Source organism: Actinoplanes sp. NPDC051411 (genome assembly GCF_040682075.1).
Classification (GTDB): Bacteria; Actinomycetota; Actinomycetes; order Mycobacteriales; family Micromonosporaceae; genus Actinoplanes.
Map to the genome: position 1 here is coordinate 1 of NZ_JBFBAD010000023.1, position 57,049 is coordinate 57,049.

At 71.4% G+C, this 57,049-nt stretch carries 51 protein-coding genes and 1 pseudogene (1 of these 52 cut by a window edge); 34 read left to right on the plus strand and 18 right to left on the minus strand.

The genetic code is table 11. The features are described 5' to 3' along the window. Nucleotides 1-144 precede the first annotated feature (144 nt). The 6 genes from AB0M88_RS14990 to AB0M88_RS15015 form a co-directional block, all read right to left on the minus strand. The gene (locus AB0M88_RS14990; RefSeq protein WP_364101101.1) at nt 145-1,380 is read right to left on the minus strand and encodes a bifunctional glycosyltransferase family 2/GtrA family protein; all 1,236 of its coding nucleotides are present in this window, start codon (nt 1,378-1,380) and stop codon (nt 145-147) included. Between the two features lie 155 nt (nt 1,381-1,535). Then, the gene (locus AB0M88_RS14995) at nt 1,536-3,749 is read right to left on the minus strand and encodes a glycosyltransferase family 39 protein (RefSeq protein ID WP_364101104.1); all 2,214 of its coding nucleotides are present in this window, start codon (nt 3,747-3,749) and stop codon (nt 1,536-1,538) included. A gap of 150 nt (nt 3,750-3,899) precedes the next feature. Further along, on the minus strand, nt 3,900-4,955 hold the full coding sequence (locus tag AB0M88_RS15000) for a 3-deoxy-7-phosphoheptulonate synthase (protein WP_364101107.1): 1,056 nt from the start codon (nt 4,953-4,955) through the stop codon (nt 3,900-3,902). Nucleotides 4,956-5,153: 198 nt separating this feature from the next. Beyond that, complete coding sequence (locus AB0M88_RS15005; protein ID WP_364101110.1) at nt 5,154-6,710, minus strand: HAMP domain-containing sensor histidine kinase; 1,557 nt, start codon at nt 6,708-6,710, stop codon at nt 5,154-5,156. Continuing rightward, entirely contained in the window at nt 6,688-7,422 is a 735-nt protein-coding gene (locus AB0M88_RS15010; RefSeq protein WP_364101113.1) for a response regulator transcription factor, read from the minus strand. Before AB0M88_RS15010 ends, AB0M88_RS15005 begins: the two co-directional genes overlap by 23 nt. Nucleotides 7,423-7,439: 17 nt before the next feature. Continuing rightward, the gene (locus AB0M88_RS15015; protein WP_364101116.1) at nt 7,440-8,417 is read right to left on the minus strand and encodes a hypothetical protein; all 978 of its coding nucleotides are present in this window, start codon (nt 8,415-8,417) and stop codon (nt 7,440-7,442) included. Between the two features lie 131 nt (nt 8,418-8,548). On the opposite strand from AB0M88_RS15015, the gene AB0M88_RS15020 reads away from it, so the two are divergent. From AB0M88_RS15020 to AB0M88_RS15030, 3 genes are read left to right on the plus strand one after another with little or no spacing between them, the layout of a single operon-like run. Continuing rightward, nucleotides 8,549-9,613: a histidine kinase gene (locus tag AB0M88_RS15020; protein ID WP_364101119.1), complete on the plus strand. Its 1,065-nt coding sequence runs from the start codon at nt 8,549-8,551 to the stop codon at nt 9,611-9,613. Continuing rightward, entirely contained in the window at nt 9,610-10,266 is a 657-nt protein-coding gene (locus AB0M88_RS15025; protein ID WP_364101122.1) for a response regulator transcription factor, read from the plus strand. The genes AB0M88_RS15020 and AB0M88_RS15025 overlap by 4 nt, the downstream gene beginning before the upstream one ends. Before the next feature lie 49 nt (nt 10,267-10,315). Further along, nucleotides 10,316-10,735 (plus strand): RCC1 domain-containing protein, encoded by a 420-nt coding sequence (locus tag AB0M88_RS15030; RefSeq protein ID WP_364101125.1) that lies wholly within the window; start codon nt 10,316-10,318, stop codon nt 10,733-10,735. Here the strand turns inward: AB0M88_RS15030 and AB0M88_RS15035 are convergent. Continuing rightward, nucleotides 10,669-12,768 (minus strand): hypothetical protein, encoded by a 2,100-nt coding sequence (locus AB0M88_RS15035; protein WP_364101128.1) that lies wholly within the window; start codon nt 12,766-12,768, stop codon nt 10,669-10,671. The genes AB0M88_RS15030 and AB0M88_RS15035 overlap by 67 nt on opposite strands. 230 nt (nt 12,769-12,998) lie before the next feature. On the opposite strand from AB0M88_RS15035, the gene AB0M88_RS15040 reads away from it, so the two are divergent. Then, the gene (locus AB0M88_RS15040) at nt 12,999-13,373 is read left to right on the plus strand and encodes a tetratricopeptide repeat protein (RefSeq protein ID WP_364101130.1); all 375 of its coding nucleotides are present in this window, start codon (nt 12,999-13,001) and stop codon (nt 13,371-13,373) included. A gap of 2 nt (nt 13,374-13,375) precedes the next feature. Then, complete coding sequence (locus AB0M88_RS15045; RefSeq protein WP_364101133.1) at nt 13,376-13,660, plus strand: Smr/MutS family protein; 285 nt, start codon at nt 13,376-13,378, stop codon at nt 13,658-13,660. An 82-nt stretch (nt 13,661-13,742) separates the two neighbouring features. On the opposite strand, the gene AB0M88_RS15050 is transcribed toward AB0M88_RS15045, so the two are convergent. Then, nucleotides 13,743-16,094, minus strand: coding sequence for a M28 family peptidase (locus AB0M88_RS15050; protein ID WP_364101136.1), 2,352 nt, complete (start codon nt 16,092-16,094; stop codon nt 13,743-13,745). Nucleotides 16,095-16,169: 75 nt separating this feature from the next. On the opposite strand from AB0M88_RS15050, the gene AB0M88_RS15055 reads away from it, so the two are divergent. The 5 genes from AB0M88_RS15055 to AB0M88_RS15075 all read left to right on the plus strand — a co-directional run bounded on the left by AB0M88_RS15055 (nt 16,170) and on the right by AB0M88_RS15075 (nt 20,761). Continuing rightward, nucleotides 16,170-16,553: a hypothetical protein gene (locus tag AB0M88_RS15055; RefSeq protein ID WP_364101139.1), complete on the plus strand. Its 384-nt coding sequence runs from the start codon at nt 16,170-16,172 to the stop codon at nt 16,551-16,553. Nucleotides 16,554-16,632: 79 nt separating this feature from the next. Further along, nucleotides 16,633-17,835 (plus strand): fused response regulator/phosphatase, encoded by a 1,203-nt coding sequence (locus AB0M88_RS15060; RefSeq protein WP_364101142.1) that lies wholly within the window; start codon nt 16,633-16,635, stop codon nt 17,833-17,835. Then, the gene (locus AB0M88_RS15065; protein WP_364101145.1) at nt 17,832-19,421 is read left to right on the plus strand and encodes an ATP-binding protein; all 1,590 of its coding nucleotides are present in this window, start codon (nt 17,832-17,834) and stop codon (nt 19,419-19,421) included. Before AB0M88_RS15060 ends, AB0M88_RS15065 begins: the two co-directional genes overlap by 4 nt. Nucleotides 19,422-19,506: 85 nt before the next feature. Continuing rightward, nucleotides 19,507-19,962 carry a response regulator gene (locus tag AB0M88_RS15070; protein ID WP_364101147.1) on the plus strand — a complete coding sequence of 152 codons (456 nt, stop codon included), beginning with the start codon at nt 19,507-19,509 and terminating at the stop codon, nt 19,960-19,962. Then, nucleotides 19,955-20,761, plus strand: coding sequence for an inositol monophosphatase family protein (locus tag AB0M88_RS15075; RefSeq protein ID WP_364101149.1), 807 nt, complete (start codon nt 19,955-19,957; stop codon nt 20,759-20,761). Before AB0M88_RS15070 ends, AB0M88_RS15075 begins: the two co-directional genes overlap by 8 nt. On the opposite strand, the gene AB0M88_RS15080 is transcribed toward AB0M88_RS15075, so the two are convergent. Then, nucleotides 20,758-21,123 (minus strand): VOC family protein, encoded by a 366-nt coding sequence (locus AB0M88_RS15080; protein ID WP_364101152.1) that lies wholly within the window; start codon nt 21,121-21,123, stop codon nt 20,758-20,760. The two genes, AB0M88_RS15075 and AB0M88_RS15080, sit on opposite strands and share 4 nt — an antisense overlap. A 24-nt stretch (nt 21,124-21,147) precedes the next feature. Between AB0M88_RS15080 and AB0M88_RS15085 the strand changes: the two genes are divergently transcribed. The 6 genes from AB0M88_RS15085 to AB0M88_RS15110 all read left to right on the plus strand — a co-directional run bounded on the left by AB0M88_RS15085 (nt 21,148) and on the right by AB0M88_RS15110 (nt 28,477). Beyond that, complete coding sequence (locus AB0M88_RS15085; protein ID WP_364101155.1) at nt 21,148-21,924, plus strand: SDR family oxidoreductase; 777 nt, start codon at nt 21,148-21,150, stop codon at nt 21,922-21,924. Nucleotides 21,925-21,988: 64 nt separating this feature from the next. Further along, nucleotides 21,989-23,005: a hypothetical protein gene (locus AB0M88_RS15090; protein WP_364101158.1), complete on the plus strand. Its 1,017-nt coding sequence runs from the start codon at nt 21,989-21,991 to the stop codon at nt 23,003-23,005. 49 nt (nt 23,006-23,054) lie between these two features. Then, nucleotides 23,055-24,554, plus strand: coding sequence for a fused MFS/spermidine synthase (locus tag AB0M88_RS15095; RefSeq protein ID WP_364101161.1), 1,500 nt, complete (start codon nt 23,055-23,057; stop codon nt 24,552-24,554). Between the two features lie 68 nt (nt 24,555-24,622). Continuing rightward, a complete protein-coding gene (locus AB0M88_RS15100; RefSeq protein ID WP_364101164.1) occupies nt 24,623-26,269 on the plus strand; it encodes a serine/threonine-protein kinase in 1,647 nt (548 codons plus the stop codon). 183 nt (nt 26,270-26,452) lie between these two features. Then, complete coding sequence (locus AB0M88_RS15105; protein ID WP_364101166.1) at nt 26,453-27,649, plus strand: MFS transporter; 1,197 nt, start codon at nt 26,453-26,455, stop codon at nt 27,647-27,649. Between the two features lie 102 nt (nt 27,650-27,751). Continuing rightward, entirely contained in the window at nt 27,752-28,477 is a 726-nt protein-coding gene (locus AB0M88_RS15110) for an SDR family oxidoreductase (RefSeq protein WP_364101169.1), read from the plus strand. A 123-nt stretch (nt 28,478-28,600) separates the two neighbouring features. Here the strand turns inward: AB0M88_RS15110 and AB0M88_RS15115 are convergent, their stop codons facing one another. Further along, the gene (locus AB0M88_RS15115) at nt 28,601-28,996 is read right to left on the minus strand and encodes a hypothetical protein (protein ID WP_364101172.1); all 396 of its coding nucleotides are present in this window, start codon (nt 28,994-28,996) and stop codon (nt 28,601-28,603) included. Here AB0M88_RS15115 and AB0M88_RS15120 point away from each other — a divergent pair. The 5 genes from AB0M88_RS15120 (at nt 28,965) to AB0M88_RS15140 (ending at nt 34,602) form a co-directional block, all read left to right on the plus strand. Then, the gene (locus AB0M88_RS15120) at nt 28,965-30,176 is read left to right on the plus strand and encodes a hypothetical protein (protein ID WP_364101174.1); all 1,212 of its coding nucleotides are present in this window, start codon (nt 28,965-28,967) and stop codon (nt 30,174-30,176) included. The two genes, AB0M88_RS15115 and AB0M88_RS15120, sit on opposite strands and share 32 nt — an antisense overlap. 180 nt (nt 30,177-30,356) lie before the next feature. Further along, nucleotides 30,357-32,501: a DEAD/DEAH box helicase gene (locus AB0M88_RS15125; protein WP_364101349.1), complete on the plus strand. Its 2,145-nt coding sequence runs from the start codon at nt 30,357-30,359 to the stop codon at nt 32,499-32,501. Nucleotides 32,502-32,863: 362 nt separating this feature from the next. Beyond that, entirely contained in the window at nt 32,864-33,169 is a 306-nt protein-coding gene (locus AB0M88_RS15130; protein WP_364101177.1) for a metal-sensitive transcriptional regulator, read from the plus strand. Between the two features lie 28 nt (nt 33,170-33,197). After that, the gene (locus AB0M88_RS15135) at nt 33,198-33,410 is read left to right on the plus strand and encodes a cation transporter (RefSeq protein ID WP_364101180.1); all 213 of its coding nucleotides are present in this window, start codon (nt 33,198-33,200) and stop codon (nt 33,408-33,410) included. A gap of 121 nt (nt 33,411-33,531) precedes the next feature. Further along, nucleotides 33,532-34,602: a hypothetical protein gene (locus AB0M88_RS15140; protein WP_364101183.1), complete on the plus strand. Its 1,071-nt coding sequence runs from the start codon at nt 33,532-33,534 to the stop codon at nt 34,600-34,602. A gap of 17 nt (nt 34,603-34,619) precedes the next feature. On the opposite strand, the gene AB0M88_RS15145 is transcribed toward AB0M88_RS15140, so the two are convergent. Beyond that, nucleotides 34,620-35,756, minus strand: coding sequence for an SAM-dependent methyltransferase (locus AB0M88_RS15145; RefSeq protein WP_364101186.1), 1,137 nt, complete (start codon nt 35,754-35,756; stop codon nt 34,620-34,622). A gap of 76 nt (nt 35,757-35,832) precedes the next feature. Here AB0M88_RS15145 and AB0M88_RS15150 point away from each other — a divergent pair, with 76 nt between their 5' ends. Together AB0M88_RS15150 and AB0M88_RS15155 are read left to right on the plus strand one after the other, a co-directional pair. Beyond that, nucleotides 35,833-36,474 carry a biliverdin-producing heme oxygenase gene (locus tag AB0M88_RS15150; RefSeq protein WP_364101189.1) on the plus strand — a complete coding sequence of 214 codons (642 nt, stop codon included), beginning with the start codon at nt 35,833-35,835 and terminating at the stop codon, nt 36,472-36,474. Beyond that, complete coding sequence (locus AB0M88_RS15155; protein WP_364101192.1) at nt 36,471-36,761, plus strand: DUF2470 domain-containing protein; 291 nt, start codon at nt 36,471-36,473, stop codon at nt 36,759-36,761. Before AB0M88_RS15150 ends, AB0M88_RS15155 begins: the two co-directional genes overlap by 4 nt. Before the next feature lie 980 nt (nt 36,762-37,741). Here the strand turns inward: AB0M88_RS15155 and AB0M88_RS15160 are convergent. The 3 genes and pseudogenes from AB0M88_RS15160 to AB0M88_RS15170 form a co-directional block, all read right to left on the minus strand. Further along, nucleotides 37,742-39,340: pseudogene (locus AB0M88_RS15160) on the minus strand (DEAD/DEAH box helicase); the annotation flags it as partial. Between the two features lie 228 nt (nt 39,341-39,568). Beyond that, nucleotides 39,569-39,793: a DUF3107 domain-containing protein gene (locus AB0M88_RS15165; protein WP_364101195.1), complete on the minus strand. Its 225-nt coding sequence runs from the start codon at nt 39,791-39,793 to the stop codon at nt 39,569-39,571. A gap of 36 nt (nt 39,794-39,829) precedes the next feature. Next, nucleotides 39,830-40,489, minus strand: a complete 660-nt coding sequence (locus tag AB0M88_RS15170; protein WP_364101198.1) for a TetR/AcrR family transcriptional regulator — start codon at nt 40,487-40,489, stop codon at nt 39,830-39,832. Between the two features lie 158 nt (nt 40,490-40,647). Between AB0M88_RS15170 and AB0M88_RS15175 the strand changes: the two genes are divergently transcribed. The 8 genes from AB0M88_RS15175 (at nt 40,648) to AB0M88_RS15210 (ending at nt 49,984) form a co-directional block, all read left to right on the plus strand. Next, nucleotides 40,648-43,458 (plus strand): hypothetical protein, encoded by a 2,811-nt coding sequence (locus tag AB0M88_RS15175; RefSeq protein WP_364101200.1) that lies wholly within the window; start codon nt 40,648-40,650, stop codon nt 43,456-43,458. Further along, nucleotides 43,455-44,405: an alpha/beta hydrolase gene (locus tag AB0M88_RS15180; protein WP_364101203.1), complete on the plus strand. Its 951-nt coding sequence runs from the start codon at nt 43,455-43,457 to the stop codon at nt 44,403-44,405. The genes AB0M88_RS15175 and AB0M88_RS15180 overlap by 4 nt, the downstream gene beginning before the upstream one ends. A gap of 82 nt (nt 44,406-44,487) precedes the next feature. Continuing rightward, nucleotides 44,488-45,276: a DUF3152 domain-containing protein gene (locus AB0M88_RS15185; protein ID WP_364101205.1), complete on the plus strand. Its 789-nt coding sequence runs from the start codon at nt 44,488-44,490 to the stop codon at nt 45,274-45,276. 61 nt (nt 45,277-45,337) lie between these two features. After that, the gene (locus AB0M88_RS15190) at nt 45,338-46,240 is read left to right on the plus strand and encodes a DUF3152 domain-containing protein (protein WP_364101208.1); all 903 of its coding nucleotides are present in this window, start codon (nt 45,338-45,340) and stop codon (nt 46,238-46,240) included. A gap of 109 nt (nt 46,241-46,349) precedes the next feature. Next, a complete protein-coding gene (gene moeZ, locus AB0M88_RS15195; RefSeq protein ID WP_364101211.1) occupies nt 46,350-47,546 on the plus strand; it encodes an adenylyltransferase/sulfurtransferase MoeZ in 1,197 nt (398 codons plus the stop codon). A 112-nt stretch (nt 47,547-47,658) separates the two neighbouring features. Next, on the plus strand, nt 47,659-48,465 hold the full coding sequence (locus tag AB0M88_RS15200) for a prenyltransferase/squalene oxidase repeat-containing protein (protein ID WP_364101214.1): 807 nt from the start codon (nt 47,659-47,661) through the stop codon (nt 48,463-48,465). Between the two features lie 203 nt (nt 48,466-48,668). Continuing rightward, nucleotides 48,669-49,187 carry a hypothetical protein gene (locus AB0M88_RS15205; RefSeq protein ID WP_364101217.1) on the plus strand — a complete coding sequence of 173 codons (519 nt, stop codon included), beginning with the start codon at nt 48,669-48,671 and terminating at the stop codon, nt 49,185-49,187. Between the two features lie 71 nt (nt 49,188-49,258). Further along, complete coding sequence (locus AB0M88_RS15210) at nt 49,259-49,984, plus strand: hypothetical protein (RefSeq protein WP_364101221.1); 726 nt, start codon at nt 49,259-49,261, stop codon at nt 49,982-49,984. A 640-nt stretch (nt 49,985-50,624) separates the two neighbouring features. On the opposite strand, the gene AB0M88_RS15215 is transcribed toward AB0M88_RS15210, so the two are convergent. Together AB0M88_RS15215 and proB are read right to left on the minus strand one after the other, a co-directional pair. Then, complete coding sequence (locus AB0M88_RS15215) at nt 50,625-51,866, minus strand: glutamate-5-semialdehyde dehydrogenase (RefSeq protein ID WP_364101223.1); 1,242 nt, start codon at nt 51,864-51,866, stop codon at nt 50,625-50,627. Nucleotides 51,867-51,878: 12 nt separating this feature from the next. Then, nucleotides 51,879-53,039: a glutamate 5-kinase gene (gene proB / locus AB0M88_RS15220; RefSeq protein ID WP_364101226.1), complete on the minus strand. Its 1,161-nt coding sequence runs from the start codon at nt 53,037-53,039 to the stop codon at nt 51,879-51,881. 12 nt (nt 53,040-53,051) lie between these two features. Between proB and AB0M88_RS15225 the strand changes: the two genes are divergently transcribed. Next, complete coding sequence (locus AB0M88_RS15225; protein ID WP_364101229.1) at nt 53,052-53,357, plus strand: MGMT family protein; 306 nt, start codon at nt 53,052-53,054, stop codon at nt 53,355-53,357. Here AB0M88_RS15225 and AB0M88_RS15230 read toward each other — a convergent pair. Continuing rightward, a complete protein-coding gene (locus AB0M88_RS15230) occupies nt 53,331-54,020 on the minus strand; it encodes a TetR/AcrR family transcriptional regulator (RefSeq protein WP_364101232.1) in 690 nt (229 codons plus the stop codon). The two genes, AB0M88_RS15225 and AB0M88_RS15230, sit on opposite strands and share 27 nt — an antisense overlap. A 94-nt stretch (nt 54,021-54,114) precedes the next feature. Here AB0M88_RS15230 and AB0M88_RS15235 point away from each other — a divergent pair, with 94 nt between their 5' ends. Beyond that, entirely contained in the window at nt 54,115-55,044 is a 930-nt protein-coding gene (locus AB0M88_RS15235) for an NAD-dependent epimerase/dehydratase family protein (protein ID WP_364101351.1), read from the plus strand. Between the two features lie 6 nt (nt 55,045-55,050). Here the strand turns inward: AB0M88_RS15235 and AB0M88_RS15240 are convergent, their stop codons facing one another. After that, on the minus strand, nt 55,051-56,442 hold the full coding sequence (locus AB0M88_RS15240) for a gamma-glutamyltransferase (RefSeq protein WP_364101234.1): 1,392 nt from the start codon (nt 56,440-56,442) through the stop codon (nt 55,051-55,053). A gap of 49 nt (nt 56,443-56,491) precedes the next feature. On the opposite strand from AB0M88_RS15240, the gene AB0M88_RS15245 reads away from it, so the two are divergent. Then, nucleotides 56,492-57,049, plus strand: partial view of an MFS transporter gene (locus AB0M88_RS15245; protein ID WP_364101237.1) — the beginning only. It continues 774 nt past the right edge of the window; 558 of the gene's 1,332 nt are visible here — the first part of the coding sequence; it begins with the start codon at nt 56,492-56,494; its stop codon lies beyond the right edge, outside the window.

A 57,049-nucleotide genomic window follows, 5' to 3' on the forward strand; every position in this document is an offset into this window, starting at 1 on the left:
GCCTGATGCCCCCACGAGCCGCCCCCCCCACACGACCCCCCGCCCCCCCCCCCCGCCACGGGGCGCGGCCGGGGGATCGCCCCCGCTTCTCTGTGGGAAGGGTCTGTCTCGCAACCGCCGTGGCCCCCCACGACGGCCGCGGGATCAGGCCCGGGCTTCGCGAGCGCGGCCCCGGAAGACCCAGATCCGCATCAACAGGAACCGCACCGCGGTCGCGACCAGGTTGGCCACCACCAGCACGAACAGTTCGACCGACTTCGACGGTGCCGACGACAGGCCGTCCAGCAGCGCCAGCGAACCGCTGGTCAGGCCGAGACCGATGGCAAACACCGCGAGGCCTTGCGCCTGGTGCCTCCAGGCACGGTCGGTTCCGCGTACGCCGAAGGTCAGCCGACGATTGGCGGCGGTGTTCGCGATGGCCGTGACCAGCAGGGCGATGAAGTTGGCCCATTGGGGCCCGATCGTGGTGCGCAGCACCGCGTAGAGCGCGAGGTAGGCGAGCGTGCTCGCCGCCCCGACCGCGGCGAAGCGGATCAGCTGGCCGGTGAGGCCGGCCGGAACCCCGGCGACCGGCAGCGGATTGCGCCCCAGTTGGTCGCGCAGGGCGGCCAGCGGCAGCCGGCCCGCGCCGAGCGCCCGGGTCAGTCGCCAGACTCCCTTCAGGTCGTCGATCGCGGTCGACGCGATGTCGACGCGGCTGTCCGGGTCGTCGACCCAGTCGACCGGCACCTCGTGGATGCGCAGGCCGGCCTTCTCGGCCAGCACCAGCATCTCGGTGTCGAAGAACCAGCCGGTGTCCTCGACCATCGGCAGCAGCCGGGCGGCCACATCGGACCGGATCGCCTTGAAGCCGCACTGCGCGTCGGAGAACTTCGCGGCCAGCGTGCCCCGCAGGATCAGGTTGTAGCCGCGCGAGATGATCTCGCGCTTGGCGCCTCGCACGACCCGTGAGCCGCGGGCCAGGCGCGAGCCGATCGCCAGGTCGGAGTGGCCCGAGATGAGGGGTGCGACCAGCGGCAACAGGGCACCGAGGTCGGTCGAGAGGTCGACGTCCATGTAGGCGAGCACGGCCGCGTCGGAGTAGGTCCAGACGTGCTTGAGGGCGCGGCCGCGGCCCTTCTCGGCCAGGTGCGTCCAGGTCACCCCGGGGATCTCGGTGCTCAGCCGCCGCGCCACTTCGGCCGTCGCGTCGGTGCTCGCGTTGTCCGCGACGGTGATCCGAAAGGGATAGGGAAAGTGCGCCGAGAGGTACGCGTGCAGACGCCGCACGCACGGCTCGAGGTCGGTCTGCTCGTTGTAGACCGGCACGACCACGTCGAGTACCGGGGCCCGGTAGCCGGTCGCGGCGGCGTCGTGCGAAGGCAGCGTCGAAAGGCTCATACCAGCAACGATCGGCTGGTCAACTGGGTCGCAAGTGTGGCGACCCTGTGCCGGCCCTGTGAAGATTCGCGACATATGTCGGTTTCCCGAAACGAGGATGCCGAACAGGCGGCTCCCGGTGAGAGAGCCGCCTGCCCGGTGTCGAGCGGAGGGAGTCAGGTCGTTGTGGTGCTGGCCGGGGCGGTCAGGTCGTAGACGGTGGTGCCGCCGACCGACTTCGCCGTGAAGTTCTCGGCGACCCACTGGGCGATCTGGGAGCTGTCGCTCGAGCCACCCATGTTGTTGCCGAAGCCGCCGCCACCGCTGCCGATGAAGTAGTGGATTTTGCCCTCGGCGACGTACTGCTGGAACTGGGCCAGCGTGGGCGACGGGTCGGTGCCGTTGAAGCCGCCGATGGCCATCACCGGTTTGCCGGTCGCCAGCTGGTAGCCGGAGGCGTTCTGCGAGCCGACCGAGGCGGCCGTCCAGGTGTACTTGTCGGCGTCGGCCAGGAGCAGGGCCTTCATCTGGGCGCTGACCGTCGAGGCGTCGAGCAGGCCACCCATGCCACCGCCGCCCCGCCGGCCGCCGCCGAAACCGCCGCCGTTCTGTCCGGTCCCGCCGGTCGCGCCGCCGCGGTTCTGGCCGGTGCCGTTCCCATTGCCGTTCGGGGTGCCGGTGCCGCCGCCGTTTTGCGTGCCGCCGTTCTGGCCGGTTCCGCCGTTCTGGCCGCCGAAGCTACCGCCGTTGCCGAAGCCGTTGCCGTTGCCGTTGCCTCCGGCAAAACCGCCGAAACCACCACCGCCGTTACCGGGGCCACCACCCGGGAACCCGCCGCCCCCACGACCCCTGCCCGGGAACCCACCTCGCCCACCGAATCCAGCGGTCACGGCCGGCCCCGCGGTCGGGATCGACCCGGTGTGCGGTTGTGATGCGGTCTGGGCCGCGTACGCCGCCGGCCCGGCAAGCAATGCGGCCACCGCGACCCCGCCGGCCACCGCGACCACCCGCCCGGCCAGGCGGATCGTCGCGACCAGCGCGACCGCCGCCGCCAGCCCCGCGATCAGCACCACCCACCGCAGCCAGGGCAGGAAGTCGGCGCTGAGCGCCAGCAGGTGGTAGGACCACCAGGCCGACACCGCGACCGTGATCGCGAGCAGCAGAACCGGCCACACGTCGCGCCGCGCCCGCCAGAGCAGCACCGCGCCCATCCCGACGATCGCGCCGATCGGCGGGGCCAGCGCCACCGTGTAGTACGCGTGGAAGATGCCCTGCATCAGGCTGAACGTCAGCCCGGTGATCAGCAGCCACGCACCCCACAGGATCAGCGCCGACCGTTGCCGGTCGGTCCGCGCCCGCCGCCATGTCACCGCCAGCCCGCCGGCCAGCAGGATCAGCGCCGCCGGCAGCAGCCACGAGATCTGTCCACCCTGGTCGCTGTCGAACATCCGCTGGAGGCCGGTCTGGCCCCAGCCGCCGCCTCCGCCGCCCCCGCCGACGCTGCCGGTCTCGTCGCCCGAGAGGCGGCCGAGCCCGTTGTAGCCGAGGGCGAGTTCGAGCAGGCTGTTGTTCTGTGAGCCGCCGATGAACGGGCGTGACGAGGCCGGCCACAGCTCGACGATCGCGATGTACCAGCCGGCCGAGACGATCACGGCCAAGCCGGAGATCAGCAGCTGGACGATGCGTTTGCCGAGGCGCGGCGGCCCGGCGAACAGGTACGCGAGGGCGTAGGCCGGCACCACCAGCAGCGCCTGCAGCATCTTGGTGAGGAAGCCGAAGCCGACGAACACGCCCGCCCAGACGAGCCACTTCGTGCGGCCGGTCTCGACCGCGCGCGAGGTCGCCCACGCGCCGGCGATCATCAGCAGGACGAGCAGCGCGTCCGGGTTGTTGAACTTGAACATCAGCACCGCGACCGGGGTGAGCGCGAGCACCGCCCCGGCGATCAGGCCGGCCGCCGGCCCGAACCAGCGCTTCACCGTCGTATAGAGCAGCGCCACGCTGGCCACGCCGATCAGCGCCTCGGGCACCAGGATGCTCCACGAGTTGACCCCGAAGATCCGGGCCGAGAGATCCATGATCCAGAGCGCGCCGGGCGTCTTGTCGACGGTGATCGAGTTGGCCGCGTCGGAGGAGCCGAAGAAGAACGCCTTCCAGCTCACCGATCCGGCCTGGGCGGCGGCCGAGTAGAACGCGTTCGCCCAGCCCGACTTGCCGAGGCCCCACAGGTAGAGAACGGCGGTGACCAGCAGCAGCGCCCACATCGACGGCCGCGCCCACGCGGCGTCGCCGGACGGGCCGAAGAAAAACCCGGCTCGGCGCCGGGCCGGGGGCGGTGGCGGCGTTTCCGGGTACGCCGTGACCGGCGGGACGGGCAACGTCGAAGTCATCGCGACACTCCACACACGGGGGACAGGGCTTTACCCGACCAACTGTCGGCGCGGGCCCTGTCCGGCCCTTGTGGCGTCGCTGTGCCCTGTCTGTGAGCGGCCCTATCTGTGAGCGGCCCTATCTGTGGGCGACCCTGTCTGGTGAGCGGCCTATCGCTGAGAGGCGGCGGTCGCCAGCCGCTCCAGCACCTCGATGGTCGTGTCCCAGCCCATGCACGCGTCGGTGATCGACTGGCCGTAGGTGAGTTCGCCGCCCAGATTCTGCCGCCCGGGCACGAGGAAGCTCTCCAACATCACGCCGCTGATGCCGCGCTGCCCGCCCGCGACCTGCGCGGCCACATCGTCGGCGACGTGCGGCTGGCGCAGGTGGTCCTTGCCGCTGTTGCCGTGCGAGCAGTCGATCACCACCCGCTCGGGCAGGCCATCCTTGCGCAGCAGGGCCAGCGCGCTTTCCACGTCGGCGGCGCTGTAGTTGGGCTTGCCGCCGCCCCCGCGCAGCACCAGGTGGGTGTCGGGGTTGCCGGTGGTGTGCAGGATCGCCGGGGTGCCCGAGTAGTCGATGCCGGGGAACACGTGCGAAACCGCTGCGGCCTGGATCGCCTCGATCGCGGTCGGGATGCTGCCGTCCGGGCGGTTCTTCATGCCGATCGGCATCGACAGGCCGGACGCGAGCTGCCGGTGCACCTGCGACTCGACCGTACGCGCGCCGATCGCACCCCAGGCCACGGTGTCCGCGATGTATTGCGGGGTGATCGGGTCGAGGAACTCGACCGCGGTCGGCAGGCCGCGGCCGACGATCTCGAGCAGCAGCTTGCGGGCGATCCGCAGGCCGGTGCTCACGTCGCCGGTGCCGTCGAGCGCCGGGTCGTTGATCAGGCCCTTCCAGCCGACGGTGGAACGCGGCTTCTCGAAGTAGACCCGCATCACGATCAGCAGGTCGTCGCTGAGCCGGTCGGCCTGCGTCTTGAGGAGTGTCGCGTACTCTCCGGCGGCGACCGGGTCGTGCACGGAACACGGGCCGACCACGACCAGCAGGCGCGGATCTCGGCCGTTGAGCACGTCCTCGACCTGGGCGCGGCCGGCCAGCACGGTGTCGTGCAACTCGGAGGTCAGCGGGAGCTCGTGGTGCAGCAGGGCGGGGCTCATCAGCGGCACGACGCGCTCGATGCGCTGGTCACGGACGCGTTGGACCTCGGGGACGGTCATCGTTGGTCTCTTTCTTTTCGGCCGGACCCCGGGACACCCGAGCCGGCTCGCTCGCAAAACAAAAGGCAGCGACGGAATGTCGCTGCCTCGGCCGGCTCTGGCTGGTGTCTCAGGTCATGCAGTGACAACCGAGGCACCGGCTTGAGCCGGCCCGGTAAACCACTGATACCAACGAGTCACGCCGCACAGCATAGCGCCTCAGCGGGCGCGCGGAAGCGTGCGGGCGAGTTGCTCACTTGCCGGGACGCGGGCCAGCGGCAGGGTGACGGTGAACACCGTCTGACCGGGCCGGCTCTCCACCGACACGGTTCCCTGGTGGGCCGCGACCACGGCCGACACGATCGACAATCCCAGCCCGGTGCTGCCGGCCGCCCGCGAGCGCGAGCTGTCACCGCGCGCGAACCGCTCGAAGATGTGCGGCTGCAACTCGGCCGGGATGCCCGGCCCGAGGTCGATCACGCGAAGAACGGCCGCGTCGGTGGTCGCGCTCACCGCGACGGTCACGGTCGTGCCCTCCGGAGTGTGCGTACGCGCGTTGGCCAGCAGATTGGCCAGCACCTGATGCAGGCGCTGCCCGTCGCCGATCACCGTGACCGGCTCCTCGGACAGGTCGAGCTGCCAGGAGTGGCGCGGCCCGGCGGCGTGCGCGTCGCTGACCGCGTCGACGACGAGCATGGTCAGGTCGACCGGGTCGTGGGCGAGCGGCCGCCCGGCGTCCAGGCGCGCGAGCAGCAGCAGGTCTTCGACCAGGCCGGTCATGCGCTTGGCCTCCGACTCGACCCGGCCCAGCACGTGCGCGATCTCCTCCGAGATGGGCGCCGGGCTGCGGCGGCTGAGCTCGGCATATCCGCGGATCGCGGCCAGCGGCGTACGCAGCTCGTGGCTGGCGTCGGCGACGAACTGGCGTACCTGCATCTCGCTGGCGTGCCGCGCCTCGAGCGCGTTGCCGACGTGGTCGAGCATCCGGTTGAGCGCGGCACCGACCTGACCGACCTCGGTGCGCGGGTCGGTGTCGCCGGCCGGCACCCGCTGGGCCAGCCGCACCTCGCCGTGGTCGAGCCGCAGCTCGGAGACTCGCGTCGCGGTCGCCGCGACCCGGTCGAGCGGCAGCAGCGTTCGGCGCACGATCACGGCGCCGGCCCAACCGGCGATGCCGACCGCGATGAGCACGGCGCCCCCAGTGACCATCGCGACCTTGAGCAGCGTGATGTGCAGATCGGCCAACGGCAGGCCGGCCACGGTGACGTTGCCCGATCCGTCGGGATCGGGGGTGGCCATCATCCGGTACTCGCCCAGGCTGCCGCCCAGGTCGATGTCGTGCGCCTTGCCGTCCTGCGGCACGGTGGCAATCGATGCCTGCGCGCTGGCGGACACGCTCGCCATGGTCGTCTTGTAGTCGATGCCGTTCTGGACGATGCCGGCGAACTCCACCCCGCCGCTGTCGATCTGGGCCACGACTGTCTTGAGCTGGGTGTTAGGTGGCGGTCCGTCGCCATTGCGCGGACCGTGAGGTCCGCTGTGGTTGTCATCGCCGCCGAGGTAGAAATGCGTGCGTTGCTGTGCGTCGGTCAACTTGGCGTCGAGCTGCGTATAGAGCGTCTTGCTCAGGAAGACCTCGGTGGTGCCGCCGACCAGAATGCCGAGCATGCTCAACAGCATGATCATGAGGGCCAGGAGGCGGGTGCGCAGCGGCCAGGTACTCGGGCTGCGCCAACGCGTCCTCGGCTGGACCTCAGTCAGCGGGCTTGAGGACATAGCCGGCTCCGCGCATGGTGTGGATCATCGGCTTGCGACCCGCGTCGATCTTCTTGCGGAGGTACGAGATGTACAGCTCCACCACGTTGGCCTGGCCGCCGAAGTCGTAGTTCCAGACCCGGTCGAGGATCTGGCTCTTGCTCAGCACCCGACGCGGGTTGCGCATCAGGTAGCGCAGCAGCTCGAACTCGGTCGCCGTCAGCGTGATCAGGTCGCTGCCGCGCCGCACCTCGTGGCTGTCCTCGTCGAGGCTGAGGTCGCCGACGACCAGCTGCGACTCGGTCCGCATGGGGGAGTGGCCCATCCGCCGCATCAGTCCGCGCAGCCGGGCGACCACCTCTTCCAGGCTGAACGGCTTGGTCACGTAGTCGTCGCCGCCCGCGGTGAGACCGGTGATGCGGTCCTCGACCGAGTCTTTCGCGGTGAGGAACAGCACCGGCACCTCGGGCGTCTCGCCGCGCAGCCGGCGCAGCACCTCGAGCCCGTCGATGTCGGGCAGCATCATGTCGAGGACGACGGCGTCGGGACGGAACTCGCGGGCGGTGCGCACGGCGGTCTGGCCGTCGCCCGCGCTCTTGACGTCCCAGCCCTCGTAGCGCAGCGCCATCGAGAGCAGTTCGGCGAGTGTCGGCTCGTCGTCGACCACCAGCACGCGAACCGGACCGCCGTCGGGGCGGCGGAGTTCGTTGGTGTCTGCGTTCGCCATCGTCATGCCCCTACTTTCGCGGGTCACGCTTTGCGCGAGCTTTCCACTTCCTGTGTAGCACCTGTGACCGCCGCCCTGCTCCGGAATGTCACCGCGACCAGGACGAGTGCTGCCACAGTGAATACCCCGTTGCCGGCGAATGCCACCGGATCGTCGTCGTGCTTAAGGCCGGTGATGAGGAAACCGGCCCAGGCGTACGTCATGAGCGCGCCCGCGGCGAGGGCGACCTGGTGCCGGCTCTGCCACCCGGCCCGGCGGCTGAGCCAGGTGATCAGCCAGGCCGCCAGGATGACGATCTTGACAGTGAGAGCGACGCCCCGCCACGTCGCGGGCAACACCAGGTAGGCGCTGGACAGGACGAATGCCGCCACACCGACCAGCCACGGGCGGGCCACCCAGCGAGCCGATCCGCGCGGGGACGGCCCCGGCAGGGCGAAGGCGAGCGCGATCAGCGCGAGGGCGACGACCACGACGCCGGCGCTCTGGGCCCATGTGACGTGGTATTCGCCGCTGCGCAGGCTGTCGTACCGGATGAGCAGGCCCGCGGCGAGGTAGACGACGGCGGCCACGGCGAGCCCGATCCGGCCGAGCCACGGCGTCGTCCGGTGACGCCGCGTGAGCGTTTCGGTGAGCAGGATCGGGATGCCGATGCTCCACACCGCGTGATTGATCACGAACTGGAGGCCGTAGAAGGCGCTCACGCCGAGGAACGGGACGCGGACGGCGTCGTAGTCGACGCCCTCGTAGTCGACGCTGAACAGGGAGCCGTCGATGACCCCGGCCTCCACGAGGCCGTAGGCCAGGCCGAGAGCCAGGATGGTGGGCCAGCCCTTTCCGGTACGCCGGGTGGCCTCGCGGATCAGCAGGGCTCCACCGCCGTAGAGAGGCGCCAGGAGGATCAGCCCGCCGACGTCACGGATCGTCACGTTGCCGAGCAGGTACTCGCCGACGAGTGGCGCTAGGAGGAACAGGCCCAGGACGGGTTTCCACGGCGTACGCATGAAGCGGAGCGTGCCCGTTCGGGATGGCCCGTCGCGACGGCCGCCGGGCGGTACCGCGTCGACCAAAGTCGACGGCTCGGTCGCCCTTCGGCGGCGGCCGGGACATCGAGCGCGCCCCGTAGCGTGAGCCCATGCGGACGGACGCCGGACTGATCGCCCTGGCGGCGGTGCTCGGCGCGCTGTTCTGTCTGGACGCCAAGCAGGTCACGGTGGTCGACCTCGCGGTCGGCGTGCTCGCCTGCGCCGCGCTGCTGGCCCGGCGCCGGTGGCCGGTCCTGCTCACCGGGCTGCTCATCGCCTCGACGGCGCTGTCGGCGGCGGGCATGGGCGCCACCGCGATCGCGGTCGGCGCGGTGACGCTCTATCGATCCCCGCGGGTGACCGCGGCGGTCGTGGCCGTGCACGCGGTCGGCGTGGCCGGCCTGTTCGCGCTGGTCGCCGCCGACCACCAGGACTTCATCCAGGGGACGGCGGTGATCCTCGCGCTGGACGCGGCGGCCGTCGCCACCGGCCTGCTCGCCAGGTCACTGCGGGAGCGCGCCCAGGAGGCCGACGTGCGGCACTTTCTCCAGATCGAGGAAGCCCGGTATGCCGAGCGGGAACGCATCGCCCGCGAGATGCACGACGTCCTCGCCCATCGCATCTCGTTGATCGCCGTGCACGCCGGCGCGCTGGAGGTGCGACGCTCGGCGCCGGAGGCGGAGCGACAGGCGGCCGCGGTGGTGCGCCAATGTGCCTACGACGCGCTGGAAGATCTGCGAGCCGTGATCGGCATGCTGCGCGACGATGCCCCGCTCGACGCGGACCGGCCCCAGCCGACGCTCACCGACCTGCCCGCGCTCGTCGGGCAGGCCCGGCTGGCCGGCACGCCGATCACCGTCGAGGGCCGGCTCGACGACCTTCCGGAGGTGCCGGAGGCGATCGGCCGGCATTTCTACCGGGTGGTCCAGGAGGGTCTGACCAACGCGCGCAAGCACGCGCCGGGCTCACCGGTCCGGATCCGTCTGAAGGGCGGCGGGCAGGTCGCGGTGGAGATCACCAACCCGTTGTCGGCTGCCCCGGCGGAGCTTCCCGGGGCCGGGAGCGGGCTGATCGGGTTGGGCGAGCGGATGGACCTGATCGACGGCGAGCTGGAGTTCGGGCCGACGCCGAACGGCGAGTTCCGGCTTTCCGCCCGGGTACCGTGGCCGCCGTGACGCTCCCGGTCCGGGTTCTCATCGTCGACGACGACGCGCTGGTCCGCGCCGGGCTCACGATGATGCTGGGCGAGTTCGACGACATCGAGGTCGTCGGCGCGGTCGCCGACGGCACGGAGGTGGTCGGCGCGGTCACCCGGGCCCGGCCACACGTGGTGCTCATGGACATTCGGATGGCCGGGCTGGACGGCATCACCGCGACCGAGCAGCTGCGGGCCCGGAGCGAGCCGCCCGAAGTGATCATCCGGACCACCTTCGACACCGACCGGCACATCCGGCTCGCGCTGCGCGCCGGGGCCAGCGGCTTCCTGCTCAAGCACACCCCGCCGGAGCGGATCGCGCACGCCGTCCGGCAGGTCGCGGCCGGCGAGCCGATGCTCTCTTCGAACGTGTTCCGCCGGGTGATGGCCTTCGCCGCCGAGCCGGCGGCCGATCCGCGGCGGCACCGGGCCCAGGCGATGCTTCAGCGGCTCAGTCCGGGGGAGCGGCAGGTCGCGCTCCTGGTCGGCGAGGGGCGCACCAACCAGGAGATCGCCGTGGAGATGGTGATGAGCACGGCGACGGTCAAGGCGTACATGTCGCGCATCCTGACCAAGCTCGATCTCACCAACCGGGTGCAGGTCGCGCTGGTGGTGCAGGACGCGGCTGGATAACGCCGTGTCGGTGGCTGGGATAAACGGACAAAACACCCATAATGGCAGCATGGGAATCGTCGGGCGAGCTTTAGTGATCTTCCTCGTCCTCGCCTCGTCGCTCGGGGCGGTGCCCGCCGCGGCCGAGGCCGCCCCGAACTGCACGCTCACCAACGCCGGTGACGTCTACTGCGGCGGTGGCGCCCAGCCGGTCCGGGTCCCGGTCACCGGCAAGGTCGTCCAACTCGCCGCCTCCGGGGACAGCACCTGCGCGCTCACCGAGCCGGGCGAGGTCTACTGCTGGCCGGCCGACGAGGCGGCGGCGGCCGTGCCGACCGACGAAGGCCTCGGCTTCGACCCGCTGATCCTGATCTCGATCGGCCTGGCGCTGGTCGGCGCCGGGTTCACGCTGGTCAAGGTCGGTCAGGGCGCCAGGCCGAGAGCCGTGTCCCGCCACCGGTCGGCGCCCTCCTTGAGCCGCTCGGCGTAGTCCGGCCGGGTCCAGTTCACCCAGGTCAACTGGCTGAGCTGCTGCGCCGACCCGGCCGCGGTGATCGACATCGTGATGCCGGGCGTGGTCTGGGTGGTCAGCGAGGAGCCCTTCGGCACCCCGATCTCGTGCGAGGACGGGTCGGCGAACCCAAGCAGCGCCCACGGCACGCGTACGACCAGGTCGTCGCCGTCCCGGTGCCAGATCGAGCGGCTGTCCGGCTGCGGGTCGTGCGGGTCCCACGAGCCGTACCGGAGGATGCCCGCGTTCTGGAGTTCGAGCGGCAGCTTCTGCCCGGTGCTGGGCACGGTCAGCGGCCGGTTCACGATCAGGTTGAACGGCTTCCATCCGTCCGGCGCCTGGCCGCGCTGCGAGGGCGGCACGGCGTAGTCCAGGGGCATCGGATCGAGTTGCTTCCGCAGGTACGCCTGCCCGGTCCGCGCGACGAAGTTGAGGGCGAGCACCGCGTCCGGCTTGCGGTCCGAGCTCCCGGCGAACGGGGTGCCGGTCAGCCCCGGCAGCACGTCGAAGCCGAGGGCCAGCGAGTCCGGCGGCGAACCGCCGAGGCCGATGGTCAGGTTCACGTACGACTCGTCGACCGTCGCCGTCACCCGCCGCGCCGGCCAGCCGCCCTCGGTGTCCAGCAGTTGCTGCGGCGAGCCGCCGGGATCGCCGGTCGCGTCCATCGCCAGCAGCCCGAAGTTCTGCTCGCCGGTCATCGGGTCGTGCCACAGCGGGCGCCGGCCGGCGTCCTGGTGGGCGGCGGTGTTCCAGCTGAACTCGGACCACTCGTCGGTCCACTCGAACAGGAAACCGCCGGCCAGGTTCTGATCGTGGATCAGCCGCAGCAGGTCGGCGTCGGTCTGCATCGCCTCCTGCTCGCTGTGGTCTCCCTCGGTGCGCCCGAGCGGCGCGTTGTGGGCCGAGCCGATCGACGACGGCACCCCGAACTCGGTGATCAACGTCGGCATGTCCGGGTGGTGCCGCCCGAGGGCGGCGACATAACCCGCGTACGGGTCGGCCCGTCCCGCGTACTGGTAGTTCTGCAGGGCCGGCTCGTGCCGCTGGAAGTCCGGGTGGGAGGGGTAGGCGTGGTAGCCGGCGAACGTGCCGGCCGGCCAGTCCGGGGTCGGCCGCACGTGGTTGGCGTCCAGCTGCAGCATGTCCGCGCCGGCCAGGGGCTCGTCGGGGTGGCGCAACGGGTCGGTGGTCGGCCAGTTGACGAAGGCGATCGGCTGGCTGAGCCCCTGATCGGCCTCGTAACCGGCGAGCTCGTCCATGCGCGCGGCCAGCCACCGCTCGGTCGGGGTGGCGTCGCCGGTCGAGCGGAAATACTTTCCGTCATGGCCGGGTGCTGACGCGTTGCGTTTGTCGGACGCCTCACCCGCGTACGGGTCAAGCTCCGCGCCGATGATCCACCCGAGCAACCACCGGCTGACCTCCGTGTCCCAGACACCGCTCGCCCGGCCGGCCGAAGCCGGCCGGCTGAGGCGGCCGGAGACCGCCCCCGAGGCGTCCTTCAGCTCCCGCTGAAAGGCGGTGGTGACGGCCGGGTCGAAAAGGTTCCGCTTCCGGATGTACGACTGGTCGGGCAGGTCGACGCCCTGCATGAGATAGACCGGCCGCTCCGGGTTGGCCTCGTTGTACGCGGCGAGCTGCTGATAGAACGCGGGCGGGTGGATCGTGTAGATCCGCACCACCCGGATGCCGAGCCGGCTCATCGCCGCGAACCACGCCCGGTACTGCGCGGCCGAGATCGACAGCTCGCCCGCCTGGTGACCGGGCGTGGTGCTGCCCAGGTTCACTCCCGGCAGGAAGGTGCGGTCGCCGCCCGCGGTGTGTAACTGGAACTGCTGACCGTCCGTGCTCGCGACCATCTCGAGGCCGCTCGCGTCGACCGGCTTCGGCGCCCACGAGGCGGCCCGGGGCGGCGAGGGGATCTCGTTCATCCCGGCGATCAGGAACGCGGGTGAGCTGGGGGTCACCGACGACGTTCCGCCGGCCAGCACGAGGCAGAGTGCGAGCGTGAACACGCCGATCACGGTCGCTCGGACACGCCCGAATCGGGGATGCGCCGGCACGGACATCAGGTGGCTCGGAAAGTCGCCCACCCGAGCATTGTCGGCGGCGAAAGTTGCCGAATGCATCGAATTGTCGGGAAGCTGGGATCACTCGAACCCTCGCCGTTGGCCCGATGTTGTGCCAGCGTTGAGAACTGGGATCGGGTCGGCGGCCGCGGCCGTCCGCGGGGTGAGGAGCGAGTGTGGATCTTCTCGAGGAATACCGCCGGGCCACCTTCTTCTTCGAGTCGGGTGACCCGCTGGCGGCCAGCCGGCTCCTCGAGCCGATCGTCGAGGCCGAACCGCACAACGCCGCCGTCCGCCAGTTACTGGCCCGGGCCTATTTCAACTCGGCCCAGCTCAACCGTGCTGAAGCCCAGCTCAGGGCGTTGATCGAGCACGACCCCTCCGATCACTACGCACACCACGTGCTCGGCCGGACCCTCGAACGGGCCGGCCGTTTTCGTGAGGCGCTCCCGCACCTGCGCCTGGCCGCCGCGATGAAGCAGCAGCCCGACTACGCCGAGGCCGTCCACCGGGTCGAGCAGTGGCTCGGCAAACCGTCTCTAGGATCGTGACCGTGAAACTCAAGCTCGACCTGCACGACATCTTCAACCGGGGCCAGCAGATCGACAAGGCTCTGCGCGACATCATCGACGAGGCGATCGAGAAGAAGGCGACCCTCGTCGAGATCATCCCGGGCAAGGGCAGCGGCGCGCTGAAGAAGAAGGTGCTCCGGTTCCTCGACCAGCGCGAGATCAAGCAGCTCTATCACCGGGTCGAGAAGGACGGCGACAACTGGGGCCGGCTCTTCGTGCACTTCCGCTTCAACGAGTCGACCGGCCGCCGCGGCCGGGGCCGCTGACCGGCCGTGCCTGGCCGGCCGCCCCCGGTGACCGCGGGTCTCTCGTGACCGGGCGCCCCGAGTGGCCGTCGCCGGTGGCGGCTCAGAAGTTGTAGGTCTTTGCCACCGCCAGCAGCTCGCTGGTGTGTGAGCCGACGATGCCGACGCCGGCCGGGCGCGCCTGGAAGCCCGGCACCCCGTCGAACCCGTCGCTGCCGTCCATCACCCGGAACGCGACCGGCCCGGGGGTGCGGACCGTCACCGTGATCTCGATGCCGTCGGCCGGTGGCCCGTGGAAGGTGAAGCCCCAGCCCCACTTCTGGTCCTTCCGGTTGGCCGGGATGATCGACTGACCCTGGACCTCGGCCGCCAGCACCCGGGTGTCGGCCCCGACGTGCAGGGTGACCAGGCGCACCGGGCGCTGCGGGGTCAGCCGCAGCACCAGCCGCCGGGCGCCGGTGGAGGGGACGTCCTTCTCGACGGTCAGCTTCGGCGCCGGCAGATCGGCCGGCTGGGCCTGGCCGGTGCGCACCTTCTCGGGCCCGAACACCGGGAGGCTGTCGCGCACCTCGTGCGGATCGCCGGAGACGTATCGCGAGGTCCACTTCTGCACGCTCGGCTCGTCGCTGATCCACTGGGCGGTGCCGGTGTCGGCGTCGAGGGCGTACATCAGCTGGGTCAGCGCCGGGTGGGTGTCGTCGAACCGGTCGACCGACAGCCCGATCACGCTGGCGACGATCAGGGCGAGCGCGGCGGTCAGGGTCGGGAACAGGGCGCGGCGGCGCGCGCTGAGCGCCTCGAGCCCGCGCTGACCACCGCCTTCCGGGTGAATCAGGTCGACCACCGGCAGCAGCGCCAGACCGAGCAGCACGGCCAGGAACGCGCCCGCCCCGGCCATCGGCATGCCGAGTGCCGGGAACAGCATGATCACGGTCGGCAGCAGGATGATCACCGCGACCGCGCCGCCGACCACCACCGCGGCCACCGACCACCAGCCCCGCAGCAGGACGGCCACGATGCCGAGGATCGCACCGGCGAGGGCGGGCAGCGCGGCCAGATAGGAACCGCCGGGGGTGAGCCCGGCCAGCACCAACCCGAGCGCGGCCAGCCAGCCGAGCCCCGCGATCGCCAGGGCGGCCGCCCCGAGGCGCCGCCGGAACAGCGCGAACCAGGCGAAGATCACCAGCGCGGTCAGGGCCAGCACGCCCACCCGGTAGGGCTGCGGATGGTAGGGGTCGATCGGCAGCTCGGCGTACGCCGGGCGGATCAGCTTGAGGACCAGCCAGTAGAGCTGGGCCAGCACCGGGGCGGCGACGATCGGGATCAGCGTCACCGCGAACGCGCCCGCGCCGCGCTTCGCCGTGATGAGTCCGCGCCGCCGGGCCAGCCAGGCCAGCACCAGCACCGCGGCCAGGGCGAGCGCCGCCAGCGGCCAGACCAGCGCGCCCGGGTAGCGCACCAGCAGTCCGGGGGCCGGGAAATAGGTCGCGTCCTCGTTCGAGCCGAGCTGGGTGAGGTTGTCGTCGCCGAGCTCGCGGGTGAGCGCCAGCGCGTTGTCGCCGTGGTGCTGCAGGCTGTCGCGGTCCATCGCCGACGGCCGGTCGGTGGGCGCGTGATAGACCGCCGCGCCGTCGATGTACGCCGAGTTGAGCCCCTGGAAGCCGGCCAGCCGGAACGGCGTGAAGTCGGTGTCGTTGGGCAGCAGCCGGTAGATCTCGACCGCGAACGAGGTGCCGACCGGCTTGGGGGTGTGCGCGTACGCGTCGACGAGCTTCTGGTTGTGGTCGGAGGTCTCGAACATGATCGCCGGGCCCGAGCTGCCCCGGGCCTCGAAGTTGAGCACCACCCCGCCGTCCTCGGCGAGCGGACTCTGGTGCACGAACGCGGCCGCGCCGCACAGGCACGCCTCCTCGGCGTCGGTCAGCACGAGCACCACGTCGTTGCGCAGCTTCGGGCCGCTGACCAGCGCGCGGGCCGTCTCGAGCACGGTCGCCACGCCGGCCGCGTCGTCGTTGCCGCCCGGCCCGGTCTGCACCGAGTCGTAGTGGGCGACCAGGAACAGGCGGCCGGTCGAGGCGGTGCCCGGGATCACGGTGATCACGTTGCGGACGTGGGCGATGCCGATGCCGCCGGCCGAGGACGACAGCTCGCTGCCCTCCGGCGAGACCGTGTCCTGCACCTCGGGCGCCAGGCCCAGCCCCTGCAGGGTCGTGACGAGATGGTCGCGTACGCGATCTTGCGCAGCGCTCCCCACCGGGTGGGGAACCGTCGCGATGGCCTGGACCTGCGCGAAGGCCCGGCCGGCGCTGAACTGACTCGGCGGAGTCGAGGCGCCGGCCGCCGCGGGCGGCTCGACCGACCGCACGGCGGCGAGCCCGACCAGGGCGAGCACGACGATCGCCGCGAGAGCGGCGAGGGCCCGGCGAGCGACATCGACGAGGGCGGGAGCGCGCATGTGGTCATCTAAGCGGCTGGGTACGACAACCGGGTAGCGAAAAGATCGAATACGGCGTGGCATAGCGTTGTCGGGGTGAGTACGCCGATCGACCCCGCCGCCGTCGTCGCGGAGTTCATCGACGCGGTGTCCCCCTACGACCCCGATCCCGGCGCGAGGCCGGTGGCGGTCGTCGGTGTCCGCACCGCCCTGGGCGAGGGCGTCTTCCCGCTGAGCGACCACGTCGTCCGTGCGATGTGCCGGGCCCTGGCGTCATACCGCGACCCGGAGGACCGCGGCACCTGCGTCGAGTGCGGCGGCCGTCATCTCGACGAAAACCTGCACTGCCAGGATTGCGGCCGCCTGCACGGCATCCTCGGCCAGGTGATCGCCGAGCACGCGGCCCGGGTGGCCGCCGCGGCGAAGGCCGAGCCGACCGGTCCGGGCGGACCGGTCGACCCAGGGGAGGACGACAGGTGAGAAGCCGGAGTTGTGTGCCCGCCGCTCCTGATGGACGATCAGCGGGACATGCCCGGTGCAGACGAGTGGGGTTCTCGGCATGACTGAACGGTCGGTCGCGCCCCGCGTCCGTGGCACCACCGCTATGCCGCAGGAGCGGCTGCGCGTGCTCCTCGTCGAGGATGACGAGGGCGACGCGTTCCTGGTCCGCGAGCTGCTCGACGAGGCCGAGGCGCCGTTCGACCTGAGCATGGCGACCAGCCTGAGCGAGGCCAGCACCAAGATCCAGGGCGTGCAGTGCGTCCTGCTCGACCTGGGCCTGCCCGACGCCGAGGGCATCGACGGCCTTCGCCGGTTCCTGTCGGTCGCCGGCGGTGCCGCGGTCTGCGTGCTGACCGGCCGCTCCGACGAGCACCTGGGCGTCGCCGCGGTCGCCGAGGGCGCCCAGGACTACCTGGTCAAGGGCCAGGTCGACGGCGTCCTGCTGACCCGGGCGCTGCGCTACGCGGTCGAGCGCAAGCGGGCCGACGAAAACGCCCAGCGCCTGCGCGAGGTCGAGCTGCGGCAGGCCGAGTCGGCCCGCCTCGAGCGCGGCCTGCTGCCCCAGCCGCTGATGCAGACGACCGAGGTCGCGGTGCACACGTTCTATCGCTCGGGCCGGGCGATGGGGCTGCTCGGCGGCGACTTCTTCGACGTCGTCCAGGTCGGCGACGACCGCCTGCACGTGATCGTCGGCGACGTCTGCGGCCACGGGGTCGACGAGGCCGCGCTCGGCGTCGAGCTGCGGGTCGCCTGGCGGGCGCTGGTGCTGGCCGGGGTGCCCGACGAGGCGATCCTGAGTTCACTCGAACAGGTGCTGATGAGCGAGCGCCGGGCGCGCGAGATCTTCGCGACCGTCGCCTCGGTGGTGGTCGATCTGGCCGGCAACCGCGCGACCGTACGCCTGGCCGGCCACCCGCCACCCGTGCTGCTGGGCGAGGGCCGGGCCGTCCCGGTCACCGCCCGTCCCGGCATAGTGCTCGGCGTACGCCCCAAGCCGGCCCCGGTCAGCGAGGTCGAGTTCCCGGGCGCCGACTGGTCGCTGCTGATGTACACCGACGGGCTGATCGAGGGGCACACCGGTGCCGGCAGCGAGCGCCTCGACGTCGACGGCCTGTGCAAGCTGCTCGGCGAGCCGTTGGCCGCCGAGGTGCCGCTGGCCGCCCTGCCGGCCTGGCTGGTCGGGCGGGCCGAGCAGGCCAACGGCGGCCCACTGGCCGACGACGTGGCCATGTTGTTGATCTCCCGTGGGAAGGGCCGATGAACCTGCGCACCTGGACCCTGCGGCGGCGGATCGCGGCGCTGTGCATCACGGTCGGCGTGCTGCTCGGCGCGCTGGCGGTGTTCGCCGTGCTCACCGCCGCCCGCAACAACCGGCAGCTCGACGACGTGCTCAACCGGGCCTCCCCGATGCGGGCGTCCGGCGAGTCGCTCTATACCGCTCTGGTCAACCAGGAGACCGGCATCCGGGGTTACGCGATCACCGGTGACCCGGCCAACCTGGCGCCCTACACGAGCGGCCAGGCCGACGAGCGGACCGACCTCGCGCGCATCGAGGGGCTGCTCAAGCCGGGCGACACCGACATCAAGGCGTCCCTCGATCTGGTGAAGACGCGGGCCGCGGCCTGGCACACCGAGGTCGCCGAGCCGGTGATCAAAACCGTCCAGACCGAGGGCACGGCGGCCGGCCAGAACCGGATCACCGAGGCCTCGACCGGTCAGTTCGACACCATCCGTGCCGCGATCGACCGGATGCAGGGCCAGATCCAGGTGCTGCGCAACCAGTCGGCGGCGGCCGCCCGGCAGACCAGCCGGACCCTGGTCGCGATCCAGATCGCCGCCGCGGCGATCGTCATCCTCGCCGGTGCGGCCCTGTTGCTGCTGCTCGACCGGCTGGTCAGCCGCCCGGTGGTCGAGCTCGCCGAGCAGGTGCGCGGCGTCGCGGAGGGCGACTACGACCGGCACATCTCCAGCGCCGGCTCGCCCGAGCTGGCGAGCCTCGCCTCGGACGTCGACGGCATGCGGCGCAAGATCGCGGCCGAGCTGTCCGAGGTCCGCGAGGCCCGCACCCAGGTCGAGTGGATCAACGATCAGCTCAAGGTCCAGGCCGAGGAGCTGACCCGGTCCAACCGCGATCTCGAGCAGTTCGCCTACGTGGCGTCCCACGACCTGCAGGAGCCGCTGCGCAAGGTGGCCAGCTTCTGCCAGCTGCTGCAGCGCCGCTACGCGGGCCAGCTCGACGAACGGGCCGACCAATACATCGGCTTCGCGGTCGACGGGGCCCAGCGGATGCAGCGGCTGATCAACGACCTGCTGGCGTTCTCCCGAATCGGCCGCCTGACCAGCGGTTTCACCGACGTCGACCTCAACCGGGTGCTCGAGGAGGTCCGGTCGCAGCTCGAGGCCCGGGCCGGCGCCGACGGCGAGATCACCTGGACCGACCTGCCCATTGTGGAGGGCGAGGAGCCGCTGCTGACGACCCTGTTCGTCAACCTGATCGGCAACTCGCTCAAGTTCCGGCGGCCCGACGTGCCGCCGGTCATCCAGATCAGCGCCCGGCGCGAAGGCGACGAGTGGCGGATCAACGTGCGCGACAACGGCATCGGCATCGAGGCCGAGTTCGCCGACAAGGTGTTCGTCATCTTCCAGCGGCTGCACGCGAGGGACGCCTACGAGGGCACCGGCATCGGACTGGCCATCGTCAAGAAGATCGTCGAATATCATGGCGGTCGGATCTGGCTCGATCTCGAAGTCCCGGAAGGCACCTCGATCAACTTCACCATCCCGGTGTTGCCGGGCCTGCCCGGCACGGAGAAGACGTTGGAACCGCGGAAAGAGGTCACGGCGTGATCGCCTGCACCGAGCGGCACCGCCGGCAACCGCACGACGGTGGCCGCAGGCGAGGGCCGGAAGAGCGCGCCCAGGGAGGGCCGGCATGACCGAGATCACTAGAGCCGAGGGCACCGCGATCGAGGTGCTGCTGGTCGAGGACGACCCCGGCGACGTCCTGATGACCCAGGAGGCGTTCGAGGAGCACAAGGTCCGCAACCGGCTCACGGTGGTCTCCGACGGCGCCGAGGCCCTGGCCTACCTGCGCCGCGAGGGCGCGTTCTCCGGCGCCGTACGCCCCGACCTGATCCTGCTCGACCTCAACCTGCCCCGCCGCGACGGCCGCGAGGTGCTGGAGGAGATCAAGAAGGACGAGGACCTCGGCCGCATCCCGGTGGTCGTGCTCACCACCTCCTCGGCCGACGAGGACATCCTGCGCAGCTACCAGCTGCACGCCAACGCGTACGTGACCAAGCCGGTCGACTTCGAGCGGTTCATCGCGGTGATCCGGCAGATCGACGAGTTCTTCGTCAGCGTCGTGAAGTTGCCGCCGCGTGCTTGACCAGGTCGCCGAGCTGATCCGGGAGGTCGCGGCCACGGTCGTGCTCCCGCGTTTCCGGCACCTCGCGGCCGACGAGGTGCACCAGAAGACCCCGGGCGATCTGGTCACGATCGCCGATCAGGAATCCGAGCGGGAACTGACCCGCGGGCTGACCGCGCTGCTGCCCGGCTCGACCGTCGTCGGCGAGGAGGCGGTCGCCGCCGATCCGGGCATCCTCGACCGGCTCAGCGGCCAGGGCCCGATCTGGATCGTCGACCCGGTCGACGGCACCAACAACTTCGCGGCCGGCAAGGAGCCGTTCGCGATGATGGTGGCGCTGGTCGAAGCCGGCGAGACGGTCGCGTCGTGGATCCTCGACGTGCCGGGCGACCACCTCACGGTGGCCGAGCGCGGTTCCGGCACCTACCGCGACGGCGTACGCGTCAAGAGCCGCACCGACGACCCCGGCGTCGCCGCCATGGTCGGCGTGGTCGCCACCCACTACTTCCCGGCCGGCCTGCATGACGAGGCGAAGGCCAACGCGCACGTCTTCGGCGAGATCACCCGCGGCCGGCACTGCGCGGGCTGGGAATACCCGGCCGTGGCCACCGACCGGCAGCAGTTCGCGGCGTTCTGGCGGGTGCTCCCGTGGGACCACGTGCCGGGCACGCTGATCATCCGGGAGGCCGGCGGCACCGTGCGGCACTTCGACGGCTCCGAATATCAGCCGGCCAACCGCGACTCGGGCCTGCTGGCGGCGGAAAACCCGGAGATCTGGCAGTCGGTCCGCGACGCGCTGCTGCCGTCGTTCCGCCGTTAGTTCTTCTCGTCCCGCGACACGATCATCACCCGGTTGCCGGCCGGGTCGAGCACCCGGGCCATGCGTTCGCCCCAGGCCTGGTCGCTCGGCTCCTCGACGACCAGCACGCCGGCCGAGCGCAGCGTGGCGACGGCCCGGTCGCAGTCGTCGGCATAGACGCACAGCTCCAGCGCGTCGGCCGGCGCGGCCAGCGGGTCGAGGCCCAGCCCGAGCTCGCTCGCGCCGAGCCGCACGACCACGAAATCGGGGTCACCCTCGGGCGGATAGGCGTAGGTCAGCCGGAAACCGAGCAGGCCGACGTAGAACTCACACGCCGTCGCGATTGAGGGGACGGTCACAATCGGAAACGCCTCGGTGAACACGACTGCCACCCTAGGGTGCGGAGCATGTCCGATGCGTACCTCGATGAGATCTTCGGCCTCCGCGGGCGCACCGCGGTCGTGACCGGGGGAAGCTCCGGTCTCGGGCGGGCGATGGCGATCGCGCTGGGCCGGGCCGGGGCCCGGATCATCCTGGTGGCGCGGCGTCCGAAGCCGATGTCCGAAGTGGTCCGGGAGCTCGCCGGGCACGGCGCCGAAGGGCACGCGATCTCGGCCGATCTCGCCGACCGGGCGGCGCTCACGGCCGCCGTCGAGCAGATCAGGGACGGGTACGGGGATCCCGACGTGCTCGTGAACTCGGCCGGGGTGAACCGTCGACCGCCGATGGATGAGCTCACCGAGGATGACTGGGACGTCACGATGAGCGCAAACCTCACCGCCCCGTTCCGGCTCGGGCAGGCCTTCGGCCCGCGGATGGCCGCCAAGGGCTGGGGGCGAATCATCAATGTCGCGTCGCAGCAGGCCTTCCGGGCGTACGGGAACAGCGGCGCCTACGGGGTCTCCAAGGCCGGCCTGGTCGCGCTCACCCGTTCGCAGGCCGAGGCCTGGTCGCCGCACGGAGTGTGCTGCAACGCGATCGCGCCCGGAGTGGTGCACACCCCGCTGACCGAGCCCACCTTCGCCGACCCGGCCAAGGTCGCTCAGCACGCCGCCCGCGCGATGATCGGGAGAAACGGCGTACCGGACGATTTCGGGGCGTGTGCCGTCTTTCTGGCCAGCGATGCTGCCGTTGCCGTGACCGGCCAGACACTCTTCGTCGACGGCGGATACTCCGCGACTTGATCTATCTGTCCACCCCTTGCGCCCCGCGATAGAGTTTGCCCCGCTCATGACCTGGGGAGGTTCCGTGGCGGCGACAACCCTCCGCCGGCTTTACGCTGCGCTCGCGTTACTCGCGACCGCCTGCGCGCTGATGCTGGCCGCGCCGGGCTCCGCGGCCTACGCCGAGCCCAGTGGCGAGAGCGGCGGCAAGAAGCTCGAAGATGCCCTGGAGTCGGCGGCCAAGGGCCAGGCCGACGCCATCCAGAAGCTGAACGCGTCCAAGAAGCGCCAGTCCGACCTGCAGAAGCTGGTCGCCCAGTCGCAGGCCGGCGCGAAGGACCTCGAGGCGCAGGTCGGTGTCATCGCCAACCGGTCCTACCGCCTCGGCCGCACCAACACCACGACCATGCTGCTCGACAGCAGCTCGCCCGACATCTTCCTCGAACGGGCCGAGCGGCTCGACATGATGGCCCAGGTCGACGGGTCGACCCTGAAGAAATATCAGGACGACCTCAGCGCGGCCCGGCAGGCCAAGGCCGACATCGACCGCGAGGTGACCGAGCAGCAGAAGCAGGTCACCGCGCTGGGCAGGAAGAAGAAAGAGGCCGAGCTGGCGCTGGCCGGCATCGGTGGCGGCGCGACGGGCAGCGGCTTCCTCGACCCCCACTCGCCGCTGGCCAAGGCGGCTCCGCGCAACTCGGACGGGTCGTGGCCCAAGGAGGGCTGCACGATCAACGACCCGACGACCACCGGGTGCATCACGCCGCGCATGCTCAACGCCTATCAGAACGCCAAGTCGGCCGGGTTCACCCACTACGTGGCGTGCTTCCGGCATCAGGACAGCGGCGAGCATCCCAAGGGCCGGGCCTGCGACTTCTCGGCCCACTCCAGCGGCTTCGTCGACAAGGCCGCGACCGGCGCAGACAAGGACTACGGCAACCGGCTAGCGGCGTACTTCATCAAGAACTCCGATCGGCTCGGCGTCCTCTACGTGATCTGGTACCGGCAGATCTGGATGCCCGGCACCGGCTGGAAGGCCTACAGCGCCACCGGCGACGCGGCCGCCGTGCACACCAACCACGTACACCTGTCGGTGCTCTAGGTTTCGACGGCGAAGAGGTTTTTGAGGGCGGCTCGGTAGCATCTCCGCGATGGGAGCTCCGCCGCGTGCGCTGCCGTCCGCCCTCGCCTCGACACTCGTGTTCGGGGCCAGCGGGTCGGTGCTGGTCCTCGAGATCGTCGCGCTGCGCCTCGTCGGGCCGTACGTCGGCGTGACCCTGCAGGTCAGCAGCTCGGTCATCGGGGTCTCGCTGGCCGCGATCGCGTACGGCACCTGGCTGGGAGGCCGGCTGGCCGACCGTTTCGACCCGCGCGCCCTGCTCGCCCCGGCCCTGATCCTGGGCGCGATCGGCACCGCTCTCACCCTGCCGCTGGTCCGCTGGGCCGGGCAGATCCTGCGCGGTGGGGCCGCCCCGGCCGTGCTGCTGCTCGCCGCCATGGCCGTCTTCCTCCCGGCGTTCCTGCTCTCCACGGTCACGCCGATGGTGGTGAAGCTCCAGCTGGCCGACCTCAACCGGACCGGCGCGGTGGTCGGGCGGCTCTCCAGCATCGGCACGCTCGGCGCGATCACGGCGACGCTGGCGACCGGCTTCATCTTCGTGGCGGCCCTGCCGAGCAGCTGGATCGTGCTGGGCCTGGCCGGGCTGCTGGCGGTGGGCGGCCTGATCCTCGGCTGGCGGCTGCGGCGGGACGCGGGCGAACTGCCCGGCAGCCCGCGCGCCCGGGCGCTGCTCGGCGTGGTCGGCCTGGCGGCGGCCGGGCTGGGCGCGACCGCTCCCGACCCGTGCGACGTCGAGACGGCCTACCACTGCGCCTCGGTCGAGGTGGACCGGGCCGACCCGAGCGGGCGTCTGCTGATCCTCAACTCGGCCCACCACTCGTACGTCGACCTGAGTGACCCGTCGCACCTGGATTTCGCGTACGTCCAATGGATCGCGGCGGTGACCGACGCGCTGAGCCCGGGCCCCGCCTCGCCGATCGATGCCCTGCACCTCGGCGGGGGCGGCTTCACGATGCCGGAATATCTGCGGGCGACCCGGCCCGGCAGCCGCCAGCTGGTGCTCGAGCTGGACGGCGGCCTGGTCAAGCTCGACCGGCAGAAGCTCGGGCTGGTGACCGGGCCCGACCTGCGGGTCGAGGTGGGCGACGCGCGAGTCGGGCTGACCGCGCAGCCGGCGGCGGCCTACGACCTGGTGATCGGCGACGCGTTCGGCTACCTGGTGGTGCCCTGGCACCTGTCGACCCGCGAGATGATGGCCCAGGTCGCACGGACGCTGCGGCCGGGCGGGGTCTACGCCCAGAACGTCATCGACCATCCGCCCGACCGGTTCGTCAAGTCCGAGTTGGCGACCGTGGCGGCGGTGTTCCCGCACGTCGCGCTGATCGCCCCGCCGAAGGCGCTGTCCGGCTCGACCGGCTCCAACTTCGTGATCGTCGCCTCGAAGAGCCCGCTGCCGCTGACCACGATCCGCGCCGGGCTCGACCGGCACGCCAAGGAGCCGGTGACCCTGCTGCCGGACGGCTCGTTCGCCGGGCACGCCCGGGTGCTGACCGACGACTACGCCCCGGTCGACCAGCTCCTCGGATATTGAATCCGGACATAACTCCCAGTTTCGGGGTGCGGGGCTTCGCCGCCGGTGCCGCGGGTCACAATCGGCATATGGGGCGGACGGAGCGAAACGGTCAGGCGGGTCCGCTTCGCGTCGCGGGCCGGTACCGGCTCGTCGAGAAGCTCGGCGCCGGCGGCATGTCGGTCGTCTGGCGCGGCTACGACGAGGTGCTCGGCCGGCCCGTCGCGGTCAAGGTGCTGTCCCCGCGACTCGCCGGCGACCAGGCATTCCGCGACCGGCTACGCCAGGAGGCGCTCGCCGCCGCCCGGCTCGCCCACCCGCACATCACCGGCATCTTCGACTTCGGCGAAACCCCGCTCAACGGCGAACTCTCGGTGCCGTTCGTCGTCATGGAACTCAACGACGGCGAATCGGTCGCCGCCCGCATCGGCCGGCAGGGGTCGCTGGACTGGTGCGAGGCGGTGACGATCACCGCCGAGGTCGCGTCTGCGCTGGCCACCGCGCACGCGCGCGGGCTCGTGCACCGCGACGTCACACCGGCCAACGTGATGCTCACCGGCGCCGGGGCCAAGGTCGTCGACTTCGGCATCTCGGCCGCGGTCGGCCAGCGCGACGCGTCGCCCGACGGCAGCCTCCTCGGCACGCCGGCCTACCTCGCCCCCGAACGCCTCGGCGGCGCCCAGGTCGCGGCCGCCGCCGACGTGTACGCCCTGGGACTCCTGCTCTATCGCAGCCTCACCGGCCGGCTGCCCTGGCCGGCCGAGACCACCGCCGAAGCGTTGCGGGCCCACCTCTACGCCGCTCCCGACCCGGTGCCCGACCAGCCGGGGATGCCGTCCGCGGTCGGGTCGCTGTGCCTGCGCTGCCTGGCCAAGAACCCGGCCGACCGCCCGCGCGCGGCCGAGGTGGCCCGGTCGCTGGCCGCGCTGGTCGGGCTTCAGCCGGTCATCCCGTCGATCACCGCGCACGAACCGAGCGCGGTGCCGGCTCGCGGGGCGGCGACCCTGAACCCCGCGCGGCGAGGGCTCGGCCGCGCCGCTCTCGCTTATCTGGGACTTCCGGGCGGTACGCCGGGTCCGAGGCCGCGCACCCGCACCCTGCGACTACGCGCCGGACTGAGGATCGGAACGGCGCTCGGGATGGGCGGCGTACGGCCCCTCGGCGGCGGCGTCTTCGCCGGCCGCCGCCCGTCGCTGCCGGTCGTGTCGCTCCGCCATCGAGTGCAGGCGGTGATCGGCACCGTGGCCCTGGTGGTCGTCGGCGGTCTGGCCTGGTCGTCGTCGCGGGGCACTCCGGCGGTCGAACAGGCGCAAGCGGCCGGCACGGCCCCGGCGTCGGTGCCGCAGGGGACCGTCTGCGCGGTGCGCTACCAGCTCAAACGCGATTCGGGCAGCGACTACGAGGCGCTGCTGACGGTCGCGGCGACCGATGCCGTGGCCGGTCATCTCTGGCGCGTGCGGTTCGCCTATCCGGGGTCGCAGAAGCTGACCTCGCCCGAGAAGACGGTCGCCCAGAAGGGACACAAGGTCGTCGTCAAGGGGCGGGGAAAACTGCGGGCGTTCACGCTGCGAGGGGACTATCGCGGCGTGAACGCGCTGCCGTTCTCGTTCAGTCTCAACGGGCACCGGTGCCGGGCCGAGGTTCTCGGGAGCATGACCGGGCCCGCCTCCGACGACCAGCAGGGCGTGAGCGAAGCGGCCGGTAATGGGTCGACTGCCGGCCGGAGAGTCCCGTAGCTTTTCCTCGTTGTCTTCCCTGCAGCCGGATGGAGATGAGCATGTCTCTCACCATGGTGACGGTCCCCGCCCCGACGCGTGGGGACACCGCCCGGCTCTAGCCTCAGTCGCTGCCGGCCCGGCGGCCTTCTCACTCCTCGCGATGGGGCAGTCCCCCTCTTCCCCCTGCTTGAGGAGTTCTTCTTGCGTGCCCTTTTCGCCGTGCCCCTGGGCGCGGACTTCTGGAAACTGTGGGCCTCATCCGCCGTGTCCAACCTCGGCGACGGCGTCACCATGGTCGCCGGCCCCCTGCTCGTCGCCTCGATCAGCCCCGACCCGGCCGCGGTCGCCGGCGCCGCCTTCGCTCAACAACTGCCGTGGCTGCTGTTCGCCCTGATCAGCGGCGCCTGGGCGGACCGTCTCGACCGGCGGCGCCTCGTCGTGGCGGTCAACGTGGTGCGGGGCGGGGCTCTCGGCGTACTCGCTCTGGCCGTAGCCGCCGGCTCAGCCGGCGTCCCCCTGATCCTGATCGTCTGCTTCGTCCTCGGCACCGGCGAGACCCTGGCCGACACCGCGTCGGCCGCCTTCGTCCCGGCCCTCGTGCCGCCGGTGTCGCGGCCCCGAGCCAACTCGCTGCTCTACGCCAACTTCAACCTGATCAACCAGTTCGCGGCGAAGCCGTTAGGGGCGTGGCTGTTCGTCGTGGCCGCCTCCCTGCCGTTCGGCTTGAACGCGGCGACATTCGGCGTATCCGCGCTGCTCGTGGCCTCCCTCCGCCCGCTACCGGCAACGGGCCGCTCCGGCCGGCTGCGTTCGGAGATCTCCTTCGGGGTCCGCTTCCTGTTCGCCCACCGCCTGCTCCGTACCCTGGCCGTCACGATGGCCGTGGCCAACCTGGTCTTCTGCGCGGCGTTCGCGGTCTTCGTGCTCTACGCGACGCAGCGCCTGGGCCTGTCCGACATCGGGTACGGCGTGCTGCTGCTCGCCTTCGCGGTCGGCGGCTTCCTGGGCACCCTGGTCGCCTCCCGCCTGCTCCAAGCGGTCGGCGCGTCCCGGCTGCTCCGCCTCGGCCTGCTGGTCGAGGTGGCCCTGCACACAACCCTGGCCCTGACCACGAACCCGCTGGTCGCCGCCCTGATGATCGTCATCTTCGGCATCCACACGACGGTCTGGGGAGTGGTCGTGACGACCATCCGCCAGCGCGACATCCCGGCCGAGCTGTACGGCCGGGTGACCAGCGTCTATTCGCTGACCGACGTGGCGGGGGCGGCGCTGGGCTCCCTGCTGGGCGGCCTGTACGCCACGGCGTTCGGCCTGACCGCCACTTACGCCGCGGCGGCGGTGGCCATGTTGCTGGTGGCCTCGTTCGCCTGGCGCCCTCTCCGAGTCGCCACTGTTTGACCCTGCGTGAGGTCGACTCCTGGTTAGGCCTCCTCCGTCCACCAGCCCGGCCGTGTTCGGGTTGGTGGGCGGGGCCGGCTCGTGCGCCGATAGGGTCGAGCCATGTCGAGGCTTGCGGTAGTCACGGGTGGCGGCACCGGCATCGGCCGGGCGACGGCCGGCATGCTGGCCGGCGAAGGCTACGACGTGCTCATCGTCGGCCGCCGCGCGGACGTGCTGACCGACGCGGTGAAATGGATCGGCCCGCAGGCCACCGCGGTCCCGGCCGACATCGCAGACCCGGCCCAGATCCCCCAGGTGGTCGCGGCCGTCGGCGACCGCCCGCTCGACGTGCTGGTCAACAACGCCGGCGCCTACGTGGCCGGCCAGAACTCCACATTGGAGCAGGTGGCCGCCCACTGGCAGGCCAACTTCGAGTCCAATGTGCTGACCGCCGTCCTGATGACGACCGCCCTGCTGCCCTCGCTGCGGCGCCCCGGCGGCCGGATAATCCTGACCAGCTCGATCGCGGCTCAGAAGGGCGGCGGCGGCCCCTACTCCGCCGCCAAGGCCGCCCTGCACGGCTACGTCCTCGACCTGGCCACCGACCTCGGCGACCAGGGCATCACCGCCAACGTCATCGCACCCGGCTACGTAACCGACAGCGAATTCTTCGCCGGCCGCATGACCCCGGCCGGCCACGAAAACCGGGTAAACGCGACCCTCCTGAAGCAAGCCGGCACCCCCTCCGACATCGCCGAGGCCGTCCGCTGGCTGACCGGCCCCGGCGGCGGCTACGTCACCGGCCAGATCATCAACGTCAACGGCGGCTCAGTCCTGGGCCGCTGACCCACCCATCCGCCCACCGAGCCGGCTTCGTCAGCTGGCCTCTCGGCGGCCCGGCCGCTGCGCCCGCCGCGCGCCGATCGTGCCGGGCCGGCGGTCCCTCTTCTCTGGCCGGGTCGGCGGTTGTCAGTCGGCGTCGCCGGTGAACTTGCCCTCGCCGGCCTCGTTGCGCCGAAAGCGAAGCCCAGACCAGTGATCGTCGATCGCCACCTGACCGCACGGCCGCATGTCGAACTCGGCCACAATCGGCCACAGCGAATCCCGGTTGATGTCGGCCTTGTTGCCCTTCGGGTAGGCGACCCAGAACGCACCCGGCTTATCCAGATCGTCGTCGTGCTTCTCCAGTTGTTCCCGCGCCTGGGCCGCACTGCCGGCAAACACGACCGCCGTACTCGCCGTAGCCAACGTGTCGACCTCCCGCACGCCATCAGGCATCGGCGCCAGCAGCGCCAACCGCGCCGGGTCGGACAGCCAGACGGTGGTATGCGGCTTGATCAGCAGTTTCTCGGCAATCGTCTTCATGCCACCGACCCTCCCACCGCCAGATTTGTTGTTCAACGCAATGCCCGAAAACCCGCCGCCCAGATCAGCCCGCCTCGTCACCCGATCCTCGGGGATCTCTGGCCGTCCAGGAATCTCTGGCAGCTCGAACGTCTCTCGCGACTCGACCGTCAAGGACGTCTCGAACGTCCTTGGCGTCCTTGACGTCCCTGGCGTCCCTGGCGTCCCTGGCGTCAGGAAAGCCGCCGACCGCACGAAAATCCCCGGCGCTCTGGGCGTCTCCGGCAGTTCGGCTGCCGGCCGAGCCGGCGACCGGCCACCGCCCCACTCGCCGCGGTCGCCCGGGACCGGTTCGGCCACCCATCTGCACGATGCGCTCACGCGCGGCCCAGCGTCTGCGATCCTCCGCCGGATCGGGTGCGCGGAACTGAACAATCCGCGCCCCGCGCGCTGCCTCGATCGCGCTGTCGCCCGAACCGTCCCCGCTTTCGCCCAGGACCGGAAGACCACGTCCTTCCTCCTCGCGAATATCGAGCTGAAGAAGCCGAAGGCGACTCGCCGTCCGGGCGCCAGCATCACCCCGCCCATCGACCCGACCCGGCCGCCGCGCCTTCCGTCGCTGCCCACCTTCGCCACGCCGCCAGCCTCCAGCGCCCCGCTCATCTTCACCGTCGCGCAGGTCGTCAGCGTGGCGCGGGTCGGCAGCCTCGCGCGGGTCGGCAGCCTCGCGCGGGTCGGCAGACTCGCGCGGGTCGTCGGTGTCGCACCGGTCGTCGACAACGCGCCTGTCCTCAGTACAACGGCCACCTCCAACCCGTCCGCTGCCTTGATCGCGACGGCTTCCTTCAGCGCCTTCCAAACCCCTCTCTCGAGCACTCGCATCGCGGCCCAAGCACTCATCAAGCAGGCGATCCGCGTCGCGCAGGCGATCCGCACCCACCGGCGGCTGCTCGCTCACGCCCCGCAACTGGCTGACGCCACGCAACTGGCTGAGGTCGCGCGGATGGCTGGCGTCGCGCAGGTGGCTCGTGTCGCGCGCACGGAACCTCTCGCGCGGATCGCGCGGCCCGGCACTATCGCTCGGCGGACGGCCCGACTCCCGCCCGAATCGACCATCCTCTCCGGCGTCCGGGAAGCCTCGGCGCCGCCGCCCGCTGTTGCGCCGCTCATCGGCCGGCTGGAAGTGTCTCCGGCGGGTTGACCTTCGATTTTTCGGCACGATCCGCTCCTCTCCGAAGCTGGCGAACGGCCCGACTCTGGCGGGCGCGGCCGGATCGGCGTACGAGATCTTTTGAAGCTGTGGATAACTTTCTGGCCTGTGGATAACCGGGGTTTTGTCGGTGGCGGCTGATAGACATGCCGGGTGACCGAGACGACCCCCATCGTGGCTGACCAGGCTCAGCGAGCAGCGGTGCGCGAGCGTGCCGAGGAGGTGCTGCGCCGCCTCGCCGGCGAGCACGCGACGCTGCGAGAAGACCAGTGGCGCGCCATCGAGGCGCTCACGGTCGACCGGCGGCGGGTGCTCTGCGTCCAGCGAACAGGCTGGGGCAAATCGGCCGTCTATTTCGTGGCGACCGCGCTGTTGCGTGACGGCGTCACGGCGCAGTCCGGTGAGCGGGCGGCCGGCCCGACCGTGATCGTGTCGCCCCTGCTCGCGCTCATGCGAAACCAGGTCGAAGCGGCCGCCCGCGCGGGCATCCGGGCCCGCACGATCAACTCGGCCAACCTCGACGAGTGGAGCCTGATCCAGGCCGAGATCCGGCTCGGCGAGGTCGACGTCCTGCTGATCAGCCCCGAGCGCCTCAACAACCCCGATTTCCGCGACAGCGTGCTTCCCGATCTGGCCGCCACGACCGGGCTGCTTGTGGTCGACGAGGCACACTGCGTTTCCGACTGGGGGCACGACTTCCGCCCGGATTATCGGCGCCTGCGCCAGTTCCTGGCTGGGCTTCCTTCCCGTACGCCGGTGCTCGCCACAACGGCAACCGCCAACTCCCGGGTGACCGCCGACGTCGCCGACCAGCTCGGTGACGCGCTCGTGCTGCGCGGTTCGCTCGAACGTGACTCGCTCCGCCTGGCCGTGCTCGACCTGCCCGACCCCGCGCACCGGCTGGCCTGGCTCGCCGACCACCTCGAGCGGCTCCCCGGCTCCGGCATCGTCTACACCCTGACCGTCGCCGGGGCCACCGAGGCCGCCGACTTCCTGCGCTCGCGCGGCTTCGCGGTCGCGTCCTACACCGGCCAGGTCGACGACACCGAGCGCCGCGCGGCCGAGCAGGGCCTTCTCGACAACAAGCTCAAGGCCCTGGTCGCCACGTCGGCGCTGGGCATGGGCTTCGACAAGCCCGACCTCGGCTTCGTGATCCACCTCGGTGCCCCGCCGTCTCCGATCGCCTATTACCAGCAGGTCGGCCGGGCCGGCCGTGCGGTCGAGCACGCCGAGGTCGTGCTGCTGCCGGGCGCCGAAGACGTCGCGATCTGGCGCTATTTCGCCTCACTGGCGTTCCCGCCCGAGGACCAGGTGCGGTCGGTTTTGGCCAACCTGGCGCCCGACCGTCCGATGTCGACCCAGGCGCTCGAACCGCTGGTCGACCTGCGCCGCAACCGCCTCGAGATGATGCTCAAGGTCCTCGACGTCGACGGCGCCGTCCGCCGATCAAGGGGCGGTTGGCTCGCCACCGGCCAGCCGTGGACCTATGACACCGCTCGCCTCCGCCGGGTCGCCGAGGCGCGCACGGCCGAGCAGAACACGATGATCGAATATGCGTCGAGCGCCACCTGCCGCATGGAGTTCCTCCGGCGGTGTCTGGACGATCCGGAGGCCACGCCCTGCGGCCGGTGCGACAACTGCGCCGAGCCGCTGTTCGACGCCGAGGTGTCGGCCGCGTCACTCGCCGCGGCCAACGCGTTCCTGGGCAAGCCGGGTGCCGAGATCGCCCCGAAGAAGATGTGGCCCACCGGCCTGGCCGCGGTCGGCCTGTCGGTCAAGGGCAAGATCGCACCGTCCGAGCAGATCGAGCCGGGCCGCTCCGTCGGCCGCCTCTCCGACCTGGGCTGGGGCAACCGCCTCCGCGCCCTGGTCGCCGAGGAGTCACCCGACCAGCCGATTCCCAGCGACCTGGCCGCCGCCGTCGTCGAGGTCCTCAAGGCGTGGGCCCACGGCGACGACGCGTGGGCCCAGCGCCCGGCCGGCGTGGTCGCGGTCGGCTCGCGCCGTCACCCGCTTCTCGTGCAGAGCCTGGCCGAACACATCGCCAAGGTCGGCCGCCTCCCGCTGCTGGGCGCGCTGACCTCAACTCACGAGGGTGGTGGCGCCCGGGGCAACAGCGCCCAGCGGGTGCTGGCGCTGCACGACGCCTTCACGGTCCCGGCCGAGCTCAAGGCGCAACTGCCCACGTTGGCCGGCCCGGTGCTGCTGGTCGACGACCTGGTCGACTCCGGCTGGACGATGACGCTGGCCGGCCGAGCCCTGCGCCGCGCCGGCGCCGGCGCGGTGATGCCACTCGCGCTGGCCGTAGCCAACTGACGTCGCGCACGGCAAGGCAGCGGCCGCGCGGCGAGCTTGACGTCGGGCGCGGCGGAGGCAAGCTGACGGCGGTCGCGTCGCGAGCTGTCGGGCACGGCGGGCGGAGCTGGGCGCCAGGCGCAGCGAGCTGACGGCGGTCGCGTGGCGAGCTGTCGGGCGCGGCGGAGTTGCGCGCCAGGCCCGGCAAGCTGACGGCGGTCGTGTGGGCTGTGCCGCTGACGCGGTTGGGGACTGACGCTCGGGTGGGGGATGGCCGGCCATGGCCACCTCCGTCAGAATAGGGCGCAGTCCTTCAAATCGGGCAAACCAGGCATCCGAGACCCGGCGGCAGCTCGATACCGGTAGGGGGTATGCTCTGGGCTATGTCCGATGAGTCGACACCCCACGCTGGCCCGCACGGCTACTCCGGTGACAAGGCTGCCCTGCTCGGGCGTCTTCGCCGCATCGAGGGGCAGATCCGTGGCCTTCAGCGGATGGTCGACGAGGACACCTACTGCATCGACGTGCTGACTCAGATCTCTGCCGCCAAGAGTGCACTTCAGGCGGTGGCGGTCGGCCTGCTTGAAGATCACCTGGCTCACTGTGTCGTCGACGCGGCGCGGGCCGGTGACCCGACGGCCAAGGTCAAAGAGGCGTCCGATGCGATCGCGCGGCTCGTCCGCTCGTGACGGGCGTTTGTCTGAGAGGGGCTTTGCCATGGCTGTGACCAACATCTACACCGTGACCGGGATGACCTGCTCGCATTGCGTGCAGGCGGTGACCGGCGAGCTGTCGACGCTTCCCGGCGTCGAGGACGTGCGGGTCGACCTGGCCTCGGGCGCGGTGACGGTGACCAGCGCGGCACCGCTCGCCGACAACGACGTGCGGGCCGCGGTCGACGAGGCGGGCTACGAGCTGGCGACGGCCTGACGGCGGGAACTTTGCGGGCACGCCGACGGACCTATGAAGCGGGCACGCCGACGGGCATATGAAGACGACGGGCCTATGAAGACGAGGCGTGATCAGGGAGCAGGGGACGGCGGGGTCTGGCATGGCTGTTGATCAGGAGACGGAGGAGTCTCCGGGCTTCGGCCGGCGGCCGGCGAGCGGCGGGAAGGCGGCGGAGGAGAAGGCGACGTTCCGGCTGGCCGCCTACGGCGCGCTGCTCGTCGTCGTGCTGTTCGCGGGCTACGGGCTGGGCCGCCTCAACAGCGGGCCGACAGGCGCCGCCGACAGCACCAAGACCCAGAGCGCCGCAGGACCCGGCGAAGCCCCGACAAAAGAAGCCCCAACAAAAACGGCAAGCGGGGCGGCCGACAACAGCATGCCCGGCATGGCCATGGACGAGAGCGAACCCCACGCCCACAACGCCGACGGCACGGTGACTCAAACCGCGATCGCCCTTCCCGCCGGCTCGGTCGTCGGCGGCCTCTCGCTCAGCTCGGCCGGCCTCACCCTCGTACCCCTGGGAACCACCTTCCGGGCCGGCCGGATCCAGCGGCTCGGCTTCCGCATCGCCGGGGCCGACGGCGTGCCGGTCACGACCTTCGCCGTCGTCCACGACAAGCTGCTGCACCTCATCGTGGTCCGCCGTGACCTCACCGGCTATCAGCACCTGCATCCCACGATGGCCGCGGACGGCACCTGGACCATCGACCTCACCCTGGCCCGGCCCGGCATCTACCGGATGATCGCCGACTTCACCGCGGTCGTCGGCGGCCGGCAGATCGCGGCCGCGCTCGGCGGCGACCTCACGGTCGCCGGTTCGTACGCCCCGGCCCCGCTGCCCCCGCCCGCCCGCGCCTCGCGCACCGGCGGTTTCGGGGTCGTCTACGAGGGCACCCCGGACACCCGGTCGGTCCAGCCGGTCCTGATGAGCGTGACCGGCCCCGACGGCAAGCCGGCCGCCCTGCAGCCCTATCTGGGGGCGTTCGGCCATCTGGTGATGATCCGGCAGGGCGACCTCGGCTACGTTCACATCCATCCCGAGCCGCAACTGGTCGACGGCAAGGTCAAGTTCTGGCTGACCGCGCCGAGCCGGGGCACCTACCGGATGTTCTTCGACTTCCAGGTCGCGGGCCAGGTCCACGATGCCGCGTGGACAGTGACCATCAAACAGTGACCATCAAACAGTGACAATCAAGACAACATCTTTGAAAGGGCCGGCGAAACTCCCCACTCCTCGACCAGGGCCGCGTACTCGGAAAGCTGCGCCGATGTCGGGGCCGCGCCGGTCCGCCGGGCCCGCAGCATCAGGTTTCGGGGTGTGTGCGCCGAGTCGATGAACTCGACCACGTCGACCTTGTAGCCGTTGAGCCGCAGCAGCGACGCCCGCAGCGTGTCGGTCAGCACGTCGGCGAACCGCTCCCGCATGATCGCGTGCCGGGTGAGTTCCCCGAAGGGCGCCGGCGCCGGCTGGCCCTTCAGCTGGGCCGCGATGTCGTGATGGCAGCATGGGGCGGCGAGGACCCAGGCGGCCGACCATTCGACCGCGCGGGCCAGTGCCTCGTCGGTCGCCGTATCGCAGGCGTGCAACGCGAGTACCAGATCGGGCTGGAACGGCAGCGAGGCCGCGGAAATGGTCCCGGCCACGAACGAGACGTCGTCGGAACAGCCGAGTGCCGACGCGACGGCTGAATTCCGTACGCGTTGGTCTTCGCGCACATCGACCCCCACGACCTGGACCGAAACGCCCCGCCCGGCCAGATAACGATAGGCCGCGAAGGTCAGATAGGCATTTCCGCAGCCGAGGTCGACGACGCGCAGCGACGGCGGCAACTCCGCGGGAAGGGTCGCCTCGAGTGCGCGCAGAAAGGCGTCGATCTGCCGCCGTTTGGCCGCATTGCCGCCGATCACCTCGAAAAGCGGGTCGCCGGGATCGAGCAGCCACTGCTTGGCCCGGTCGTGTTCGGCCGACGACGAAGCCCGGGAAGCCGCGGCCCGGTGAATCTGCGCGTCGCCCTTCTTGGTGATGCGCACTTGAACGGTCGATGATGCCGTCTCCACATGCCAGTTCCCGAACGGCTCGGCGAGAAGCGAGTCGACCGCGGCGGCCGCCTCCGCACCGGGAACGACATTGCGGGTCGTCGGCCGCGCCCCGTCGTCGGTGACGATCTGCAGGCGCGGCCCGCCTTTCAGCGCGACCGGCCGCAGCTCGGCCCGGGTCACCGAAGGGGTGAAACCTCGCCGTCGCCCGGCCGCGACCGCGCGGGTCAGCCCCGGGTCGAGTAAGAGTTCACGGACTTCGGCGAGCACGTCGGCGAGCGGTTGTGGCATACACCCATTCTGCCTGGGCCCTCGGGCTCTTCCGTTCGCCGCCAAGTTGATCTATATATTGGCGCGGAGGTGCCTCATGTCGTACCGGGGCGACCCGCTCTCGGTTCGGCTGCGCGCCGAAACACGCGCCGCGCACGACGCGGCGCAACGAAGCGGTTTCCTTGGGTTACTCGCGGCGGGCCGCTTGCCCTTTGCGGCGTACGCGGACCTGGCCGCGCAACATTGGTTTGTCTACGAGGCCCTGGAACTGGCCGCCTCGGCGATGGCCGACGACCCGGTGGCCGGGGCATTCGTCGCGCCCGAACTGCACCGGCTGCCCGCGCTCGAATCCGATCTGGCGTTTCTCTACGGCCAGGGCTGGGAATATCGGATCGAGGCGTTGCCCGCGACCACGACCTATTGCACCCGGTTACGAGAGGTGGCGTTCGCCGGTGCGCCCGGTTTCATCGCCCACCACTACACCCGCTATCTGGGCGACCTCTCCGGTGGGCAATCTCTGGGTTCGGCGATCGCCCGTTCCTATCGTCTGTCCGGCGACGGCCACCGGTTCTTCGTCTTCGAAGGGGTCGACCCGTTCGGCTTCAAGGCCCGCTACCGGCAGATGCTCGACGCCCTGAACTGGCCGCGGTCGCGGGAGCGGCTCCTCCTGAGCGAGGTGGGCGAGGCCTACCGGCTCACCATCGGCCTGCTTACCGAACTGAAGGAGCGTTGGACATGAACCCGTTCCCGCCCGAGGCGGTCGCCGAGATCGCGGCCCACATGAACGGCGACCACGCCGAGGACAACCTGCTGATCGTGCGGGCGCTCGGCGGCATCCCGCAGGCGACGGCCGCCCGCATGTCCAGCCTGGATGCCGAGGCGATGGAGTTCGCCGCGGTGGTGGACGGCATCGAGGTCCCGGTCCGGGTGCCGTTCTCGGAGCGCCTCACCGAGCGCCGTCAGGTGCGCGCCGAGACGGTCCGCATGCACCGCGAAGCCCGCGCCGCCCTAGGCATCGACGTCTGACATGCGAAAGGCCCGGCCGACCGGCCGGGCCTTTCGCGAACAGATCAGACGGTGGTGCCGACTCCGGCCTCGGAACCGCCGGTCATGTCGGCCGCCCCGGAGCCGCTGCCCCGGTTGCCCCGCGTGCCGCGGCGCCGCTTGCGCTTGGGCTGGTCGGCGTCGTCGGAGTCCGGCTCGTCGTCGGCCGGGGCCGACGAAACGGCACCGGCGTGGTCACTGCCGTCGGAAAACAACGGCATGATCGCGGGTGCGGCCCGGCCACGCGTACGCGGGGGAGCCTCGTCCTCAGCCGCACCGGCGGCCGTCTCGGCCACGGGTGCCGCGGTGGCCTTGCGGCGGGTCCGCTTGGCGGCCGTCCCCAGTTCGGAAGCCGGGTCCGACTCGGCCGGTTCCTCCACCGGAGCGGCCGCGGCCGGCGCGAGGCGGCGGCTGCGAGTGCGCGGCGCGGTGGCGCCCTCGTCGGCCGCCTCCACCGACTCCTCGGCGACCGTGCGCCGGCTGCGCGTCCGGGCGACCGGCGCGGCCTCCTCAGTGGCGGATGTGGCGTCCGGTGATTCCCCGGTCACCCGGCGGCGGCTGCGCGTGCGAGCAGCCGGCGCGATGTCGGTGCCCGGGGAGTCGGTCGAGGCCGGCTCCTCGGTGACCGCAGGTGCGGTGTCCGCCGGCTCGTCGGTCACGCGGCGGCGGCTGCGGGTGCGTGCGGCCGGCGCGGTCTCGGCGGCCGGGGAGTCGGCCGAACCCGGTTCGTCAGTGGTCGCGGTGTCCGTCGGCTCGTCGGTCACGCGGCGGCGGCTGCGGGTCCGTGCGGCCGGCGCGGTCTCGGCGACCGGGGAGTCGGCCGAGGTCGGTTCGTCAGCGGTCGCGGGTGCGGCGTCCGTCGACTCGTCGATGACGCGGCGGCGGCTGCGCGTGCGTGCGGCCGGCGCGATCTCCTCGGCCGGCGCGGCGTCGAGCGCGGTCGGGGCCGAGTCGGACGACGTGCGGCGGCGCCGTGAACGGGACCGCGGCTCCGTGGCGTCCTCAACGATCGCGGCCGAGGACTCCGGAGCATCGGCGGACGGGCTCTCCGGCGTACCGGAAACCTCGTCGCCCGCCCGGCGGCGGCGCCGTTGACGCTTGGGCCGGTCGTCGCCGTCGGACGACGGCCCGGAAGATGACCCGGAAGATGACCCGGAAGATGATCCGAAGGACGGCCCGGAGGAATCCGGCCGGCCGCGCCGGCTGCTGCCCCGGCCCCGGTCCCGGTCGCGGCGGCGTCCGCCACCACCCAGGTCTTCCTCGATCTCGGCCGACAGGCCGGCCCGGTTGCGATCCGCGGTCGGCAGCGTGCCCGAGATGTCGGTCGGGATGTCGAGGTCGCTGTAGAGCGCCGCGCTCGTGTGGTAAGTCTCGGGCGGCTGCGGCATGCCCAGGCCGAGCGTCTTGTCGATGAGGACCCAGCGCGGCATGTCCTCCCAGTCGACGAACGTGACCGCGACGCCGGTCGCCCCCGCGCGGCCGGTGCGGCCGATGCGGTGGGTGTAGGTCTCGGGGTCTTCCGGGCAGTCGTAGTTGATGACGTGGGTGACGCCGGAGACGTCGAGGCCGCGGGCGGCGACGTCGGTGGCGACCAGCACGTCGATCTTGCCGGAGCGGAAGGCGCGGAGGGCCCGCTCGCGCGCGCCCTGGCCCAGGTCACCGTGGACGGCGGCGACCGCGAAGCCGCGGAAGTCGAGGTCTTCGGCGAGCCGGTCGGCGGCCCTCTTGGTGCGGGTGAAGATCATGGTGAGGCCGCGGCCGCGCGCCTGCAGGATGCGGGCGATCATCTCCACCTTGTTCAGCGGGTGGGTGCGGTAGACGACCTGTTTGGTCAGTGGCGACGGGCCACTGTCGGCGGTGTGCCCGGCGTGGATGGTGACCGGGTGGTGCAGGAACCGGCGGGACAGGGCCACGATCGGGTCGGGCATGGTGGCCGAGAACAGCATGGTCTGCCGCTGCTCGGGGAGCATCGCCAGGATCTTCTCGACGTCGTCGAGGAAGCCCAGGTCGAGCATCCGGTCGGCCTCGTCGAGCACGAGCGTCTTGACGCCGCCCAGCTTGAGCTGCTTCTGCTTGGCCAGGTCGAGGAGCCGGCCGGGCGTGCCGACCAGGATCTCGACACCCTTCTTGAGGGCGTCGACCTGCGGCTCGTACGCCACGCCGCCGTAGATCGGCAGCACCCGCACCCCGCGCGTGCTGCCGGCGGCCGCCAGGTCGCGGGCGACCTGCAGGCCCAGCTCGCGGGTCGGCACCACGACGAGCGCCTGGGGGATGCCGTCGGCGCCCTCGGACGGGGCGAGCAGCCGCTCGAGCATCGGAAGGCCGAACCCGAGCGTCTTGCCGGTGCCGGTCGGGGCCTGGCCGATCAGGTCGGTGCCCCGCAGCGCGATCGGCAGGGCGTATTCCTGGATGGCGAAGGCGCGGGTGATCCCGGCCTTGGCCAGCGCCTCAACGGTCTCGGCACGGACTCCCAGCTCGGCAAAGGTGGGGCTGTCGGGGCGGACCGGGGCGCGATTGGTAACTGGTACGAGTGCGGGTTCTGAATTCTCGATGTCGGTCATGAAGTTTTACGGGTGCCTCTCGTGGTGCGCCCGTCGTGACCTGGGGCGCGCTGTGGGTAGGGCGCGGGCCACACGCTCGAAAGCGGGCCGCACGCGCGGGTCGCCGCGGCGATCAAGAGGATCGACGTCGACGGCGACGCGACAAGTCTACCCGACTCGGAGATCTCGCACCTCAGAGCAGAGTTACGGAAGGGGACCGCGGGATTCCGCGGCCCCCTTGAGACAGCCTCAGCGGGTGGTGAAACCGAACGGCCGGTTGGACGACTCGGCGATCTCCACATACGCGACCTTGGCGATCGGGATGATCACCTTGCGGCCCTTCTCATCCGTGAGCGACAGCACGCCGTCCTTGGCCATCGCCTCGGACACGGCCTGCTCGACCTCCGCCGGGGTCTGTGCGCTCTCGAGCACCAGCTCACGCGGCGTGTGCTGCACGCCGATCTTGACCTCCACGGGGTCCTCCTCTGTGCGCGTCTGACGCTCTGAAGGCTATCCGATTTCGGCCGGTGTTCCGCCGGATGCGCCGTCCTGGAGGGGGAAGCCGGCGATGCCACGCCAGATAAGCGCAGCTACCAGCGTTTCCGCTTCCGCTTTAGGCGTACGCCGTCCATTGGCCAGCCAGTACTGAGCCGACTGTCCGGACGTCCCGACGAGGCCCGCCGCGAGCAGCTGGGCCTGGTCGGCGCCGAGGTTGGTGTCGCCGATGATCGTGTCGGTCACCGCCTCGATGCAGCCCTGCTCGACCCGCTCGACGCGCTGCCGCACCTGCGGGTCGTTGCGAAGGTCGGACTCGAAGACGAGACGGAACGCCTCGCTCTCGTGGTCGACGAAGTCGAAGTACGCCTGGACGGCGCCCTTGACCCGTTCCTTGTTGTCGGTCGTCGCCAGCATCGCGCTGCGCACCTTGGCGATTATCGCGTCGCAGTGCGTGTCGAGCAGCGCGAGATAGAGCTCGAGCTTGCCCGGAAAGTGCTGATATAGCACTGGTTTGGAGACGCCGGCGCGCTCGGCGATGTCATCCATCGCAGCTGCGTGGTAACCCTGCGCAACGAAAACCTGCTGGGCGGCCGCCAGCAGCTGCTTGCGCCGCGCGGAGCGGGGCAGGCGCGTAGGGCGGGCGGTCTGTGGTCCGCCAGACGCTGCGGTCATCTCTCTGAACCTCCAGGGGATCGGTCCCCACGGTTTGGTCGGCGCGGTATGCCCGGATCGGCGTGTGTCGGAGCCGTGCGGACAATTGTCGCGACGCTGCAACTTATCGCCACCGCAAGCACACGGTAGCCTCAGCGGGGGCGAGCGAGGAGCACGCGGTGGATGAATCAGGGCATTCCGGAGACACCGGAGCCGCGGAGAGCGGCGACGGTGCCGATCCGCGTGAGCGCGCTCGGCTGAACGGCTGGGCGACTCCGGACAGCCCCTGGTCCCACCCGGGAACCCCGCTCGAATCCGAAAATGACGTCCCGGCGTGGCGCCGCCCGGTCCCGGAAAATCGGCCTTCCGCGGGCGCTCCCGCGCCGGTCCCGACCCCGCCCGGCTTCGTCGATGCCAAGTCGACCGGCGAAATTCCCTCGTCCGGGGCGGCCGAGCGGTGGGGCGAGACCCGCTCGCGCTACTCCGACCTGCTGGCACCGCTCGCGCCGCCGCCGCTTCCCCAGGTCCCCGAGCAGTCGCGGCCGAGCGGCGGCAGCTTCGGCAGCCCGGCCGCCCGCCCCGAGCCGGGCCTGGGCACAGGCAGCTTCGGCAGTCCAGCCGCGCGACCGGAGCCGGGCCAGACAACCGGCGGTTTCAGAAGCAACGAGCCGGGCCAGACGACCGGCGGCTTCCGCAGCAACGAGCCTGGTCAGACGACTGGCGGCTTTCGGAACGGCGAGCCTGGTCAGACGACTGGCGGCTTTCGGAGCAGCGAGCCCGGCGAGACGACCGGCGGGTTCGGGAGCAGCGAGTCCGGCCTGACGACCGGCAGCTTTCGAAGCGGCGAGCCCGGCCAGACCACCGGTGGCTTCGGCGGCGGCGAGCCCGGTCAGACCACCGGCGGGTTTCGAAGCAGCGACCCCGGCCCGACGGCCGGCGGCTTCGGGAGCAGTGAGCCCGGTCAGACCACCGGCGGGTTCGGGAGCCCGGCCGCTGTGCGGCCATCGCCGCTGCGGGCCTTCGACGTGCCGACGCCGAGCAGCGCACCCCCTTATCCGTACGAGGGGGACCTCGACGACGCGGCGCCCCCACCGCCTCCGCCGCAGCGGGCCACCACCGCCGTTCCGCTCGTGCGCCCGGCCGCCCCGGGTGGCCCGGCTGCCCGTCGCACCGACTGGATCGCCACCGATCTGGGCCAGGACGCCCGCCACGCCTTGACTCAGGGCACCCCAATTCAGGGCACCCCAATTCAGGGCACTCCGGTTCAGGGCACTCCGGTTCAGGGCGCCCAGGCCACCGGCAGCGCGGCCGTGCCCGCGCCCGACCGCATCGAGCCGGCGCGCGTTGTGACGCAATCGGACAACCCGGTCGGCGACGAGGCGAACCCCGCCCGTCCGACGTACGATCCGTCCAGCTTCCCGCGCCGCCTGGGATACGAGCCCTCGCCGGCCGCGGAGACCCCCGGCTATACCCCGCCGCCGGCCTACGCCGGGTTCGGTGGTCGCGATGCCGGTCCGGTCCGGCCCGGTGATCCCGGCGTCGTCCGGGCGGCCGACCCCACCGACCAGGGCACCCGATCGTTGCTGCCCCAGCGCGTCCCGGCCCAGCCGGACGTGCCGAGAGTTCCGGAGCCACCGCTGGTGGAGCCCACCGCCGAGACGCCCGCGCTGGCGCGCATCGCGACGCACCTGCGCCGCGGTGACCTGTTGCCGGCGCAGGAGCGGCAGGAAGGGTTCGACGTGCAGGCGATCCTGGCCGCCGTCCGTGAGGTGGCCGGCGTGCGTGACGCGTCGCTGCGTACCACCCCGGCCGGTGCCCACAGCCTGCGTCTCGACCTGGCCGAGGGCGCCGACCCGGCCGAGGTGAGCCGCCAGGTGGCCCGCCTGCTCCAGGACCGCATGGGCCTCGACGCGGCGATGAAGGGCGAGGGCCTGCCGCTCCCGCCGCCCGCCCCGGTGTCACCGGTCTCACCGGCGCGGGCCACCGCCCCGGTTTCCTCCCCGCCGAGAGAAGCCCCGCCCCGGGAGACCTCACTGCGGGCCGCCCCACTCCGCGACGCCCCACCGAGGGAGACGTCGCTCAGAGACGCAACGCTCAGGGAGCGAGACACCTCGCTGCGGGACCGAGACAGGGACGCCGCCCGAGACAGGGACGCCGCCCGAGACAGGGACGCCGCCCGAGACAGGGACGCCGCCCGAGACAGGGACACCGCCCGAGACAGGGACACCCGGCTCAGGGAACGAGACCGAGACGCCTCGCTGCGGCAACGAGACAGGGACGCGCCGCTGAGGGAACGGGACTCCACGCTCAGAGACCGGGAAGCCGCGCTGCGGGACCGGGAGGTGCCGCTCCGAGAACGGGAACGGGACGTCCCACTTCGGGAAACCGCGCCGCGGGAGGTCCTGCCGTCGCGGGAGGCCACCGCGGCCACGCCGGTCCGGGAGAGGCCGATCGAGAAGGCCCCCGAGAAGCCGGCCCAACACGAACGGCACGACGACGATCCCCGGGTCGCCACCGAGACCGCGATCGTGCCGACCGGCGTCGAGACCCCGCCCCGCCCGCTCTACCCGGCCCACGATCCCGGCCCCCGCATCGTCATCGAGAACGTGCAGGTCAACACGTTCGGCACCGACGCCACGGTGGAGGTGCGGCTGGGCGTCGGCAGCAGGTCGGCGGCCGGCGAGGCGAGCGGCCCGGCGGTCGACGGCTACCTGCTCCGGCTCTGCGCGATGGCCACCGCCGCCGCGGTCGACCAGTTGCTCTCCACGTCGGACCATCCCGAGGGGCCGGTGCGCTGCTTCGTCGAGCACGCGGCCGCCGTACCGTTCGGTGCCTCCCAGGTCGCCGTCGCCGTGCTGTTGTTGTCGTGCAACGGCTGGGTCGAGCAGCTGGCCGGCTCGGCCGTGGTGACCGGCGATGACCGGCTGGCGATGGTGCGCGCCACTTTGGCTGCCGTTAACCGCCGGCTTGAGGCACTGTTGTCTGGATGAAAGGCGCCGTTCTGGCCGCCGACGGTGCGTTGGGGCCGGTCGGCGACGTTCCAGCTCCCTGGCCCGCCCGTCGGGTGACCGTCGGCGGGAAGATGCTGCACGTCCGCGACACCCCGGGGACCGGGCCGGGGGCCGAGCCGGCCGTCTACGTGCACGGTCTGGGCGGTTCGTCGCAGAACTTCACCGACCTGGCCGGCCTGCTCGCGGACCGTTTCGACGGGCAGGCGATCGATCTGCCCGGCTTCGGTTACAGCGATCCGAGCCCGCGCTATTCGATTGCCGCGCTGGCCGACATCCTGATCGCTTATCTGGAGTTCGCCGGGCGCGGTTCGGTCCACCTGGTGGGCAATTCGTTGGGCGGCTCCATCGCCGTACGTGTGGCGGCCCTGCGCCCCGACCTGGTCCGCACTCTCTCCCTGATCTCTCCGGCGATGCCGTTCCTGGATCCGCGCCGGACGGCGCACGGGCCGTTGCTGCCGATCCTGGCCCTGCCCCGCGCCGAGCGGCTGTTCGCCTGGGGCATGGCCCGGTTGACCGTCGACGAGATGGCTGACCAGGTGATGCTGGCCTGTTTCGGCGACACGTCGAAGGTCAGCGCGCAGCGGCGGGCCGAGGCGATCGAGGAGATCAAGCTGCGCTACACCGTGTCGCACTATCCGCGGGCCTATATGGGCACGCTGCGTGGTCTGGTGTCGAGCTTCCTGCGGGCCTATCTGCCGGGCGCCGGCTCGCAGTGGCGGCTGGCCGCCAATGTGGTCGCGCCGACCCTGGTGATCGGGGGCCTGGACGACAAGCTGGTCGATCCGCGGGTGCCGGCCCAGGTTGCCCGGGTGGTCCCGGACAGCCGCCTGCTGATCCTGCCGCGGGTCGGGCACGTGGCGCAGATGGAGGTTCCGCGGCTGGTGGCCCGGGCGATCGTGGGGATGCTGACCGACATCGCGGGCTAGGCGTGTCCTGTGTAATTCTTGCCGGGCGATGATCGAGAGAAGTCTTCATGTTCCTGACCGGTGGCGCCGGCGGTGGCTGGCGGTGTTCGCGCTGGTCCTGATCGTCGTCGCGGGCCTGCTGGCCGGCCGTCATCTGCGTTCCGGCGGCCCGAAGCCGATAGCCCGGCCCTCCTCGATCGCGCCGAGCATGGCCCCGAGCACGGCCCCGCTGCTGGAGTCGACGCCGTCGCCGGCTGCGCCGACGCCGAGCGAGACCCTCGATGTGCCGAAACTTCCGGGTTCGGTGCCGGCTCACGGTTCCGGTTCCTTCTCGTACGCGGCGAGCGCCGGTCCCGTGATGGGCACCAAGGGCCCGTTGCGCCGCTTCCGGGTCGGCGTGGAGAACGGCAGCGGCGAGGACGTGGCCGCGTTCGCCGCCCAGGTGCAGGCGACGCTGGGCGATCCGCGCAGCTGGACCGGCGGCGGCACGCTGCGGCTGGAGATGGTCGCGGCGGGGGAGCGTTACGACTTCACGGTCTACCTGGCGACCCGCGACACGACCGGCAAGATGTGCCTGGCCGGCGGCACCAACGTCACGATCCACGGCCGGCCGTACACGTCGTGCCGCACCACCGGGAAGGCGATCGTCAACCTGGACCGCTGGCGGTTGTCGGCCAAGCCCTATCTGGGGGCCAGGGTCCCGCTCGGGGTCTACCGGCAATATCTGATCAACCACGAGGTGGGCCACGAGCTGGGGCATCATCACGTGGGTTGCCCGAAGGCCGGGGGACCGGCGCCGGTGATGGTGCAGCAGACGCTCACCCTGCGCGGCTGTGTCGTGAACGCCTGGCCCCGCTACGACGACAAGTTCCTCACCGGGCCATCCGTCTGATCGAATCAGGTCGTCTGACCCACTAATCCGTGGCAATCTCGCCTTTGTCATGGCAAAGGCGATGAACCGGACTCAGGAGCAGGAGCCCAGTCATGCCCTGCGAACGCGCACCCCCACCCGGACGATCCGGCCGGGCGGACGCCGGGTCGTGCGGACGCCGGTCATCCTTCCCGGCGAGAACGCCCCGGTCGCGGTGCGCGACTCCGGTCAGCCGCGGCGGTTCCTCACCACGCTCTTCTTCCTGCTGGTCGTGGTCGGGATGCTGCTGCTCGGCCGCTACTTCGGCGCCCAGGAGCGCCCGGCCGAGCCGCAACCGCCGGTCGCGGCCCCGATCGAGCGCACGGCCCCGGCGGCGCCGCGGTCCCGCCCCACCACCTCGGCCGCCCCGCGGCCCGAGGCGGGCACGAGCGGCCAGTTCGCGTACGTCAATGGGTTCGGCCCGGTCCTGGGCCGCGCCGGACCGACCCACCGTTTCAAGGTGGCGGTGGAAAAGCCGTCGCCGGCCGAGGCCGGCGCGGATTTCGCCCATGAGGTCGACCGTACGCTGGGTGACGGGCGCAGCTGGATCGCCTCCGGACGGTTCCGCCTCCAGCGGGTGCCGGGCAGCGCGCACGCCGAATTCACGGTCTATCTGGCCTCGCCGAAGACGTCGGAGCGGATGTGCGCGACCGGTGGACTGGAGACTGGCGGTTACACCTCGTGCCGACTGTCCCGGAAGGTGATCATCAACGACGCCCGATGGGACGGCGCGGTGCGCGACTACCGCGCCCCGGTCTCGACCTACCGGCAGTACGCGATCAACCACGAGGTCGGGCACCAGCTCGGGCACGGGCACGAGGCGTGTCCCGGTAAGGGGCGCCCGGCCCCGGTCATGATGCAGCAGACGTTCGGCCTCAAAGGCTGCGTGGCCAATGCGTGGCCCTATCTGAACGGCAAGCGGTACGCCGGTCCGCCGGCGCGCTGAAAATTCCCGTGTCCCGCATGTCGGGCCGGTGTTCAACGTCATGGCCGCCGCGTAGCCAAACGAGCAAGAATGGTGGGCGATCCTTACCGTCAACCCGGGGAGTTCCAGAGTGGTTGAGAAGCCTGGGGCACTGCCCCCGCTCGTCGAGCCGGCCGCAGAGCTGAGCGTCGATGAGATTCGCCGCTACTCGCGGCACCTGATCATCCCGGATGTCGGGATGGACGGTCAGAAGCGGCTCAAGAACGCCAAGGTGCTGGTCGTCGGCGCCGGCGGTCTCGGTTCGCCGGCCCTGCTCTATCTGGCCGCGGCCGGGGTGGGGACGCTGGGCATCGTCGATTTCGACACGGTCGACGACTCCAACCTGCAGCGCCAGATCATCCACGGCGTGTCCGACGTCGGCCGGCCCAAGGCCGAGTCCGCGGCCGACAGCATCCGCGAGATCAACCCGCTGGTGAATGTGGTCATCCACAACACCGCGCTCGACGTCGACAACGTCAAAGAGATCTTCAGCCAGTACGACCTGATCGTCGACGGCACCGACAACTTCGCGACCCGTTACATGGTCAACGACGCCGCGGTCCTGCTCGGCAAGCCCTATGTCTGGGGTTCGATCTACCGCTTCGACGGTCAGGCGTCCGTCTTCTGGGAGGAGCACGGTCCCTGCTACCGCTGCCTCTACCCGGAGCCCCCGCCGCCCGGCATGGTCCCGAGCTGCGCCGAGGGCGGCGTCCTCGGCGTGCTCTGCGCGTCGATCGGGTCGATCCAGGTCAACGAGGCGATCAAGCTGATCACCGGCATCGGTGAGCCGCTGGTCGGCAAGCTGATGGTCTACGACGCCCTGGAGATGGAATACCGCAAGATCAAGGTCCGCAAGGACCCGAACTGCGCGCTCTGCGGGGAAAACCCGACGGTCACCGACCTGCTGGAAGACTACGACGACTTCTGCGGCGCGGTCTCCGAGGAGGCCGAGGCGGCCACCGTCGACTCGACGATCACCGCCCGCGAGCTCAAGGAGTGGCAGGACGCCGGCAAGGACGTGTTCCTGGTCGACGTGCGCGAGCCGGCCGAGTGGGAGATCAACCGCATTCCCGGCGCCACGCTGATCCCGAAGGGCGACATCCTCTCGGGCGAGGCCCTGTCGCGCTTCCCGCAGGACCGGCAGATCGTGCTGCACTGCAAGTCGGGTGTGCGCTCGGCCGAGGCGCTGGCGGCCATCAAGGCGGCCGGCTTCAAGGACGCCGTGCACGTCCAGGGCGGCATCGTCTCCTGGGTCAACACGGTCGACCCGTCGCTGCCGTCATACTGACCGTTCGTGTCGTCGCGCTCCGTCACTGTCTGGTGACGGGGCGCGCTGCACGTTCCGGACAGTTACCAGGACGGCACAGCGGATCGTCGTTCCGAGTTGTAGCGTGACGGTCGTGGTCGATATTGACGCGGCGATCGGCTATGTGATCGCCCACGGAGATCCGGTCGAGCGAGCTCGGCTGCACTATCTCCGCACGCGCCAGCAGGCGTCCGACGAGATCATCGATCGCATCACGGCCGGGCAGACCGCGGCCGGTGGCTGGCCCGCCTCGACCGACAGCCCGATCCCGTCGGTCGACGCCACCTGCTTCCGCCTCAACGAGCTCGACGATCTCGGCGGACTGCACGGCCCGGCGGTCGACCGGGCGCTCAACTGGCTGGCCGCGGTCCAGCGCGACGACGGCTCCTGGCAGGAGGACGAATCGCTCGCCGCCGAGGCCCCGGCCTGGGCGATGCCGGGTGACGCCGAGGCCACGCTCTATCTGACCGCGCTGGCCGGCTCCTGGATGACGGTCGCCGAGGTGGAGACCAACCCGCACCACACCGGCCCGGTCCGCTACGGCGCCAACCTCGCCGCGGCGGCCCAGTTCTTCGTCGCCCGGCTGCGCCCAGACGGCACCTGGCCGTCCTACCTCGCGGCCGGCTGGCATGCCGCCGGGCTGCTCGGCGAGCAGCAATACTTTTACGAGTCGGCCCGCATCCAGTTGGTGCTCGGCGACCGGCTGCCCGACATGACGGCGGCCGACATCGCCTCGATGGCGGCCGCGCTGCGCCGGGTCAACCTGGGCGACGACTGGCTGCTGCAGAGCGCCCGCAAGCGGCTCTCCGAGACGCAGCGCACCGACGGCGGCTGGGACAGCGCCGAGGGGCCCAATTTCGACGTGAACACGACGCTGACCGTGTTGCGCGCCCACCGCTGAATCAGCCGAACGGCCGTAATTACTCTCGGTAGTTAGGGCTATTGGGTCAATACGGGCAGGTCGGGCATAGTGGTCCTCGGCCCCGGGCGGGGCCGAGGCGAGGCGAAGATCCGCACGGGCGATGAAGATGGTCGCTCCAGTCCGGCGGGGAGTCAGTAGCGAAACCGGCGCCTACGAAGCAACTACTTCGGAGGAACGCCATAATGCGTAAGTCTGTGAAGCGCGCTGTCGTCATCGGCACGACTCTTGCGGTCGCCGGCGTGGCCGGTGCCGCCTACGCTTCCTGGACCGCCAGCGGCAACGGCCTCGGCGGTGCCAAGGCCGACACCGTCAAGCCGCTGACCGTCGAGTCGGCCACCACCGCCGACCAGGCCACCCTGTTCCCGGGCGGCACCGGCGACGTCGTCATCAAGGTCACCAACCCGAACCAGTTCGCGGTGGACATCCACTCGGTGCAGTGGAAGCAGAGCGACGGCGTGCAGACCACCTCGGCCGGCAGCTGCGGCAACAACGGTGTCTACTTCGGTGACTACGCCACCAGCACGAGCGGTAACGGCGGCCTGATCAGCGGCCTCGACCTGAAGGTCGGCGCGAACGGCGACGCGACCTTCACCCTGCCCAAGGCGGTCAAGATGCTCGAGGGCACCGGCGACGAATGCCAGGGCGCGACCTTCAGCATGAAGCTGACGGTCAACGGCGTCAGCGTCGCTCCCAGCAACTGACGCGCGAGCTCGGCGACTCGATCGCGAGTCGCCGGGCCTCGCGTTCCCACCCGGCTCCGGGGAAGGCTTCGATGAGATTCACCCAGCTTCTGGCCGGCGTCGGCCTGACCGCCACCGCACTGCTGTCGACACCGGTCGCGGCGCAGGCCGCCTGGAGCTCCGGCGGCGCCGGCACAGGCCTGGCCGGCGCGGCCGTCCTCCCCGCCGGCCCCACGCCGACAGTCGCGGTGAGTAACGGTTCGTCGGTGAAGGTCTCCTGGACCCCGACTTCGGTCACGGCGGGTGCGCCGGTGCGCGGTTTCCAGGTCGTACGCACGGACGAGTCAACCGGCCGCACCACGCCGGCCGAGCAGGGCTGCGCCGGCGTCTTCACCCGGACCACCCAGTGCACCGAGGGTTCGATGCCACCGGGCCGTTGGACCTACGGCATCGTCACGCTGGTCGGCGACAACTGGACCTCCCCGCCCGGCTTCGCCCCGACGGTGCAGGTCAACCCCGTGAAGCAGCTGCTCGTAGCGCCGTCGCCCAACCCGGTCGCCACTCCGTCAGCTTCGCCGACCCGGCCGGCTTCCCCGTCCTCGGCTTCCCCGTCCTCGGCTTCCCCGTCCTCGGCTTCCCCGTCCTCGGTCTCCCCGTCGCCCTCCGCACCGGAGCCGTCGCCCTCGCCGAGTCCGTCCGAGGGGCCGAGCCCGTCCGGAGCGCCGAAGCCGGCGGAAAGCGCACAGCCATCCGAGGCTCCGAAGCCGTCAGAAGCATCGACGCCCGCGGAAGCTTCGCCCTCGAACACCCCCGGTTAGTCGACGAACTCGATCGTCGTTGGCCTGGTCAGGGTCGTTGTAGCCATCGTTCGCCCGGCGGGTCAGAACCGGGTCGGTGCTGCTGAGCGCCCGATCCGTGAGCTTGGAGCGGTAGAGCGCGAACGCCATCACCAACGCGGCCACGCCGTAGCCGACCAGCGAGTGCCGGCCGCCCAAGTTGCGGGTCAGGATGCCCGCGGCCGAGCCGATCACGACGAGCGTGCCGATGTCGCCGGCTGGAGCCTTGGCCGACGGGTGAGGTTCAGGGCTCTCGGTGTCCGCGGACTCCGAGAAGCCCGAGACCAGCGGGGCGGCCGGGGTCCGTGGCTGCCCGCGCCGGTGAGGGCCCCGGCCGCGATCGGTGACCGGATGTCGGCGATCCACCCCGGCCTGCAGTGGATGGCGACCACGATTGCGGCCGGCGCACCGGCCGCGACGGTTCGATTCGCCGGCGCGTTCGCACCGTCTCCCGGGTCTGCTCCGCACCCACCGGCCGCACGTGGGGCGCCACCTCGGCGCGGAAGTCGTCGAAGATCTGGGCCGGGTTCGGGCACCTGTTCCAACCGGTGCCGGCGGCCGAACAGGGTCGCGGTCGGGGCCTGCCGCCACGTTCCAGACGATGCGGGGTTGGACCGAGACTTCAGCGGGTGTGGCCGTTGCCGGTGACGATGTATTTCGTGGAGGTCAGCTCGGGCAGGCCCATCGGGCCGCGGGCGTGCAGTTTCTGCGTGCTGATGCCGATCTCGGCGCCGAAGCCGAACTCGCCGCCGTCGGTGAACCGCGTCGACGCGTTGATCATGACCGCCGCCGCGTCGACGCCGGCCGTGAACCGCCGGCTGGCCGTCACCGACTCGGTGACGATCGCCTCGGTGTGGCCGGTGCCGTAGTGCCGGATGTGGTCGAGCGCGTCGTCCAGCGAGTCGACCACCGCCACCGCGATGTCGGCCGACAGGTATTCGGTCTCCCAGTCGACCTCGGTCGCCGGGAGCACGTCGTCGCTGTAGGACGCCACCCGCGGGTCGCCGTGCACCGTCACCCCGGCCGCCGCGAACTCCTCCAGCACCAGCGGCAGGAACGTGTCGGCGATCTCGGCGTGCACCAGCAGCGACTCGGCCGTGTTGCAGGTCGACAGCCGCTGGGTCTTCGAGTTGACCGTGATCGCCAGCGCCTTCTCCAGGTCGGCCGTGGCGTCGACGTACACGTGGCAGTTGCCGACCCCGGTCTCGATCACCGGCACCGTGGACTCCTCGACCACCGTCTTGATCAGCGATGCGCCGCCGCGCGGGATCAGCACGTCGACCCGGCCGCGGGCCCGCATGAGTTCCTTGACCGAGTCGCGGCTGGTGGCGTCGACCAGCTGGATCGCGTCGGCCGGCAGCCCCGAGTCGGCGACCGCGTTGCGCAGCACCGAGACGATGGCCGCGTTGGAGCTGAGGGCCGAGCCGGAGCCGCGCAGCAGCACCGCGTTGCCCGACTTGAGACAGATGCCGGCCGCGTCGGCGGTCACGTTGGGGCGGCCCTCGTAGATGATGCCGACCACGCCGAACGGCACCCGCACCTGCCGCAGCTCGAGGCCGTTGGCCAGGGTCGAGCCGCGCACGACGTCGCCGACCGGGTCGGGCAGGGCCGCGAGCTGGCGCAACCCGTCGGCCATCGCGGAGACCCGGTCGGCGGTCAACGCGAGCCGGTCGATCATCGACGAGGTCAGGCCGCCCTCGCGCGCCTTGGACACGTCGGCCGCGTTGGCGGTGACGATGTCGTCGGAGCGCTCGACCAGGCGGTCGGCCATCAGCAGCAGCGCCCGGTCCTTCTCGGCCCGGGTGGCCGCGGCCAGGTCGATCGAGGCGACTCGCGCGTCGGTGGCCTGCTGCTGGACGGTCATCGAGAACCCCAATCAGAGAAGGACCAAGTCGTCCCGGTGGACGACTTCTCGTTCATAACCCGGGCCGAGCGACGCGGCCAACTCGGGTGTGGACCGGCCCAGGAGCGCGGGCAACTCGACCGCGTCATAGTTCACCAGACCGCGGGCCACCGGCGCCCCCGACCCGGCGTCGACCAGGTCGACCGGGTCGCCGGCCGCGAACGAGCCGTCGACCGCGGTGATGCCGGCCGGCAGCAGCGACTTGCGCCGGGCGACGATCGCGGTGACCGCGCCCGGGTCGAGGTGCAGGCGCCCGCGCGGGGCGGTGGCGTGGGCGAGCCAGAACAGCCGGGCCGCCGGGCGGTGATCGGCCGCCCGGAAGAGCGTGCCGACCTCGTCGCCGGCCAGCACGCGGCCGGCCAGGGGAGCGGAGGTGAGCACGACCGGGATGCCGAAGCCGGTCGCGATGCGCGCCGCCTCGACCTTGGTGACCATGCCGCCGGTGCCCACGCCGGAACGCCCCGGCGTGGCGATGCTGATGTCGGCGAGGTCCGACGGGTCGGAGACCAGCGGGATGCGGCGCGACGCCGGGTCGGACGGACGGCCGGTGTAGAGCGCGTCCACGTCGGAGAGCAGCACCAGCAGGTCGGCCTGCACGAGGGCGGCGACGAGCGCGGCCAGCCGGTCGTTGTCGCCGAACCGGATCTCCTCGGTGGCGACCGTGTCGTTCTCGTTGACGATCGGGAGGGCGCCCAGGTCGAGGAGCTTGCGGAGGGTCCGGTACGCGTTGCGGTAGTGCGCCCGGCGGGTCACGTCGTCGACGGTCAGCAGCACCTGCCCGACCGTCCGGCCGTGTCGCGCGAAGCCCGCCGCGTACCGTCCGATGAGCAACCCCTGACCGACCGACGCCGCCGCCTGCTGCGTGGCCAGGTCTCGCGGCCGGCGGCGCAGCCGCAGGGGGGCGAGACCGGCCGCGATGGCGCCGCTGGAGACCAGCACCACCTCGCGCCCGGAGCCGGCCAGCGAGCCCAGCGCGTCGACCAGGGCGTCGACCCGCGCCTCGTCGATGCCGCCGGACGCCGTGGTCAGCGAGGACGAACCCACCTTGACCACGACCCGTCGTGCCTGGGTCACCTCATCGCGCACCCGGCCATTCTCCTCGGGCGGGTCCGCGGATCCGGTCCGAGATCCCATATCGTGGCCCGGGTGACACCGCAGGAGTACGCCGAAGAGGTGCTCGCGCTCGTCGAGCGCATCCCCGAGGGCAAGGTCATGTCGTACGGCGCGATCGCCGACGCCCTCGCCGACGTCTCCGGGCGCAACTCGGCCCGGCAGGTCGGCAACATCATGGCCCGGCACGGTGGCGGGGTCCCGTGGCACCGGGTGGTCAACAGCACCGGGCGGATGCCGCCCGGTCACGAGCAGGAGGCGCGGCAGCGGCTGCTCTCCGAAGGCGCGCCGCTCAAGGGGGACCACGTGGATATGTCACGAGCCCGATGGCAGCCCGATTAGCCGGGCCGCGCCCCGCATCTGGAATTCGAAGAAGCCGCGCCGGTCCTCGTCGATCGAGTTGTCGAGCTGCCCGAACAGTTCCGAGCTGACCGCGCCGCAGAGCTGCACGAACGCGGCGATGGTCGCCCCCGCGACCTGGGGCGGGATCTCGCCGTCGAACTGGGCCGCGACGGCCGCCAGTTCCTCGGCGTAGCGCCCGCTGATCGGCGGCCCGGGGGTGACCGCGCCGTCGCGCATGGCGTCCCGCACGATCGACACGATCAGCATGATGACCCGGGTGGCCGGTCCGATCGTGTCCTGCGGGGCCTGATAGCCGGGCACCGGGCTGCCGTAGATCAGGGCCCACTGGTGCGGCTCGGCCGTTGCCCAGTCCCGTACGGCCAGACCGACCGCGACCAGCTTCTCGGTGTGCCCGGAGACGCCGAGAACCGCCTCCTCGGCGGCCGCGCCGACCGCGTCGTACGCATCGATGATCAGCGCCGTGAGGAGCTCGTCCCGGCTGGCGAAGTAGCGGTAGACCGCGGACGAGGCCATGCCGAGGTCGCGGGCGACCGCGCGCAGGGAGAGGTTGGCCCCCTCGGATGCGAGGTGGCGCCGGGCCACCGTCTTGATCTCATCGGTCATCTCGGCCCGGACCCGGGCCCGCACTCCCGCAGCACTCATGCGGCCAGTGTGCCACACCGAGAGCAGCGCTCTTGCCAAATCGGCGGCAGCATGGAATCGTTGCTCTAAACCGAGAGCAGTGCTCATGAAGGAGATCACAATGCAGGCAGTCATCGGATCCGGTCCCGTCGGCGCCTCCATCGCCCGCCTGCTGGCGGAGAGCGGCGAAAGCGTCCGCATGATCACCCGGAGCGGCGCCGGCCCCGAGCACCCCCTGATCGAGCGGGTCGCCGGCGACGCGGCCGACGCCCGCCGGCTCACCGACCTGACCGCCGGTGCCGACGTCCTCTACAACTGCGCCAACCCGAAGTACACCGAGTGGGAGCAGAAGTGGTTCCCGATGAACGACGCGATGATCGCCGCCGCGAAGGCGACCGGCGCGGTCTACGCGATCACCGGCAACCTCTACGGCTACGGCCCTCAGCCCGGCGGTCACATGCGGGAGGACACGCCGCTGGCCGCGGTCGGCCGCAAGGGCAAGGTCCGCATCAAGATGTGGCAGGACGCCCTGGCCGCCGGCGTGCGCACGGTCGAGGCGCGCGGCGCCGACTACCTCGGGACCGGTGCGATCGGCATCTTCTCGGCGGTCCTGCTGCCGGCCATCGCCAAGGGGCGTACGGCGTGGGTGCCCGGCGACGTCGACGCCCCGCACACCTTCACCTACACCGGCGACATGGCCCGCACCCTCGTGACCCTGGCCGGCGACGAGCGCGCCTGGGGCCGGGCCTGGCACGTGCCCTCGCCCGAGCCGATCAGCATCCGTCAGCTCGCCGACCGCTACTGCGACCTGGTCGGTGCCCCGCACCTGACCATGCACAAGCTGCCGCGCTGGATGAATCACACCGCCGGCCGGTTCAACGCCATGCTGCGCGAGATGGCCGAGATGGACTATCAGTTCTACTTCCCGTTCCGCCTCGACAGCACCCTCACCGCGCAGACCTTCGGCCTCACGCCGACCCCGATCGAGGTGGGCCTCCGCGAGACGGCCGAGGACGCCGAGCGCATCGCCACCCGCACCATGTGAGACCGGTCAGAGCAGCAGGCCGACCCCCGCCCGGCGGGGGTCTCCGGCCGCGCCGTACTGGCCGACCGCGGTGACCCCGCCGAAGTAGTGGTCGAAGTCGGGCCACTCGTTGATCCGCCAGCCCGCGCCGGCCAGCATCGCCAGCTCGTCGCGCGGGTAGCCGGGCTCGACGTGCGCGGTGTCGCCGACCACGTGCAGCCGTGGCCGTGCGATCGCCGACTCCATGTCGAGGCCGTCGACCAGCACGCCGAGCAGCGTGTCGACCAGCGCCGTACGGATGCGGGACGCCCCGGCCGAGCCCACGGCGACCGCCAGGCGCCCGGACGGGTCGATCACCACCAGCGGGCACATGTTGGACGACATCCGGCGGCCCGGCGCGAGGTCCTCGGTCAGCAGCTCGCCCTCGCCGAGCATCGAGTTGAGGTGGATGCCCAGTCCGGGCAGCCACACCCCGGAACCCAGCCCCAGCGTCGTGGTGATCACGCAGGCGTTCCCCTCGGCGTCGACCACCGAGACGTTGGTCGTGTCGCCGATCTTCTGTACGCCCTGGTCGCGCAGCGCGGTGGCGACCCCGAGCACGCGCGAAGGCCGCCCGAGGTCGGCCGGCAGCCCGGCGATCGTGTCGACCGTCCCGCTGAGATCGTGCCGGGCCCGGATCCGGTAGCCGCCGAGCAGGGCGTGGTCGACCGGCGTCTCGACGACCCGGTAACCGGCGAGGTCGCGCGGCCCGAGCGCTCCGCCGGCCGCTCGCACCGTCTCGACCAGCGGACGGGCGTGCGACCCGGTGTAGAAGATCGAAGGGCCCTCCTCGGCCAGGCCGCCCAGCGCCTCGGCGAGGCCGGGATGGAAGAGCAGGTCGCCACCGCCGAGTCGCCGGCCGCCCGGTGCGTAGACCTCGGCGCCGTCGCCCCGGGCCAGCGCGGGGGCACACGCGTCGAGGGTGCGGGCATGCGTGGCCGGCACCTTGACGCCACTGCGGGCCAGCTCGATCGCCGGCTCGACCACCGACGCCCACGGCAACCGGCCCCACCGGCGGTGCACCTCGCCGCAGCCGGCCGGCACGCCCGGCACGGCGACGCTGGCCCCGCCGATCGAATAGACCTGTGGCACCCCGCCGAAGAAGACGTCCAGCCCGATCATCGGCCCGGCCTGGTGATCGCCGTCGGTGCCGGGCACCGTGACGAAGAAGTCCAGGCAGGTGACCTCGCCGGTGGCCGCCTCGAAGTAGGTGGCGAACCCGCCCCCGCCCAGCCCGGTGAAGATCGTCTCGCCGACGCAGCAGGCGAGCACGGCCGCCACCGCCGCGTCGGCCGCGCTGCCTCCGTCTCCCAGGATCCGCAGCCCGGCCTCGGCGGTCGCCGAGTGGCTCGCGGCGACCCCGGCCGCAACGCTCTTCATCAACCCGAGCGTAGGCGCAGCGCGATGATCGTGGATACGATGCGTGTCGATGACCACCGCCGACCCCGCCCCCGAGGTCCGGCCGGCCCCCGCCCTCCCGCGCCGTGTTCTGGCCGGATACTCGCTGGGCTCGCTGGTCACCGGCTCGTTCGGCACCGTGCCCGGTTTGCTTCTTCTGCCATATTTGACAGACACCCTGGGTGTTGCGGCCGGTGTGGCCGGATTGCTGGTGCTGCTGCCCAAGGCCTGGGACGTGCTGGTCAACCCGGTGGCCGGGCGGATCTCCGACCGGCGCGGCGACCGGCGACCCTTCCTGATCGTGGCCGGCCTCGCGCTGGGCGTCCTCTTCGCCGCGCTGTTCGCCGGCCCGTTCCGCGGCGGCGCTCCGGCCGGGGCCTACGTCGCGGTCGCTTTTCTGGCCGCGGCCACCGCGTACGCCTTCTTCCAGGTCCCGTACGTGGCGATGCCGGCCGAGCTGACCGACGGATATGCCGAGCGCACCCGCATGATGACCTGGCGGGTCGCCGTCCTGGCCCTGGCCATCCTGATCTCCGGCGCGGTGGCCCCGTTCGTGGTCGACCAGACCGGCGGCGGCATCACCGGACAC

Coding starts and splice junctions, on each gene's coding strand:
- AB0M88_RS15020 (WP_364101119.1), top strand. CDS start 8,549: ATGCGGACGGACGCCGGACTGATCGCCCTGGCGGCGGTGCTCGGCGCG.
- AB0M88_RS15030 (WP_364101125.1), top strand. CDS start 10,316: ATGGGAATCGTCGGGCGAGCTTTAGTGATCTTCCTCGTCCTCGCCTCG.
- AB0M88_RS15190 (WP_364101208.1), top strand. CDS start 45,338: ATGAACCGGACTCAGGAGCAGGAGCCCAGTCATGCCCTGCGAACGCGC.
- AB0M88_RS14990 (WP_364101101.1), bottom strand. CDS start 1,380: ATGAGCCTTTCGACGCTGCCTTCGCACGACGCCGCCGCGACCGGCTAC.
- AB0M88_RS15145 (WP_364101186.1), bottom strand. CDS start 35,756: ATGCCACAACCGCTCGCCGACGTGCTCGCCGAAGTCCGTGAACTCTTA.
- AB0M88_RS15135 (WP_364101180.1), top strand. CDS start 33,198: ATGGCTGTGACCAACATCTACACCGTGACCGGGATGACCTGCTCGCAT.
- AB0M88_RS15095 (WP_364101161.1), top strand. CDS start 23,055: ATGGGAGCTCCGCCGCGTGCGCTGCCGTCCGCCCTCGCCTCGACACTC.
- AB0M88_RS15150 (WP_364101189.1), top strand. CDS start 35,833: ATGTCGTACCGGGGCGACCCGCTCTCGGTTCGGCTGCGCGCCGAAACA.
- AB0M88_RS15110 (WP_364101169.1), top strand. CDS start 27,752: ATGTCGAGGCTTGCGGTAGTCACGGGTGGCGGCACCGGCATCGGCCGG.
- AB0M88_RS15060 (WP_364101142.1), top strand. CDS start 16,633: ATGACTGAACGGTCGGTCGCGCCCCGCGTCCGTGGCACCACCGCTATG.
- AB0M88_RS15180 (WP_364101203.1), top strand. CDS start 43,455: ATGAAAGGCGCCGTTCTGGCCGCCGACGGTGCGTTGGGGCCGGTCGGC.
- AB0M88_RS15215 (WP_364101223.1), bottom strand. CDS start 51,866: ATGACCGTCCAGCAGCAGGCCACCGACGCGCGAGTCGCCTCGATCGAC.
- AB0M88_RS15070 (WP_364101147.1), top strand. CDS start 19,507: ATGACCGAGATCACTAGAGCCGAGGGCACCGCGATCGAGGTGCTGCTG.
- AB0M88_RS15140 (WP_364101183.1), top strand. CDS start 33,532: ATGGCTGTTGATCAGGAGACGGAGGAGTCTCCGGGCTTCGGCCGGCGG.
- AB0M88_RS15065 (WP_364101145.1), top strand. CDS start 17,832: ATGAACCTGCGCACCTGGACCCTGCGGCGGCGGATCGCGGCGCTGTGC.
- AB0M88_RS15015 (WP_364101116.1), bottom strand. CDS start 8,417: ATGCGTACGCCGTGGAAACCCGTCCTGGGCCTGTTCCTCCTAGCGCCA.
- AB0M88_RS15240 (WP_364101234.1), bottom strand. CDS start 56,442: ATGAAGAGCGTTGCGGCCGGGGTCGCCGCGAGCCACTCGGCGACCGCC.
- AB0M88_RS15115 (WP_364101172.1), bottom strand. CDS start 28,996: ATGAAGACGATTGCCGAGAAACTGCTGATCAAGCCGCATACCACCGTC.
- AB0M88_RS14995 (WP_364101104.1), bottom strand. CDS start 3,749: ATGACTTCGACGTTGCCCGTCCCGCCGGTCACGGCGTACCCGGAAACG.
- AB0M88_RS15130 (WP_364101177.1), top strand. CDS start 32,864: ATGTCCGATGAGTCGACACCCCACGCTGGCCCGCACGGCTACTCCGGT.
- AB0M88_RS15100 (WP_364101164.1), top strand. CDS start 24,623: ATGGGGCGGACGGAGCGAAACGGTCAGGCGGGTCCGCTTCGCGTCGCG.
- AB0M88_RS15085 (WP_364101155.1), top strand. CDS start 21,148: ATGTCCGATGCGTACCTCGATGAGATCTTCGGCCTCCGCGGGCGCACC.
- proB (WP_364101226.1), bottom strand. CDS start 53,039: ATGGGATCTCGGACCGGATCCGCGGACCCGCCCGAGGAGAATGGCCGG.
- AB0M88_RS15210 (WP_364101221.1), top strand. CDS start 49,259: ATGAGATTCACCCAGCTTCTGGCCGGCGTCGGCCTGACCGCCACCGCA.
- AB0M88_RS15005 (WP_364101110.1), bottom strand. CDS start 6,710: ATGTCCTCAAGCCCGCTGACTGAGGTCCAGCCGAGGACGCGTTGGCGC.
- AB0M88_RS15205 (WP_364101217.1), top strand. CDS start 48,669: ATGCGTAAGTCTGTGAAGCGCGCTGTCGTCATCGGCACGACTCTTGCG.
- AB0M88_RS15155 (WP_364101192.1), top strand. CDS start 36,471: ATGAACCCGTTCCCGCCCGAGGCGGTCGCCGAGATCGCGGCCCACATG.
- AB0M88_RS15000 (WP_364101107.1), bottom strand. CDS start 4,955: ATGACCGTCCCCGAGGTCCAACGCGTCCGTGACCAGCGCATCGAGCGC.
- AB0M88_RS15050 (WP_364101136.1), bottom strand. CDS start 16,094: ATGCGCGCTCCCGCCCTCGTCGATGTCGCTCGCCGGGCCCTCGCCGCT.
- AB0M88_RS15230 (WP_364101232.1), bottom strand. CDS start 54,020: ATGAGTGCTGCGGGAGTGCGGGCCCGGGTCCGGGCCGAGATGACCGAT.
- AB0M88_RS15170 (WP_364101198.1), bottom strand. CDS start 40,489: ATGACCGCAGCGTCTGGCGGACCACAGACCGCCCGCCCTACGCGCCTG.
- AB0M88_RS15010 (WP_364101113.1), bottom strand. CDS start 7,422: ATGACGATGGCGAACGCAGACACCAACGAACTCCGCCGCCCCGACGGC.